The 57,671-nt window shown below is 39.9% G+C and carries 43 protein-coding genes, 1 tRNA gene and 1 pseudogene (1 of these 45 running past the window's edge); 20 read left to right on the top strand and 25 right to left on the bottom strand.

The genetic code is table 11. The annotated features are described in order from the left end of the window. Positions 1-3,524, bottom strand: a pseudogene (locus G3O08_RS13045) (hypothetical protein); the annotation flags it as partial. A gap of 632 nt (positions 3,525-4,156) precedes the next feature. Between G3O08_RS13045 and guaA the strand changes: the two are divergent. Genes guaA through hemF form a run of 3 tightly spaced genes read left to right on the top strand, consistent with a single transcriptional unit; the run spans position 4,157 to position 8,433 of the window. Continuing rightward, a complete protein-coding gene (gene guaA, locus G3O08_RS13050) occupies positions 4,157-5,689 on the top strand; it encodes a glutamine-hydrolyzing GMP synthase (RefSeq protein WP_163285876.1) in 1,533 nt (510 codons plus the stop codon). After that, entirely contained in the window at positions 5,680-7,503 is a 1,824-nt protein-coding gene (locus G3O08_RS13055) for a LysM peptidoglycan-binding domain-containing protein (protein WP_163285827.1), read from the top strand. The genes guaA and G3O08_RS13055 overlap by 10 nt, the downstream gene beginning before the upstream one ends. A 30-nt stretch (positions 7,504-7,533) precedes the next feature. Next, positions 7,534-8,433 (top strand): oxygen-dependent coproporphyrinogen oxidase, encoded by a 900-nt coding sequence (gene hemF / locus G3O08_RS13060; RefSeq protein ID WP_163285828.1) that lies wholly within the window; start codon positions 7,534-7,536, stop codon positions 8,431-8,433. Here the strand turns inward: hemF and G3O08_RS13065 are convergent, their stop codons facing one another. Continuing rightward, positions 8,434-9,945 (bottom strand): sialidase family protein, encoded by a 1,512-nt coding sequence (locus tag G3O08_RS13065; RefSeq protein WP_163285829.1) that lies wholly within the window; start codon positions 9,943-9,945, stop codon positions 8,434-8,436. It lies immediately after the preceding gene. A 282-nt stretch (positions 9,946-10,227) separates the two neighbouring features. Between G3O08_RS13065 and G3O08_RS13070 the strand changes: the two genes are divergently transcribed. Together G3O08_RS13070 and G3O08_RS13075 are read left to right on the top strand one after the other, a co-directional pair. Further along, entirely contained in the window at positions 10,228-12,171 is a 1,944-nt protein-coding gene (locus G3O08_RS13070; RefSeq protein WP_163285830.1) for a M1 family aminopeptidase, read from the top strand. A 143-nt stretch (positions 12,172-12,314) separates the two neighbouring features. After that, complete coding sequence (locus tag G3O08_RS13075) at positions 12,315-13,751, top strand: sodium:solute symporter family protein (protein ID WP_163285831.1); 1,437 nt, start codon at positions 12,315-12,317, stop codon at positions 13,749-13,751. 256 nt (positions 13,752-14,007) lie between these two features. On the opposite strand, the gene G3O08_RS13080 is transcribed toward G3O08_RS13075, so the two are convergent. Beyond that, positions 14,008-15,609 (bottom strand): AsmA family protein, encoded by a 1,602-nt coding sequence (locus tag G3O08_RS13080; RefSeq protein WP_163285832.1) that lies wholly within the window; start codon positions 15,607-15,609, stop codon positions 14,008-14,010. Positions 15,610-15,832: 223 nt separating this feature from the next. Here G3O08_RS13080 and G3O08_RS13085 point away from each other — a divergent pair, with 223 nt between their 5' ends. After that, positions 15,833-16,924, top strand: a complete 1,092-nt coding sequence (locus G3O08_RS13085; protein WP_163285833.1) for a fatty acid desaturase family protein — start codon at positions 15,833-15,835, stop codon at positions 16,922-16,924. A 113-nt stretch (positions 16,925-17,037) separates the two neighbouring features. Here the strand turns inward: G3O08_RS13085 and G3O08_RS13090 are convergent, their stop codons facing one another. The 6 genes from G3O08_RS13090 to G3O08_RS13115 all read right to left on the bottom strand — a co-directional run bounded on the left by G3O08_RS13090 (position 17,038) and on the right by G3O08_RS13115 (position 26,715). Further along, entirely contained in the window at positions 17,038-17,883 is an 846-nt protein-coding gene (locus G3O08_RS13090) for a T9SS type A sorting domain-containing protein (protein ID WP_163285834.1), read from the bottom strand. A gap of 1 nt (position 17,884) precedes the next feature. Continuing rightward, entirely contained in the window at positions 17,885-19,408 is a 1,524-nt protein-coding gene (locus tag G3O08_RS13095; RefSeq protein ID WP_163285835.1) for a T9SS type A sorting domain-containing protein, read from the bottom strand. Beyond that, the gene (locus G3O08_RS13100; RefSeq protein WP_163285836.1) at positions 19,408-22,953 is read right to left on the bottom strand and encodes a M43 family zinc metalloprotease; all 3,546 of its coding nucleotides are present in this window, start codon (positions 22,951-22,953) and stop codon (positions 19,408-19,410) included. Before G3O08_RS13100 ends, G3O08_RS13095 begins: the two co-directional genes overlap by 1 nt. Before the next feature lie 208 nt (positions 22,954-23,161). Continuing rightward, the gene (locus G3O08_RS13105; RefSeq protein ID WP_163285837.1) at positions 23,162-24,292 is read right to left on the bottom strand and encodes a bifunctional 2-methylcitrate synthase/citrate synthase; all 1,131 of its coding nucleotides are present in this window, start codon (positions 24,290-24,292) and stop codon (positions 23,162-23,164) included. An 18-nt stretch (positions 24,293-24,310) separates the two neighbouring features. Next, positions 24,311-25,204, bottom strand: coding sequence for a methylisocitrate lyase (gene prpB, locus G3O08_RS13110; protein WP_163285838.1), 894 nt, complete (start codon positions 25,202-25,204; stop codon positions 24,311-24,313). Beyond that, positions 25,204-26,715, bottom strand: a complete 1,512-nt coding sequence (locus G3O08_RS13115) for an MmgE/PrpD family protein (RefSeq protein WP_163285839.1) — start codon at positions 26,713-26,715, stop codon at positions 25,204-25,206. Before G3O08_RS13115 ends, prpB begins: the two co-directional genes overlap by 1 nt. Before the next feature lie 205 nt (positions 26,716-26,920). Here G3O08_RS13115 and G3O08_RS13120 point away from each other — a divergent pair, with 205 nt between their 5' ends. Both G3O08_RS13120 and G3O08_RS13125 read left to right on the top strand, forming a co-directional pair. Next, positions 26,921-27,403, top strand: coding sequence for a hypothetical protein (locus tag G3O08_RS13120; protein ID WP_163285840.1), 483 nt, complete (start codon positions 26,921-26,923; stop codon positions 27,401-27,403). A gap of 199 nt (positions 27,404-27,602) precedes the next feature. Further along, positions 27,603-28,169, top strand: a complete 567-nt coding sequence (locus G3O08_RS13125) for a hypothetical protein (protein WP_163285841.1) — start codon at positions 27,603-27,605, stop codon at positions 28,167-28,169. A 251-nt stretch (positions 28,170-28,420) separates the two neighbouring features. On the opposite strand, the gene G3O08_RS13130 is transcribed toward G3O08_RS13125, so the two are convergent. Both G3O08_RS13130 and G3O08_RS13135 read right to left on the bottom strand, forming a co-directional pair. Further along, on the bottom strand, positions 28,421-29,602 hold the full coding sequence (locus G3O08_RS13130) for a thiolase family protein (protein ID WP_163285842.1): 1,182 nt from the start codon (positions 29,600-29,602) through the stop codon (positions 28,421-28,423). An 86-nt stretch (positions 29,603-29,688) separates the two neighbouring features. Further along, a complete protein-coding gene (locus tag G3O08_RS13135) occupies positions 29,689-30,171 on the bottom strand; it encodes a hypothetical protein (RefSeq protein ID WP_163285843.1) in 483 nt (160 codons plus the stop codon). Positions 30,172-30,236: 65 nt separating this feature from the next. On the opposite strand from G3O08_RS13135, the gene G3O08_RS13140 reads away from it, so the two are divergent. The 6 genes from G3O08_RS13140 (at position 30,237) to G3O08_RS13165 (ending at position 34,868) form a co-directional block, all read left to right on the top strand. After that, entirely contained in the window at positions 30,237-31,274 is a 1,038-nt protein-coding gene (locus tag G3O08_RS13140; RefSeq protein ID WP_163285844.1) for a DUF6340 family protein, read from the top strand. Between the two features lie 10 nt (positions 31,275-31,284). Continuing rightward, positions 31,285-31,464: a PLDc N-terminal domain-containing protein gene (locus tag G3O08_RS13145; RefSeq protein WP_163285845.1), complete on the top strand. Its 180-nt coding sequence runs from the start codon at positions 31,285-31,287 to the stop codon at positions 31,462-31,464. Between the two features lie 178 nt (positions 31,465-31,642). Then, positions 31,643-32,188, top strand: coding sequence for an RNA polymerase sigma factor (locus tag G3O08_RS13150; protein WP_163285846.1), 546 nt, complete (start codon positions 31,643-31,645; stop codon positions 32,186-32,188). Continuing rightward, entirely contained in the window at positions 32,181-32,714 is a 534-nt protein-coding gene (locus G3O08_RS13155) for a hypothetical protein (protein WP_163285847.1), read from the top strand. Before G3O08_RS13150 ends, G3O08_RS13155 begins: the two co-directional genes overlap by 8 nt. Next, complete coding sequence (locus tag G3O08_RS13160) at positions 32,711-33,643, top strand: DUF4097 family beta strand repeat-containing protein (protein ID WP_163285848.1); 933 nt, start codon at positions 32,711-32,713, stop codon at positions 33,641-33,643. Before G3O08_RS13155 ends, G3O08_RS13160 begins: the two co-directional genes overlap by 4 nt. A gap of 46 nt (positions 33,644-33,689) precedes the next feature. After that, positions 33,690-34,868, top strand: a complete 1,179-nt coding sequence (locus tag G3O08_RS13165; RefSeq protein WP_163285849.1) for a retropepsin-like aspartic protease — start codon at positions 33,690-33,692, stop codon at positions 34,866-34,868. Between the two features lie 136 nt (positions 34,869-35,004). On the opposite strand, the gene G3O08_RS13170 is transcribed toward G3O08_RS13165, so the two are convergent. From G3O08_RS13170 to G3O08_RS13205, 8 genes are all read right to left on the bottom strand, one after another. Beyond that, positions 35,005-35,742, bottom strand: coding sequence for a porin family protein (locus G3O08_RS13170; protein WP_163285850.1), 738 nt, complete (start codon positions 35,740-35,742; stop codon positions 35,005-35,007). Between the two features lie 124 nt (positions 35,743-35,866). Next, a complete protein-coding gene (locus tag G3O08_RS13175) occupies positions 35,867-39,121 on the bottom strand; it encodes a CHAT domain-containing protein (protein ID WP_163285851.1) in 3,255 nt (1,084 codons plus the stop codon). Then, positions 39,121-39,843, bottom strand: coding sequence for a tetratricopeptide repeat protein (locus G3O08_RS13180; protein WP_163285852.1), 723 nt, complete (start codon positions 39,841-39,843; stop codon positions 39,121-39,123). Before G3O08_RS13180 ends, G3O08_RS13175 begins: the two co-directional genes overlap by 1 nt. 10 nt (positions 39,844-39,853) lie before the next feature. After that, positions 39,854-40,429, bottom strand: a complete 576-nt coding sequence (locus G3O08_RS13185; protein WP_163285853.1) for an RNA polymerase sigma factor — start codon at positions 40,427-40,429, stop codon at positions 39,854-39,856. 208 nt (positions 40,430-40,637) lie between these two features. Next, entirely contained in the window at positions 40,638-41,345 is a 708-nt protein-coding gene (locus G3O08_RS13190) for a DUF3307 domain-containing protein (protein ID WP_163285854.1), read from the bottom strand. After that, positions 41,342-41,956, bottom strand: a complete 615-nt coding sequence (locus G3O08_RS13195) for a SatD family protein (RefSeq protein WP_163285855.1) — start codon at positions 41,954-41,956, stop codon at positions 41,342-41,344. The genes G3O08_RS13190 and G3O08_RS13195 overlap by 4 nt, the downstream gene beginning before the upstream one ends. A gap of 326 nt (positions 41,957-42,282) precedes the next feature. Next, a tRNA-Lys gene (locus G3O08_RS13200) sits at positions 42,283-42,355 on the bottom strand. Positions 42,356-42,432: 77 nt separating this feature from the next. Further along, the gene (locus G3O08_RS13205) at positions 42,433-43,596 is read right to left on the bottom strand and encodes a hypothetical protein (RefSeq protein ID WP_163285856.1); all 1,164 of its coding nucleotides are present in this window, start codon (positions 43,594-43,596) and stop codon (positions 42,433-42,435) included. A 44-nt stretch (positions 43,597-43,640) separates the two neighbouring features. Between G3O08_RS13205 and G3O08_RS13210 the strand changes: the two genes are divergently transcribed. Next, complete coding sequence (locus G3O08_RS13210; protein ID WP_163285857.1) at positions 43,641-44,156, top strand: shikimate kinase; 516 nt, start codon at positions 43,641-43,643, stop codon at positions 44,154-44,156. Here the strand turns inward: G3O08_RS13210 and G3O08_RS13215 are convergent. Beyond that, a complete protein-coding gene (locus G3O08_RS13215) occupies positions 44,144-44,644 on the bottom strand; it encodes a phosphoribosyltransferase family protein (RefSeq protein ID WP_163285858.1) in 501 nt (166 codons plus the stop codon). The two genes, G3O08_RS13210 and G3O08_RS13215, sit on opposite strands and share 13 nt — an antisense overlap. A gap of 58 nt (positions 44,645-44,702) precedes the next feature. Here G3O08_RS13215 and G3O08_RS13220 point away from each other — a divergent pair, with 58 nt between their 5' ends. After that, positions 44,703-45,146, top strand: coding sequence for a hypothetical protein (locus tag G3O08_RS13220; RefSeq protein WP_163285859.1), 444 nt, complete (start codon positions 44,703-44,705; stop codon positions 45,144-45,146). On the opposite strand, the gene G3O08_RS13225 is transcribed toward G3O08_RS13220, so the two are convergent. Together G3O08_RS13225 and rlmD are read right to left on the bottom strand one after the other, a co-directional pair. After that, entirely contained in the window at positions 45,143-45,730 is a 588-nt protein-coding gene (locus G3O08_RS13225) for a methyltransferase domain-containing protein (protein ID WP_163285860.1), read from the bottom strand. The two genes, G3O08_RS13220 and G3O08_RS13225, sit on opposite strands and share 4 nt — an antisense overlap. After that, positions 45,727-47,181, bottom strand: coding sequence for a 23S rRNA (uracil(1939)-C(5))-methyltransferase RlmD (gene rlmD, locus G3O08_RS13230; protein WP_163285861.1), 1,455 nt, complete (start codon positions 47,179-47,181; stop codon positions 45,727-45,729). Before rlmD ends, G3O08_RS13225 begins: the two co-directional genes overlap by 4 nt. Positions 47,182-47,279: 98 nt before the next feature. On the opposite strand from rlmD, the gene rocD reads away from it, so the two are divergent. Continuing rightward, positions 47,280-48,563, top strand: coding sequence for an ornithine--oxo-acid transaminase (gene rocD / locus G3O08_RS13235; RefSeq protein ID WP_163285862.1), 1,284 nt, complete (start codon positions 47,280-47,282; stop codon positions 48,561-48,563). Positions 48,564-48,568: 5 nt separating this feature from the next. Here the strand turns inward: rocD and G3O08_RS13240 are convergent, their stop codons facing one another. Then, on the bottom strand, positions 48,569-51,097 hold the full coding sequence (locus G3O08_RS13240) for a TonB-dependent receptor (RefSeq protein ID WP_163285863.1): 2,529 nt from the start codon (positions 51,095-51,097) through the stop codon (positions 48,569-48,571). Between the two features lie 42 nt (positions 51,098-51,139). After that, positions 51,140-51,793 (bottom strand): carboxypeptidase-like regulatory domain-containing protein, encoded by a 654-nt coding sequence (locus tag G3O08_RS13245; RefSeq protein WP_163285864.1) that lies wholly within the window; start codon positions 51,791-51,793, stop codon positions 51,140-51,142. 97 nt (positions 51,794-51,890) lie between these two features. Here G3O08_RS13245 and G3O08_RS13250 point away from each other — a divergent pair, with 97 nt between their 5' ends. Next, positions 51,891-52,961, top strand: a complete 1,071-nt coding sequence (locus tag G3O08_RS13250) for a T9SS type A sorting domain-containing protein (RefSeq protein WP_163285865.1) — start codon at positions 51,891-51,893, stop codon at positions 52,959-52,961. Here the strand turns inward: G3O08_RS13250 and G3O08_RS13255 are convergent. Further along, the gene (locus tag G3O08_RS13255) at positions 52,951-55,602 is read right to left on the bottom strand and encodes a S8 family serine peptidase (protein WP_163285866.1); all 2,652 of its coding nucleotides are present in this window, start codon (positions 55,600-55,602) and stop codon (positions 52,951-52,953) included. The two genes, G3O08_RS13250 and G3O08_RS13255, sit on opposite strands and share 11 nt — an antisense overlap. A gap of 154 nt (positions 55,603-55,756) precedes the next feature. On the opposite strand from G3O08_RS13255, the gene G3O08_RS13260 reads away from it, so the two are divergent. Next, positions 55,757-57,106, top strand: a complete 1,350-nt coding sequence (locus G3O08_RS13260) for an NAD(P)/FAD-dependent oxidoreductase (RefSeq protein WP_163285867.1) — start codon at positions 55,757-55,759, stop codon at positions 57,104-57,106. Continuing rightward, on the top strand, positions 57,103-57,671 hold the start of the coding sequence (locus G3O08_RS13265) for a 4Fe-4S binding protein (protein WP_163285868.1). Its footprint extends 1,195 nt past the window's final position; the window shows 569 of its 1,764 coding nt (coding positions 1-569); the start codon lies at positions 57,103-57,105; its stop codon lies off the right edge, out of view. Before G3O08_RS13260 ends, G3O08_RS13265 begins: the two co-directional genes overlap by 4 nt.

Genomic DNA, 57,671 nt, shown 5'->3' on the forward strand with positions numbered 1-57,671 from the left:
GAAGCAGATTCACCGCACAGTCCGTCTTGACCAGTGCATTCAGCAGTCAGTTGAGGCTCGTTTTCAATCGATACACTACAAGAATCAGAACAACCGGTTAGATTATCAGTAACAACCACAGAGTAAGGTCCATCTACAAGACCAGAGATCGAAGCCGTTGTTGAGTCGTTACTCCATGCGTAAGTATAAGAACCATCGCCGCTCAATACAGCAACTGAGGCAGAACCAAGTTCGCCACATTGTCCATTTTCAGAAGCACAAGCTATTTCAGGTAGTGGGTTAATGACAAAACTAACTGTGTTTGATTCTCCTGTATAGAAATTATCACAACCGGCTCTTCTAGCACATCGGATAAAATATGTATTTTCTGTGATAGGTCCGGGAATGGTAAGCGTCAATCCTGTTTCACCGGGCACCAGAGACCAATATGGATTTCCAACCACATTGATAACCAGCGTATCGCTCACCATCCAAACAATTTCCAAGTCGCCAATTCCACCAGACGGATCTTCGGCACTTCCGATTACAATCGGCCCTTCAATAGGTCCGCAAGAAACGAGGCCACCACCAATTTCACCTGGATCGGTAACGTTGCAGCATGGAGTTACAGTTATTGTTGAACTGCAAGTCTCTGAACATCCATTTGCATCCGTAACGGTAACAGAATACGTTCCAGCACTCAAGCCTGAAACGGTTTGAGTAGTTGGTCCATGATCCCATGCATAAGTATATCCAGGTGTTCCACCAGAAGGATTAGCGGTAATAGAACCCAAGTTGTCGTTGGTGCAGTTACCATTGGTTGCGTCGCATAATACAGTAGGCGAAGGGTTAATTACAAAACTAACTGTGTTTGATTCTCCTGTATAGAAATTATCACAACCGGCTCTTCTAGCACATCGGATAAAATATACGTTTTCAGTAATGGGACCAGCAACAGTAAGTGTGAGTCCGGTTGAGTCTGTAACAAGAGTCCAGTAAGGATTGCCTACGATATTTGGAACTAGCGTATCGCTGGTCATCCAAACGATTTCAAGATCGCCGAGACCACCAGATGGGTCAGCAACACTTCCGATAACGATAGGGCCATCAAATTGGCCACAAGCGATTGAATCAAGACCGATTATACCCGGATAGGTAATGTTGCAGCAAGGCTCAACAGTGATCGTAGAAGAGCAAGTAGCTGTACATCCATTTTCATTAGTAACAGTAAGTGTATATGAACCAGCATCTAAATTAGAAATTGTTGCCCCGCCAGGGATGACAACATCAGGCAAAGAATCATTTACCCATTCGTACTGATAATCTTCGTTAAACGTAGTAGATATAGAACCTTTGTTCTCATTAGAGCAGTCACCATTAGTTGGAGTGCAGGTAATAGAAAGGATACAACAATCCAGATAATCACCACTAACATTTCCATCAACATAGTTTTCATTTACAGCTGTTACAGCTTCATTCAATTCACTGAATGAATAACTAGAAGCACAGCCACCTAATTTTAAGTTTGCTTCTGTAAGAAGTTCTTCGACTGTCCATCCGGCAAAAGTTCCATTTAGAATAACTAATTCCCGCAAGGGAACTACTCCTGAGGAGAATGTAGGAATATTGTCATCAAATCCGATACTTATTGTTGCAGCGAGCACTTGGCTGATAAAAACATTTCCAGGACAATCGGGGTCAATATCGCTGCCGCTAGGAAGACCCGCTGCTGAGCCACCGCATGGCAGAAATTGCGTAATTGATTGAGCAGATGTAAAACTGAAAGTATTGTCACAACCTATTTCAATCCCGCTAGGAAAACCAGTGCCGAAATTTGCATGAAGGTAAGCCCCAGGATTTCCTCCATTTGGAGAGGATCCCCAACCGCCTTGAGTCTGAGTTCTGAACCCTTCGCACATTAGAGGCATTGGCGGTTGATTCACAATGCATTCCTTCCAAACTTGGCAACCATTTAAATCAGTTACCATAACTGAATACACACCAGCAGAAACATTTTGAATAGAAGGGGTTATTGCACCTGTATTCCACAAATAAGTATAAGGTTCTACCCCGTTGCTTGCAATAATCCCTACTGAGCCATCTGCTGCTTGCCATTGTGATGCATCTGTGGAATTACAGGCTAGTTCAATTTGTGGAAGAACGCTTACAACAATCGAAGCTGTTGTAACTCCTCCATTATCTGTGTCGGTTACTGTAACGGTATATGTAGTAGTTGTTATTGGGCTTACAGTTATTGAAGCGTCTGTTTCTCCAGTTCCCCATAGATAAGTGTAATTTCCGCTGCCTACAATGCCTGATGCAAAAAGTGTAAGAGATTCTCCAGCACAAATTTCAGTACACGAAGGGATATCTAAAAGGCCGGGGCCCTGTGGTAATTCAAAATTAAAATCTCCATGGGCATTAACAGTTTCCAGAGTTGGACCATTACTTGGTTGAGAAAGAATATGAAAGTTTAACCATCCACTAGCACCATAAACCCCTGGGTCATTGAGATGAGCACCTGTTCCAACCTGAAAGGATTCACCCATGCGAGACAGCTCCACAACTGCTCCGCTTAGTGCACCGTTTCCGGTTAATACTCCTTGTGTGGTCGGGTAATAGTACCACGATACGTTACTCACGTCGGATACGCAATTGCCGGCTTTTGGAGATAAGTAAGGGGGAGTAAAGGTTTTACCGGAAAACAAAACATTCAGGTCAAAACTCCAGTTTGGGTTTATTATATTGGTAACTGTTCCGGTAAATGAGGCTGTACCATTCGCGTACTCATTAAACATACCATTGCTAATGGTCCAGAATTTATTGTTACCCGGAAGTAAATTGCCTGACCAAAACGCATAATTTGGATGACTTCCACAACTTGGATTGCTGTTGAGAACTCCAGATTCAGTTGAACTCTGCGTAATATCTGCACAATCTATAATTGCTAAAGGCTGCGGCAAAATGTTGATGGCAACCACATTTGATTCACCAGTAAAGAAGTTTGTGCAACCTGCTCTACGGGCACATCTAATGTAATATGTATCTTGGGTGATAGGCCCAGGTATGGTCAATGTGAGACCAAATTCTCCTGGAACTTGAGACCAATATGGACTGTTCTCATAATTTGGGACATTAACATGACTCATCATCCATACTATCTCCAAAGCTCCACTACCTCCTACGGGAGATGCAGTATTGGTAATGGTCGTTGGGCCATTTAGAGGTCCTGAGCTACTAATGCTTCCTCCAATAGTTCCTCCGTTATCTACATTGTCGCAAACAGGAGCCACTAAGATGGAAGGATTAGCCGCGAATACACGCTCTGACCATAAATCGAGATTGAAGCCAAAATTAATGACGTCATTCTTCTTTATTCCATCTTTAAAAACCAGATTATCCGGTATATCTGACTTGACGTCAGGGCTTTCCGTTTTATTCTTTAGATGATCATAAATTGGTGAATTACTGTGAGCCAGAGAAGCGGCACATAAGAAAAATACTGAAAGGCAAAATGCCCGGCAGAGGGTGGAGAGAGATTTCATAATGTGAGTTTTAGGTTGTTGCTCTATTTGAATAGGTTATTTATAAGGTTATAGTTATGCGAATAATATTGTATGGCGCAGATTACCACAAGTAAAATGCGTATTAATTAGATTTAAGTTGAAATGTGAAATTAGAAATGCTGAAGCGCAGTCTTCCGAATAGAGAAACGAGGGATACGCATCCACTGATGGTGGATTTATCGCGAAAATAGAGCGATCAATAACTCTGTATCTAGATGATTGGTTCATTGGTTAGTTGAATCCTCGAAAACAGATATTTTCAAATGAATTCAAGGCCAAATATAAGTATTAGTTTTGGATTTTCGAGCGACGAATGATAAATAACACCCGACAACTGTAAATAAAGTATAGATGTAAACCCGTCAAACACTTATTATTCAAGGGTTCTTGAAGATTTTTAAATCAGAAGAATTGTTAATAACTTTTTTTGGGTTTTTACTATTCCAAGAGGCTGGAAAGGAGCTATCTTCTCAGAATTTGGAACACGAAGCCTGTCGTTTTAGCAAATAATATCTTTTTTAAATCAAGCTTTCTAAATTTGTTAATAACCCCTTGGAATCTCGCCTTAGAGAAAAGGTGATTATTTGGCTACCGATACTATCTTTGCGTCCATGCAAGAAACTGTTTTAATCCTTGATTTCGGGTCTCAATATACCCAGTTGATAGCCCGTAGAGTGCGCGAACTAAATGTTTATTGTGAAATCCATCCGTACAATAAAATTCCCAAATTGGGTGACCATATTAAAGGAGTAGTGCTTTCGGGAAGTCCTTTTTCTGTTCACGACGAAAATGCTCCACAAATCGACTTGACCCTGTTTCGTACTAAAATGCCCGTTCTAGCTGTATGCTATGGTGCTCAATATATGGCTCATACAAGTGAAAATGGAGATGTGCGAAAAAGTGATAAGCGCGAATATGGTCGTGCCAACTTGCGCTCTGTAGACAGTGCTTGCTCGTTATTCAAAAATATTGGGGTAGGCTCTCAAGTGTGGATGTCGCACGGCGATACTATATTTCACTTGCCTAAGAATGCAAAAGTTGTGGCAAGCACATCAGATGTTGATGTAGCAGCCTACTCTTTCGATGATGAAAAAACTTATGGAATTCAATTTCATCCAGAGGTTTATCACAGCACCGATGGAAAGCAGCTTCTGCAAAATTTCATAGTAGATATATGTGGCTATAGCCAAAACTGGACTCCCCATAACTTTGTTGAAATGGCAGTTAGCGAGCTGATTGAAAAACTAAAAGACGACAAGGTTCTTTTGGGTTTGAGCGGAGGAGTAGATTCTTCTGTTGCAGCCATGCTACTGCATAAGGCTATTGGCGAAAACCTCTACTGCATCTTTGTTGATAATGGTTTATTGAGAAAGAATGAATATGAAGAGGTGTTGCACAGTTACAAAGATATGGGTCTCAATGTGCGTGGAGTTGATGCGAAAGAGAAGTTTTATGATGCCCTTGCCGGGATAAGCGATCCCGAAGAAAAACGCAAGGCTATCGGCAGAATATTCATTGATGTATTCGATGAGGCAGCTCACCAAGTTAAAGACGTGAAATGGCTCGCTCAAGGCACTATTTACCCTGATGTTATTGAATCTATTTCTGTAAATGGACCGAGTGCTACTATTAAAAGTCACCACAATGTGGGTGGCCTTCCAGATTTTATGAAACTAAAAGTGGTAGAGCCGCTCAGGGCACTTTTTAAAGATGAAGTAAGGCTGGTGGGAAAAGATATGGATGTGCCACAAGAGATATTGGGCAGACATCCATTTCCAGGCCCCGGACTAGCAATTCGTATATTGGGCGATATTACATCAGAAAAGGTACGAATCTTGCAAGAAGTCGATCATATTTTTATCAGTAATTTGAAATCATCGGGCGAATACGACAATGTATGGCAAGCGGGAGCAATTTTACTTCCTGTGCAAAGTGTGGGTGTAATGGGTGATGAGCGCACATACGAAAATGCGGTAGCCTTAAGAGCTGTAACCTCCACTGATGGAATGACCGCAGATTGGTGCCATTTGCCCTATACATTGTTGGGTAAAATTTCTAATGAGATAATAAATCGGGTAAAAGGCATAAATCGTGTTGTTTACGATATTAGCTCAAAACCACCGGCTACAATAGAATGGGAATAAAAAAACAATTTGTATTAATATTTGGTATAGTTGCCCTTTTAAGCTCGGCTTGTGCCACAGCACAAAACTATCCTGAACGCACCCGAGACGGTGAAGATTTTTTCGTTTATACCGTAGAACCGGGAAATACGCTTTTCGCAATTTCAAGGCTCTTTTCTGTTAAGACTGAAGATTTGCTAAAGGCTAATCCCGATGCAAAATCTGGATTGTCAATTGGTCAGGAAATTTTTATTCCAAAGGATAAAATAGATAAAAAATCTGCTCGAAAAACAGAGGTCAATATTAGCGGTGAGTACATTCTTCATACCGTTCAAAGAAAAGAAACCCTATTTTCGATTTCCGGTAAATATGGTGCAGATGTAAATGAAGTGATGGAACTAAATCCCGATGCAGCATTAAGCCTCGGAGTGGGAGATGTGATTAGAATTCCGGCAGTGACCAGCACCAAGACAAAAGAGATTTTTCTGGAACCCGCCAGAAACGATACTTTTATGGTACATCAGGTTCTTAAAGGCGAAACAGCTTATAGCCTTGCCAAAGAATTTGAAATATCCGTGGACTCGCTTAGCAAAGCCAACAATAATTTTGAGTCGGGAATGAATGTGGGGCAATGGATTGTGATTCCAAAGTTTAAGGCGAGTTATCTGGCTGAAATTGAAGAAGAATCACCCGTTGATTCAGTCAGTATAGCGTATCCTTCCGGATTTAAAAAGAAGTATAAAATCGGTTTGATGCTACCTTTCGAATTGGCGCACAACGACTCGCTTGATAGAGCTTTGATGGATGGAAAAGATCTCTATATCCTTACCGAAATTTCACTCGATTATTACCGCGGAGCCAAAATAGCACTGGATTCACTTAAAAGAATGGGACTGAACGCTGACGTGTATATATATGATGCCGGAGAAGATTTGGTGCAGCTAAAGGATGTATTGCGTAAACCGGAAATCAATGATCTGGATATAATCTTTGGGCCCATGCACAAAACGAGTATTGCTCTGGTGTCTGATGCCTCAAAAAAGAATGAAACGTATCTCGTATCTCCAAATTCTTTTTCAAACGAGGTTTTTGAAGACAATCCGTTTCTGGTGCGTGCTATGGCTTCACGCGAAACAATGATGCGGTATCTTGCAAATTATGTTGCCATTCAACATCAGGATGATAATGTGATAATGATTAATAGCGAAAGTGCAAACGACTGGCCTTTTAGAAAAATATTTAAAGAGAATTACAACAAGGCTATCGGTAGTTTTTCGAATGTTTTTAGCGATTCTCTTAGATCAGTTGGCATCTCTCTTACAAAACCAGAAAATGTGGATAAATGGCTTCGGAAAGATCAAAAGAATATTTTGGTTGTGCCGAGTAATGAACTTGCTTTTGTAAGCGACTTTATGACCAGATTGTCGCGGATTGATCCCTCATACGAAATTCAAATATATGGTTTGGACAACTGGATGAGATATGATAATATTGATGCAGAGTACAAAAATCGTTTTAGATTAAGATTGGTGGTGCCCAATTTTGTAGATTATCAAAAAGAAGTAACAAAGCACTTTTTGAGAAAATACCGCGAAGAATTCAATATGGAGCCAACCCAATATGGCTATGGATATATGGGTTATGATTTAACGCTCTTTTTTGGCGAAAGCCTTATTAAATATGGTCTTTCAATTCCAGAAGCTTTTAAGCAAATGGAAATGAAGGGTGTAAACTCTGATTATCGCTTTGGCAGATCAACAACGGGAATGGAGTTTGAGAATAAATCTGTTTATATTATTGAATACAACGACTATCAAATTAAACAGGTAAACTAGTGACTCTCTATTAAAAGCTTAACTTATATTATGCCAGATAAAGAGACAATTGAAACCGAGTACAGAAGAATCCAATTACTTATTTGCGATGCCATAGAAAAGGCTGACGGTAAAGGTAAGTTTGAGCCTGATAGCTGGGATCGCCCTGAAGGTGGCGGAGGATTGACCAGAGTTTTGTCAAACGGTAATGTTCTTGAAAAGGCGGGTGTAAACTTTTCTGCAGTTTATGGCGATATGAACGAAGCCATGCAGAAAAACCTGAAAGTATCAGATGCCAATACCTTCTTTGCCACTGGAGTGAGTATTGTTATGCATCCCAAAAATCCGCACGTTCCCATTATTCACATGAACATCCGTTATTTTGAAATGGATAATGGTGCTTACTGGTTTGGTGGTGGTATAGATCTTACTCCGCATTATGTGGTGCCTGCTGATGCCGAATTTTTTCACGATCAGCTTAAGCAGGTTTGCGATAAATACGATCGCACTTATTATGCACGATTTAAAAAATGGGCTGATGATTATTTTTATATTCCTCACCGTGAAGAAACCAGGGGAGTAGGGGGCATTTTTTACGACCACCTCATAGCCGATGAAAACCACAGCAAGCAGTCTCTTTTTGACTTCTCAATTGCTCTTGGTGAGCTTTTTTCAAAAATTTACTCGCATTTTTTAAAAGAAAATGGCGATAAACCATTTACCGCCGCAGAAAAAGAATGGCAATTCATACGCCGAGGGCGATACGTGGAATTTAATTTGGTATATGACCGTGGCACCCGATTTGGCTTACTTAGCAATGGCCGTACAGAGTCTATTTTGATGAGCCTTCCGCAAGAAGCTAAATGGTTCTACAATCACCAACCCGAGAAAGGATCGCGTGAAGCAGAAACGCTTAACTTATTGAAAAAAGGGATAGACTGGGTTAAGTAACTATTCCTTTACCACAAAATTTCTTTTGTAAATTTCCTTCTCACATCTCACCGTAACGGAATAAATCCCGGGCTTAAGAACATTCAGTGTCTTGAATAGTTTTCCATTTGAGGTCAATTTTACATTCTGCCATTGCTTATTCCATAACCCATCTATTGATTCAATGGTAACAGACCCTTGTATTTTCTTGGCCGTGGTGAGATTAATTCCGGATTTATCATAAAACACGGTTAAGTTTATATTCTCTGGATTGTCTAATAAATCTGAATCCACAATCGCTGTCCAAACGCTCAATTTGGTTCCATCAAGCCTGGTCCATGTCGGTCTGATTAATCCGTTATGCGCAGCAACATTGTTATAATCGCCGAAGAAAACAGAACTGTCTGGAAGAAAAGCTGATTCACTTAATTCAACATCTTTAAAGCTTTCACCGCCATCGTTTGAGTATGACATGTAAACATCAGTGCTATCGCTGTCGTAGTTTCGGCGGTCGTGGTATACAACGTAAAGTTTTCCGTTGGTCTGGTCAATATCCATCCAGGTAAAGAATTGCTGTCTCGCCGTTTTATCCTGGTTTACTCTTGTAGGGTCACTCCACGTTTTGCCTTCGTCTTTACTTTTAGTAAGCCAAATATCAGTATCATTCTCACCGTTTCGCTGATCTGACCAGTTGATATAAATCGTTCCATTATTCTTACCTCCTGAATTATCTATTTTCATTATCGGAAAACCGTTGGCACGATAAATGCCCGAAATTCCATATGACCAACCGCCGGGGATGTCAAAAATTTTCTGTTCTCTATCGAACCAGGTGTTTCCTCCATCTTTCGATTGATTAAAAACGAGGCCATTTGGTCCCATCCAGCACACGAATAAGTCGCCATTTGGAGCAACCGCAGGTGCGGCGCCCTCTACCGTGTTGTCATCATCCAGACAATCTCCGTCTACAGAGTTAATCTGCACAGCTTCACTCCACGAATCGCCGTAGTCAGCAGATTTTGAAAATAGAATGTTAGACCGATCTTCCAGATCTTCAGAGTCGTATTTGTCAAATTGAGTCCAGCTTAAGTAGATATTCTGTCGAATAGTATCAAATGCAAACCAGGGCTTATCCTGTGCCTTGGTTCCATTTAAACCGGCATAACTACCGTTGTTAAATGTTAATCCTTTATCAATAGATTTTTGACATACAATACGATCTATATAGCTGCCATTTTCGGGTTTTGAAAGATGGAAATGGAAATAGTTTCCTTTTGAATCAATGGCCACTACAGGGTCTCCCCATGCGCCATAACTGGATTTTTGCACTATCCGACTCCAGCTTACTCCACCGTTTACGGAAGTGTAAATACTCGCAATATTTGCCCCGGCAATCATCTCTGACGGATTGTTTTCGTTTAGCGCAATTGAAATTTCATTGGGGTTATCAAGCGTAGAAATCTGAATATTTGTGTGCTGTGCATGGATTAATCCTGAAAGGAGAAGGGCAGCAGAAAGAGTAAAAAGCTTCATAGTGGGCGATTGTGATTGATGCCCAAAGATAAACACAAAAAAAGAGCCGACCTTGTAGACGGCTCCCTCCTTTTCTATTTTAATGTTTTGGAGCTTTTATTTAGCGATCATTATTTTGTCTATCACCGTTTCGTTGTTTGTTACCATTTTAGCAATGTAAATTCCATTTGGCAAAAATTTAATTGTTCGTTAATATATCTTCAATTTAGCATTTATAGTGAGCCCATCTATATTAAGCATAGAATTGAATCTTTCGATTAACTTTGAATCATAAAATAGCAAATGCATAAAATCGGTTCTTATATTATAGTTCTCTTATCTCTTTCATCAGCTATGCTCTATGGTCAGGAAGATAGCTGGTCAGCTGAAAGAATAGCTGAAATGGAAGGAGCGCGATTTAAATCTGATAAATTTTCATCTCCCAAATCTTCAAACGGAGCGAACTACGATTGGAAGTATGCCGAATGCTTTTGGCAAATAGATCCTGCCGTTAAATACATTTCCGGAAAGGTGAATCATACGGTTGAAATACTGAATGAAACTGATACCGTTTTCTTTGATTTGAGTGATGCCCTTACGGTGAATTCCGTTTTGGTAGAAGGCCAAAACGTCGATTTTCTATTTAAAGATCCGCTTACCCTCGCTATTGTTTTCGCGGAAACGCGCACTTCGGGAGAAGTTATTATTGAAATAAACTACGAAGGAATACCTCAAGCCAACAGTTTTTTATCCTTTACCCAAAGCTTTCATGGCATGGCACCGGAAATATACACTCTATCTGAACCATATGGAGCGCGAGACTGGTGGCCCTGCAAACAAACGCTTACGGATAAACTGGACAGTGTTTTTATAGAAATCACTGTACCTGAAGGACAAAAGGCAGGAAGCAATGGCAAGCTTTTGTATGAAAATGTTAATTCGAATGGTCGTGTTTCGTTTGGATGGAAACATAGATATCCTATACCAGCCTATCTCGTTTCACTTGCGGTAACTAATTATGCCGAGTTTTCTCAAACCATTGTTTTTGAAGATGTGGAGATCAATGTGCTCAATTATGTCTATCCGGAAAGACTTGAAAATGAGCAGGAGCGGAGTGAAGCACTGCCTGGTTTGATGATTTTATTTTCTGATCTGTTTGGAATCTATCCGTATGCTGATGAAAAGTATGGCAATTGCCAGGCGTCTATTCCAGGCGGAATGGAACACACCACGATGAGCACAATGACAAACCTCAATTTTTCACTTTCGGCGCACGAGTTGGCTCATCAGTGGTTTGGCGATAAAATAACCTGCGGAAGCTGGGAGGATATTTGGCTCAATGAATCATTTGCAACTTATCTTACCGGGCTTTCTTATGAGCACTTAACTACACCAGATGATTGGCAAAGCTGGAAGAGTGGTACCCAAGGCAGCGTAAAATCGCAACCCGGAGGCTCTGTATTTGTAAATGATACAACAAGCCGTGATCGTATTTTTAACGGAAGGCTTTCGTATAATAAAGGTGCTTACGTTTTGCATATGCTGCGTTGGATTATGGGCGATGCCGATTTCTTTCTTGCCTGCCGTAATTATTTGAACGATCCCAATTTGGCATTTGGGTTTGCATATACTCCAGATTTGATCGCGCATTTTGAAGCAGTCTATGGAAGCGATTTGTCTGAATATTTCAATAATTGGTTCTATGGCGAAGGTTTTCCTACTTATTCGCTTCGCTGGTCTCCGGCTCAGGCGGGAATCGCTTTTAGTCTGGAACAGACCACTTCGCACCCTTCGGTTGATTTTTATCAAATGCCTCTACCCATTCAGTTTATTGGAGATGAGAGAGATACGATTATAACTTTTAATCACCAATTTTCGGGCGAACAGTTTTATGTACAGCCCGGTTTTGATGTGAAGCAAATTCAAATAGATCCCGATCTCTGGATTATCGCCGATAAGCAGGTAATATATGAACCTGATTCTGATATTGATATAAATGCGATTTCTTTTCAGCCCAACCCCGTTTCATCGCGCTTATGGGTAGCAGTGCGCAATCCTTCATTTGTCGCTGAAACGTATTCAATTATAAATAGCGAGGGCAAGATTATTCGTACGATTTCGCCTTCCGGCGGAATTAGAACTAGCTTTGAGCTAGACGTTTCTGATCTTGCCGCCGGTTTTTATATTTTGAGATTAACAAATGGGAACTCTTCAAAAACGGGATCTTTTTTAGTTGCAAAGCCATAATTTATTTCAAGATTTTATTAGTCACTTAGAGATTTGTACTTTCGTGGAATGTTCTGTTTTCAAGTATTTCCCCCTGGTCAATTCGTTCAACCCCCTTCACTTAGTTATAGCTTTTTAAAACAATTTAAAACAGGGGAGGGAATATGCACTGGATAGATATAGCCATTTTTGTAGTTTACATGATAGTAATGCTAGGCATTGGGTTTTTCTTTTTAAAATCTAATTCGAGCAAGGAAGATTATTATCTGGCCGGAAGAAATATGGGTCCCTGGCATATTGGTTTTTCTGTAGTTGCTACAGATGTTGGTGGTGGTTTCTCAATCGGCCTCGGCGGTTTGGGATTTACAATGGGGCTCAGCGGCTCGTGGATGCTTTTTACCGGCCTTGTAGGCGCTTGGCTTGCAGCGGTATTCTTAATTCCCAGGGTTTTTGAGCTCGGCAAGAAAGTTGATCTTTTTACTTTTCCGCAAATTTTCGGTCAGATTTTTAACGGGAAGGTGGCATTGATTGCCGCTGCCATTTCTGCTATCGGCTATTTGGGATTTACTGCTTCCCAAATGCTCGCGGGTGCTAAGCTTGCTCACGCTACTTTCCCAGTTGTATCCCTTAATTATGCGCTCGTTATCATGGGCGTTGTAGCTGTTATTTACACCGTTATGGGCGGTTTGAAGGCGGTAATATACACCGATACTGTGCAGTGGATTATTCTGCTTTCCGGTCTTATATTTATTGGCTTGCCAATGGGATATTTTGCTGTTGGAGGATGGGAAGGAATTTCTGCATCAGTACCGCCCGAAATGTTGACACTCAATAATCTCACCTGGCAGAATATGGTAAACTGGTGCGTTACGATTATTCCCATCTGGTTTATCGGGATGACGCTATACCAGCGTATTTATGCGTCCCGTAATGAAAAGCAGGCGCGCAAAGCCTGGTATATAGCGGGAGTTTTTGAATGGCCAATAATGGCTTTTATGGGCGTCGTGCTCGGTTTGTTTGCGCGCGTGGCAGCCGATCAGGGAATGTTTGCAGAAGTTGGATACGCTTCGGCCATGGGAATGGATCCAGAAATAGGATTACCACTGCTCTTGCGCACTATTCTCCCGGTAGGGCTAATGGGGCTTATGATGTCTGCCTATTTTAGTGCTATTCTCTCTACGGCAGATAGTTGCCTAATGGCTTGCTCTGGAAATGTGGTAACCGATCTGCTTTACACGTCAAAGTATTTCAGAAAGAAAAATGAGATGAGACTCAGCCAACTGGCCACCCTTGCCATTGGTGGGGCAGCCATTCTAATTGCCTTATTTATGGAAAATGTGCTCGAACTCATGTTGCATTCTTATGCCTTTATGGTTTCGGGATTATTCCTACCGGTATTGTATGGGCTCTATTCAAAACGCCCTTCTGCCACGGCGGCTATGGCATCGATGTTTGCAGGTGGAGGTGTTACTTTAACCCTTACAATTTTATCAGTGAAATTGCCCTTTGGTCTCGATCCAATTATTTTCGGGCTCGCAGCAGCATTGATCGTTTTAATTGTTGTAGCAAAATCGAAAGATGTAATTGCCAGTATAAACTAATATTTTAATTGAAGTTAACCATGATAATACTGATCAAACCAGTTGAAAATTATATTGAAATAGGTTATATTTAATGCATATTTTTAAAGGTACTCATCCGTTCATAAACTACGAATGTGTCATAGCGTTATACTAGCGGTATCATAGCGGTGTGGTAGCGATCTGCTTGCGGTCTTACTCCGTATCAACTCTACTGCAATCAGTTATTAACTGCACTTTTACAAAGAGCCAACGAGTGATTAAGAAAAGGGTTTTCCTATTTCTTCTTTTTTAATTTCACCTTTGAAGGATCAACTTTAGAAACAGAATTTAAAATCCCATCAAACAATCCTTCTATCCACTGCGCGGCAAAACCTTTGTAGAGCGTACGTTCTTTGGAAATATCTCCTCGCCTGAATTTATTGCTATTGGGATTCTCTTTCCAGAATAGTACCCCACTTGCAATGTCTGCAAGAACATTCATAAGCCATTTCTTTTCGCCCGTTTGTTTATCTACGGCAGTTATATTTAAATTTGTGTAGTAAAAATCAACATAACCACGCTCGGCGTACTTATTCCCGGTCATGTGCAAGTCGAGTTTGGTTACCCTACCTTCGTCAATACGAATACCCGCCACACTTTGTAGAAAGTCGCTCATAAAACTAAGGTTCGTTTCACCCACTTCAGCATTTAATTCAAAAGGATCGTTTTCACCATATTTATATGTAAGTTGCATACCTAGTCTTGTCTCACCCATAAAAAGCGAAGTAGCCTCAAACTTAAAAAGATCGGCTTCAACAGTATCAATATTTTGTAACCCGGCGAGTGAGCCATTAATCTCGATAATGTCAATGACGGAAGGTATATCGCTATCAAAAATCCCGATAAACTTAAACGCACTGTTTGTGAAATTAATAGAGTCTACTCGAATGGGCATTTTAATTGCAGCTATAGCGCCTTGCGGAAGTTTCGTAACTCTGTCGGGCCAAGGATAGCGGTTATCTTTATGAATTTCTAAATAAAGACTATCGAGATTTACATTAGAAATTACCAGCAAGCTATCATTAAAATTCTTTGGTCGGCTTACAGTTACGATAGGCGCGTGGGCTGCAAATCTCGACTTTCGCCAGCCAAACTTTTTCGGAAAGGCAGATTTCGATAGATTAGATTCTAAAGTGAAATTCGTAATGGAAATATCACTATCCGATTCGGTTAAATCGATGCTCTCTACCGTCATTGTATAAACAGAATCAGAAAATTGGTACTTCGCATCTGTAAGCAGAACCCCGGAATCGTCCCAAAGTTTTTCAATATTTTTTAGCTTTCCTTCAAACTCAATTTCTTTAATTATAAAGTCAAAATCACAAGAGAATTGCTCCGGTCCCTCGGGATCGTAGTTTAAAGAACCTCTGCGACAATTAATTCCACCAATAGAAACTTTCAGGCTGTCGGTCTTTTGTTTTTTCTTTTTGGGTTCTCCGGTAGCTGTTGTATCTGCCTTAAAATCAGAGAATGCAAATCGCTTGATGTCAATATTCGGTTCTAGCAATACAATAGAATCAACACCAAATCCCTTTCCCAAAAGGAAGGAAAAGCCCCGAAAGCCTTCAAATTCTACTTTGCCGGCGGTAAAAATCCAATCTTGTTCGCTTCCACGGCTTTTGGAAAAACTTAATTGATTAATGCTGAGTTCATTTTGAATGAGGCTTACTGAAAGCTCATCAAAATCAATATCATATTCATAACCCAGTTGAAGCTCAATTTGATTTTTTAGTACGTTGGTAAGCTTATTGTTTAAATAAGTCTCGAGACCGATAAGGCCCGCTATGAGCAGTACAACGGCAATTAATATACCAAGGAGAATTTTACTTTTAGTCATCGTGGAAAAATATTCAAAAACTTTAATCCTATTACAGCACTATGAAAATAAATTTTTGAATAACCCACTGTGGACTAAATATGATACCTTAACAGCATACTTTCATCAAATGGGTTATCTTTGTCAAAAATTACTTTCTCTTTGTTTATTGGTTCGCAAATTAATTAGTATAGGCCAATCTAAACAAGAGTCGTCTCTGGATGTTCTACTTAAAAGACATTAAATGAAAATAACCCAAAAACGATATAAGTTTGCCAACCAGCTCAACGCCGACTTCTTTAATACCTTACGTCAGCGAGTTAACGATCATTTCACTGATAATAATATCCCCAAGCATGGTGATCATAAAATCGTAATTAAAACGATTGTTATGTTCCTGCTTTATTTCGTACCCTACATTGCTATTGTTGCGGGATGGGTTACAAATCCATTTTTATTTGTAGGTCTATGGCTTATAATGGGTCTTGGCGGAGCAGGAATTGGTGTAAACGTAATGCACGATGCCAATCACGGCGCCTGGTCTAAAAGCAAATGGTGGAATAACGTAATGGGCAAAAGTGTTAATTTGATCGGTGGAAACGCCCGCACCTGGCAGTTGCAGCACAATGTGCTTCACCATGCCTACACAAATGTAGAAGGAATGGATCACGATTTAGACGGGCCTGTTTTCCTTCGTTTTTCACCCACGCAAGAAAAAAAAGGTTATCACCGCTTTCAGCATATTTATGCTTGGTTTTTCTACGGTCTTCAAACCTTTGCACGAACACTCGCAACAGATTTTACCAACGCTAAACTATTCAGAGACCGTGGTCTTATCAGAAAGCCAAAAGAATACCGCGACATTTTATTGAATATCGCTTATGGGAAGATTTTTTACTTTATTTATATTCTTGCTGTCCCGCTAATCTTTTCTCCTGCCCCCTGGTGGTTGATAATAGTAGGGTTCGCTACAATGCATTATGTTCTTGGCCTTATGCTGGCACTTATTTTCCAAAGTGCACACGTTATGCCCGAATGTCAATTTCCTGTGGCTAACACTGAAGGAACAATTGAAAATAACTGGGCAGTACACCAAATGCAAACTACAACGAATTTCTCTCCAAACAGCCGTGTTTTCTCCTGGTTTGTAGGTGGATTGAATTTCCAGATAGAACATCACTTATTTTCAAATATTTGCCATACACACTACCGCGAGCTTTCAAAAATTGTTTCTGAAACTGCGCAAGAGTTTGGTATTAAATACAATCAGCAAAAAAGCTTTGCACGAGCAATATGGGAGCATGGCAAAATGCTTAAATCGCTTGGCCGAGCCTAGGCGATTAAGTTTATAAAAATATAAAAGCCGCTGTATCAGCGGCTTTTTTATGCTTTTTATTTTTAGAATACAGTTAACAATACGCCTGTAGTTAAATTCATAAAGGTTCTGTATTACTCTTTCACTACCTTTTTAGTATAAACTCCTTCAGGTGTGGTTATGCGGAGAAAGTATAGCCCCGAAAGCATTTTGCTCATATCAATAGTTCGCTCTACCGGGTTGAGTTTTTTCACCAATTTTCCATTGATGTCTGTAAGGTTTAATTCATTGATTATTGCATCTGTTGTTATGGTGAGCTGACTTGAAACCGGGTTGGGTTGTAAAATGATCTCAAGCGCGGGATTTGAGATTGAGCTAGCCGAAACGTTTGTGGAAATTACTATATCATCAAAACGAATGATTGAGAGTCCATGCGTACCAAACATGTCATAAGCAGGATAGGCACGTATCTCTAGCCGAATTTTGTTAAATGGAATCTCAGACTCAAAATACATACTTCCCAAAGTGCATTCAGGATTCATTTCATCGTAAATGATTTCTTGCTGACCCGCTCCAATCCCGTCACCGGGAGTAATCTGCCAAGCCGTAAGTTTCACGCTTGCGAAAGCTCCTTCAGAAAGAGTATCTATAGCATAGTTATACTGAATATTTACAATAGAAACCATGTTATCAAACATGACAATCTGACCAATACCCCCCGACTGTGGGCCTTCTAAACCCGGTCCGGTGCTGCTTATTTTTGCCGAAAGGTCGCTGTTGCATGCCTCTGTTGATGGTGCAACTGTAATATATGCTACAAAAACATTTGTCGTACCCCAACCTACCGGATCCATCATGCCGTCATTTTCCTCCCAACTTTCAAAACCGTTGTTCACGAATTGCTGGCTGAAGGTTGCGAGCGAAGCCATACATACCATAATAGTCAAAACAATGCTGGCTAATCTATTTGGAGCTTTCATTTTAGTAGGTATGAATGATTAACTTCTTTCTACCACTTTGTTTATCTTCTGTCAAAATCTCAATAACGTACATGCCCGGCTTGAGGTGTTGGAAGGTAAGTGTTATTTCATTGCGACTTCCGGGCGGGAGCGGCTCTTGAACTAACTTTCTGCCGCTCACATCATACACATTTAGCTGTGCCGGTACAAAGCCCGGTTTTGCAGCATAAAAAACATTTACCACACCTGATGAAGGATTTGGGAAAACCGTGAATTTTTCAAATGGATCTTTCTTTGTCTTTGCTGACAAAGCAGAGGGATTGAATTGCATAATGTTGTGGCAGGTATGATTACCGACGTCATTAAAAGCACCAATAACCAATAAATTGCCCTCATCTGAAACGTCCATATGCCTAATAGTAGGAGTGTAAAAAGAGGTATCAGTGTCTCCGCCGAATACGTAGGCATAACCTCTCATAAAATCAATATCCGCAAAGTCGGGTAAGAGTTCTCCACTTTCTGATAGCTTTGCAATACATATGCGATCTTCGCCATTCACACTTCCAAAGCTTCCGCCAATAACATAACCGGAACCGTCGTCAACAACTGAAGCAACAGAATTGATGGAATTAAACCATTCTGTGCTATAAATTCCAATTGTCGGCATATTGAAAGTAGAGTCGATTGATCCGTCTGTATTAAGTCTAAGTAAGGGGATATCTTCATCTTGATAGTCTTCGCTATATACATTTGCTGCACTAAACCATGCCCTGCCCAAACTATCTGCAGAGACAATACTAATTGAAGCTGAGACGAAAGGACTCTTAAAAGTCGTATCAATTTCAAACTGCTCGGTTAGCCTGATTATATCGGGACTCTCATAGCCGTTTACGCTCGTCCACTTTCCTACCAGATAATAGCCGCCTCCGGGAATCGCTTCTATTTCTCTGGCTAGAGAGGATGGCATAGGCTCCGCTTCAAAATGAGGAAAGTACGGATCGACAATTCCATTTTCTTTCAAACCGATTAAAAGCTGAAAGATTCCTGGATTTTCCATATCCAATCTATTTTTACCCGGGTAAACCAAGGTTGTATCAGCAAGTGAAAGGGGTCTTTTTCTCGTGGTACCACTTCCGGCATAAGGCGGGTAATAAAACTTATTGTACCAAAATGAAGTATCGCAGGGGTTACTACCGTCAAGCATTATGCAAGTATTAGCATAAAAATAATGATCATTGTGTTTTACTGTTTGAGCTCCTGAAGAAAAACCATTAATAGTAAAGGAGAACGAAGGGTCCGGAGTACCGGAATTGAAAAGACGCGTTACGCCTTTGGCATTATTCGGATATTCTTGAAAATCTCCTGTGACCACTATTTTCCCATCACCTTCTCTAAAAAAATATACTGCACTGCCTTTAAATAATTGATCGCCAATGTTTTCGTTAAATACTTCATCTAACGAATAAATACTTTGTGCATGACATTCCTGATAGAAGAGTGTTGGTAGAATTATTATTAGAACTAAATGACCAATTGAGCGCATCATCAATGGATTAAAATGATTTTATCAGTATCTAAAAGCTCGTCGCCTTGAGTCATTTTCACTAGATAAATTTCGGAAGGAAATTCTCGGCTGTCCCAAATAATTTGCCCTCGGTTTTGCCCACTGAGTATCCATGCTTTTATTTGATGACCCAGTTGGTCAGATATTATAATGTGCAGATTCTCTGTCGATTTCAGAATGTTGTATTCCAAAGTTACGTATTGATCAGCAGGATTTGGAAAGGAATGAATTGAATTAATTCTTTTGTCCCCCTCAACACGCTCTTTAGCATCAACAATTTTATTGCTTCTATTGCCTTTTGGAACCATCTTATAATCAAAGCAATTGCCATAGAAAAAGCACGAAATTTCGGCAGCTTTCAAACTTCCTACACCTGCATCTAGCAAAGCAATATTGTAGAGAGCATCTTTTTCAGTTTGATTCAGGCTCATTTCAGTTCTGCTACTGGCATATACATTATCTAAAATAGCATACAAGTCTTTTAAAGTATTTATTTCTTCAGTTTGCTCATAATTAAGTCTAAATATTAGCGGAATGCTATCTAAGATAGATATTGAGGTTGAATAATTTCTTTGGCTTGCCTTAACCGAAGCCTGATTCAATTTACCCTGATAGTTGTTATCTTGCTCGATCCAATAAACAGCAGAATCTTGCTTGAAGAATTCCATATTATTTAAATAGTGGTTGATCAACTTTTTATGAGGTTTCATCATAGTGCTATACTTTCTTCTAAGTTGAGCTTCCATTTCCGAACGTAAAGTTTGCTCATCTCTTGAAAGCCATAACAAATCAATCATATACTGCGGTAACGGATTTATAATATCATATTGTACGTGTTTTATCACAACACCACTCTGCAAGGCATCAGGATTGGATAGAAGCACTTCCAACAGCATACCCTGGGGCATTATGTTTCGAGTTCCAGCTTCCATTAATACGGTTTCACTATTGTAAGGGGATCGAGAAATTAATTCGTCTCTCAATTGCCAGGCGTCTTGTGGCCAACTTAAAGCAATTTGGTTAACCATACCCTGCGTATTGCCTTCATCAATTAAAGCAGAATATGTGTATAAAAGGTCATAGAATTCAGCTTTGCCACCATCAAATTCCTGAATAAATAAACTTGGATTACCATCAGGAATGAGCGGGCCGTAATTTGAGGTGCAAGTATTGTTATTAGATGTTGAAATTAAGTTAATATCACCCATCGCGTTACCAGTCATACCGACTTCCTGGGGTTTCAATGGAATTTGTAGGGGATCACTTTGTTTATATTTATAATAATAGTGAAAGTTACTTTCGTATGCCAAATGAACCAGATTATTTGGATCCGTATCAGGAGCTGAGAATGTGTTGCCGGTAGGATACTGACCTGTATTGCCATCATCCTGATTTCTAGCAATCCCTACTTGATTTATATCGATCTCACTTCCTTGTCGTATTTCAAAATCATTCTGGTTACCTACATTTGTATTGCACAAATATTTAAGTCCATACTGCAGAGATGTTTCAATATTTTGTCCAACAGCAATGTTAGCAGATGATAAATTAGCAAAATCATTCTTGTATATCTGATTGCTATTTCCGCCACTCTTTGCAATCACTATACCATTGGTAAAGTTAGCAGTAGAATTGTTGTTTTTAGAGATCGTATTTTCTTCAATAATAAATTGGTTGGTTAAACTGGAGTAAATTGCAGTATGATATGCTAAATCAACTTCAGTATTATTTGTCGTATAAGAATGACCTCCTACAATAAACTCATTCTGGATAATCACTGCATTATTGGCGTTAGCCAAATTTATACCAAGCAAATTATTTTGAAATATGGACTCCTTGATTTTAGATCCAGAAAGACCGTTGTTACCCAGATGTATGGCTTCATTAAAACCAATAAATTCATTTTCGACCACAGCGACCGAGCAAGGATTCAGTTGAGATGGACAAAATCCTTGTACAATAATAGTTGCGTCATGTCCTAAGATAGCTTGCGCCCGTTTTGCACCATTGATAACCGAACCATTACTCTCGAATGTACATCCTAAAAACCGTACGCCATCAACTTTCCATAAAGAGACTAAACTGTGTTGGGTATCGGTATCAAGATCTCCAAGGTATTCGTCATTCCACTCAAAATGGCACTTTTTAAAGAAGCTAACATTTGGTATTATGTTGGCTGAATTACCTTGCCAGTTTTCAAAATAGAGAAACTCAACAGCCCTTCTGCAATTAATAAAATTGCTTTCTTCTGCCTGAATGATTCCTCCCGCAGAAAAACCGCCGTCTGCTGCTCTTGTGGCTACACCTTCTCTTGCATTTTTAATGGTTGTGTTATTTAGTATGACTCTTCCTTGCTCATAAGCTCCTTGTCCATTAGGTTGCTGGTTACCATAAAAATTTCCCTCAACGACTATTCCGTGCCAAAAACTTCCGTTACATGCATCAGCACTGGTTAAAATACTTTCATTAGCGATTAGAGTTCCACCGGGTTCCACTATTATTTTTACACCATCTTTAAAGTAAACAGAAGTGTCATCGAATTCTAACGTGGCACCATTTCCTATCGTAACGTCATCTTTGAAGATAGTAATTTGATCAATTGTTGTAATGCCGCTTGTATAGTTTGCCATGGTTGGAGAATTTATAACGCAGTCCATAAGAAATGGTAAAACACTTATTGAAGAGCGTGCTCGCAGACCTTGACCATTAGAAAAATATTCCATGCATGAAACATTGGTGTAAGACATAATATTTTTCTCATCTGGATTTAATGGATCTAAGTTAGAATCGGTGCCATTAGTAACATTCCACTCACAGTCTAATATATCAACATTATAATTTAACCCTGGGTCAGCCGGAGTATCACAGACATAATCGCCGCAGATATCACAATTACTGCCATCAACTAATTCCTCACAAGCGCCGGGTATTGGACCGTGGGTATGCACGAGATTAAGTACATGTCCCATTTCGTGGGAGACAGCAGAAGATAAGGGTAATGAAACACTCGGTATTTCCCAAAAACTCCCGCTAACAAAAAATTCTGAACTAACACCTGTACCATTTGCTGCACCTCCAGCAGCTGGGCTGTTGGTTCCGGAAAGATAAATATCAATGCCATTTTGATGGTTGAAGTAACTGAAGATAGAATTATCAAAGTCGTTATAGAACTCATCAACATCAAGATTTTTTATTTTACAATCCCAATAAAATGATATTCCATGATCACTAAAATCACTGTTTAAATTGTTAAATACGTCATTTATTTCTGCATCCGTTAAACCACCAGTTCCATCATTTCTACGTACCCGGATGAAATAAATACGTAAGACATATTCATCATCCGGATCAGCCGTTTGAATAAGATTTTCCAATACAATATCACGAGGATTTGAAGTTGTTAAACAGAAATTTTGTCCAATCAGGTCATTACTGTAAAACGAAGTGATAATATACAAAGAAAAAAATAATGTAAGTCTCCTAAGCGATCTGAACGAACGAAAACCCAAAATGGTAAAGTGTTTCATGGTAAATTGTTTAAGGTTTAGCACAAAATACGACAAATTATACTAATAGCCAAATTTACCCTACAAGCCTATGAAAACGTCCGTTAAAATAAATATTCATTAATTGTTACTTTTCACGTATGCTAAATTCTCGAGCTGTTTTCAGAAAAACAGACATAAAAAAAGCCCCTAAAAGGAGGCTTTCTTCATATTATAATAAATTGTGTAATTATCTCTTCTCCATCGGAGTAACATCTCTTTCAGCACTTCCAATATATGCACTAAGCGGACGAATTATGCGGTTATCTGCACGCTGCTCCATAATGTGGGCACACCATCCCGTAATGCGGCTCATTACGAAAATAGGAGTGAACATATCAATTTCAAATCCCATCATATAATATGCAGGCCCTGCAGGGAAATCAAGATTTGGATAAATGCCTTTTTCAGAAACCATGGTCTCTTCCAAAATATTGGCGATTTCCATCCATTTCTCTTCGCCGGTAAACGATGCCATCTTCTCGGTATATTTCTTCATGGTCGGTACACGCGAGTCTCCACTGCGGTAAACACGGTGACCAAAGCCCATAACTTTTTTCTTGTTGGCAAGGGCATCGAGCATCCATTCTTTGGCATTAGCCGGCTCGGCAACTTCTTTTATCATGTGCATAACTTGCTCATTAGCACCACCGTGAAGTGGGCCTTTTAAAGCTCCAATTCCACCCGCCACTGCGCTGTACATATCGCTGGTGGTAGAGGTAATTACGCGGGTTGCGAAAGTAGATGCGTTAAAGCTATGCTCTGCGTAAAGGATTAGCGAAACATCAAATGCTTTAATAACTTCTTTGGCGGGTACTTTGCCAAAACACATATTAAAGAAGTTTTCGCTGATCGTCATATTCTTGTCAGGATCGATTAAATCCAATCCTTTTCCATGACGGTAGCTCGCAGCGATTATGGTCGGAATACGTGCCAAAAGGCCAATAAACTTATCCATATTCGTTGCGGGAGAATCGTCCCAAATACGCTTGTCTTCCATTCCCAAAAAGCTTACTCCGGTGCGAAGTGTATCCATTGGGTGCGCATCTTTCGGGAATTTGCCGATTACTGCTTTCAAATCGTCAGAAATACGACGGTAGTCGCGCTCCTTATCGGTAAATGCCTTTAGTTCAGTCCTATTCGGAAGTTCACCATTCACCATAAGGAAGGCTACTTCTTCAAAAGAACAGGTTTCGCAAAGATCTTGAACACGGTAACCTCGGTAAGTAAGCGAATTACTTTCGGGCATTACTTTAGAAATGGCTGTGTCGTCTGTTATTACGCCTGCCAATCCTTTGGGTGCTATTATTTTATCACTCATAGTTTTTAGATTAAAAGGTTATAAATTAAAGTTGTACAACGAAGAATCATAAGCATTATAATCTTCGTAGTGCAACACTTCGTATAGTCGTTTTCGGGTTTGCATATTGTCTAAAATCGATTCTTGCGTGCCCACTTTTTTGATGGTATTTAAGCCATCTTCAACTGCTTTCATTGCCAGTCGCTGTGTTGTAACCGGATATATTACCAAGTTATAGCCCAGATTTTCCAATTCAGATTTAGAAAGTAAACGCGACTTTCCAAATTCGGTCATATTAGCTAAAAGAGGAACATCAATTGCTTTTCGAAAAGCCTCAAAATCGCTTTCGTCTTTCATCGCCTCTGGAAATATCATATCAGCACCGGCATCTACATAAGCCTTGGCACGGTTTATTGCAGCATCAAGCCCTTCCGCTGCGCGTGCATCAGTGCGGGCTATTAGCAGAAAGTTTGGATCTGTCTTCGCATCGGCAGCAGCCTTAACTTTTTGAACCATAGCAGATATGCTTACCAATTCTTTATTGTCTAAATGGCCGCAACGTTTTGGATTTACCTGATCTTCTATATGGCAACCCGATAGACCTAGATAAGTGAGCTCCTTAACGGTACGCGCCACGCTCATGGTTTCGCCAAATCCGGTATCGATATCCATAATGGTAGGCAAATCGGTAACGCGTGCTATCCCAGAAGCGGTTTGGCTAACTTCAGTAAGGGTGGTCATCCCAATATCAGGCAAGCCAAGCGAATTGGCCATTACTGCGCCGGAAACATACACACCGTCAAAACCGGTTTGTTGAATAAGCATAGCCACCATGGGGTTGTAAGCACCTGGAAATTGGAGCAACTTGCCACTATTTAAAGCCTTTCTAAAATCGGCTCTTTTCTTTTCGGGTGATTTATCGCTTATGATCATTAAAATATTCCTTTGTGGTTCGGTTTGTTTTCTTTCACACTGTCAAAAGGCATTTCTACTGTAAGTCCCATCATCTCTGTAGCACTTAGCTGGGTTAGCCTTTCGGCGAAATCGATAAAGCGATTGCGCTCGTCTTTTGTGATTAGGTTTTCGGTAAGCATGTCAAATTTTCCAATGTAATTTGGGCGCTTAAACGGACGCGCTCCAGCAGGGTGGGCATTTGCTCTTTCAAGCTCATCTTCTATCTTATCTCCATTTTTCATAGTGATGATAATTTTGCCACCAAAAGCCTTTTTATCAGGATCTTCATCGTGGTAAAGCTTTGTCCAGCGGTCTTTCTCTACCGTAGAAATCTTTTTCCAAAGCTCTACAGTTTCAGGGCGCTGTGCGCGGCTGGGTGCATAAGATTTTTCGTGATGCCATGTACCGTCTTCAAGCGCTACAGCAAAAATGTACATAATGCTGTGGTCAAGCGTTTCGCGCGTAGCGTGCGGATCAAATTTTTGAGGATCGTTTGAGCCGGTTCCAATTACGTAATGCGTGTGGTGGGAGGTCTCGATAAGGATATTGTCGATATCAGAGAAATCTTTGATTTTCTTGCGCATTCGTGCTGCGAGATCTATCAATGCCTGCGATTGATATTCGGCGGAATGCTCTTTTGTATAAGTTTCCAAAATAGCACGTTTTTCTTCTCCGGGCTCTGGAAGTGGAATGGTGTATTCAGCATCTGGACCGTCAAGCACCCATGCTATTACACTGTCTTCACCTTCGTAAATTGGCGATGGGCTTTTCTCTCCGCGCATGGCTCTGTCAACCGCTTCAATTGCCAATTTTGCACCGTGACCAGGAACGTAAGCTTTCCAGCTTGAAATTTCTCCTTTGCGGCTTTGGCGTGTGCTGATAGATACGTGAAGCGCTTGCTGAATAGCCTGATAAGTGGTTTCTGTATCGAGGCCAAGCAATGCACAAACACCTGCGGCTTGTGCAGGGCAGAGGTGAGCTACGTGATCAATTTTATGCTTGTGCAGGCTTATGGCTTTTACAAGGTTTACGTGCACTTCGTACGCAGCTACGATTCCGCGAAGAACATCCTTACCGGACTTTCCCATCTGCTGTGCTACAGCGATTACCGCCGGAATACTGTCGCCTGGATGTGAGTAATCTGCAGCGAGAAATGTATCGTGATAATCCAGTTCGCGCACTGCTGTGCAGTTAGCCCAAGCCGCCCATTCAGCGTGCACTTTAAAGTCTTTAGGCATTCCAAAAACATTGGCTCCACGATCGTCGCGCTTGTGTGAAAGTGCCTGCGCACGTGCGTTAACCACTGGTGTTCTGTTTACCGAAGCAATGGCCACCGAAGCATTATCAATAATGCGGTTGATAACCATATCTTCTACTTCATCGCTAATGGCAACATTGTCGGTTACCATTTTAGCCAGTTTCCAGGCTAATTGTTCTTCTTTTGGAAGGTTAGCTTTTGAAGGATAAACTTTTACAATGTGATTTTTCATGGAATGCAAATTTGTATTTTAATTTTTTTCGTTTTCGAGGTGCAAAGGTAAGCAATCGCAGCAAGTTTTTAACAGACTCTATCTATATCTAAATAGGCGATTTTTTATATTTAGCCCTCTGTTAACAATGCGAATTCAGATAAACCGCCATATCTGTTGCTACAAATAAATCTTGTGCTTAGATTTGCGGTATAGATAAATGACTATGATTGAAATTAAAAAAGCTTTTCAGAAGCTAACTGAAGACGAATTAAATCAATTGCTCGATACACCCGTTTGGATGGCTCTTCTTGCTGCACACGTAGGCGATGGTAAAGTAAGTGAAGATGAAAGAGCAGAGGCTGTGAAGCTTGCGCACTTGCGTACGTTTACTTCTCAAAAGTCGCTTAGGGAGTTTTATGCTCTGGTTGACCAGCGTTTTGAAACACGTTTTGATTTATTGCTCAAGCGGGTTCCTAAAAAACACGAAGACAGCGTTGTATTCATTGAAGCGCAAGTAAAACGTGGTCATGCGTTACTCTTAAAAGTTGATCCAGATTTGGCCATTGATATGGAAGATAGTCTGGAGAGTTTTTACAAGCATGTTTTTAATGCTGATAAAAGCTTCTTCCAGTATTTTGCACTTCCTATTTTTTCGGCAAGATTGGATAAACATAGCAAATACGACTTTGACGAAGGTGGAGATTAATTTTTCTCTGCATAGTTTGCGCTCTTAATATTGGTTTAATACTGAATTTGATATTTGAATTTGGTATCTTCTTCCATATTTTGAAATTTGTTAATTGAAATGAAACTGATTATTGATCGGGTCTCGTTCTATTTATTTACCTAAATTAATTTACAGTTATATTAAAAAGATGAGAGCTTCCATTATCCTTCCAAAGATTTTGATTTTGCCACTTCTTTTATTTCTGTTCTCCAAAGCTTCGGTCGGGCAAGAATCAGAAAATTTTATAATCAAGCTAGATGGAGAAAGGATAGAGCTTTATAATCCAATAAAATTGAGCCAAACTCATGTTTACTTTGATAATTCTGATGGTAAAGATAAGTGGGTGAAGCAAAAACAGGTAGAAGTTATGCTGGTGAATAACAGATTATTTCTAAATCTTCCAGTTACCTCAGTAAGTGATCGTTTGCAAGAAATAATTGCATTCAACTCTGAATATATATTGACGGGTTTTTGGGACGATATTCTATTTGTATATATCTGGGATAAAAACTTTAACCCTCTGGAAAAGAAAATCACTTTTCCGTCTGGATTTAAAAAACACGTGAGGAAAAATCATGAGAGAATGACAGAATCGGTGATTCCATATTTTGGTAATTGCCCCGAGTTAATAGAGATTTTAAATAAAAATATCGACAATAGGGGAAAGATTAACGAGGGTGTTTCGTACTTCAATTGTGATGGTGTTTTAAATCCTTTGGAAATTTATTTAGAAATGAATAAATGATCTAGAATGGGATCTAAACTGCTTTAAAACGCAGCCTGGATCATTTGAAAACTTCTAAAAAATGGCGGAACGTATCGATCCGCCTTTTTTTGTGCAATATATTCCCAGGTGATTCCTTTTAAGATGATCTGAATATATTGAAATTGCAAAAAAAAACCACCGCGATCAATTCACGGTGGTCTATTATTTATCCGGTATAAAACATCCGGCTCAGTCTATAATTCCCCGAAAGGGAGAACCTAATCTATAGTTTATTTTAAATTTTCTATAACCATGGCAGAAGCTCCACCACCGCCATTGCAAATACCTGCGCAACCTTTTGAAGCATTGTTTTGCTTCAATACATTAATCAAGGTTACAATGATGCGGGCTCCACTGCATCCAAGTGGGTGACCAAGTGCTACGGCACCTCCATTTACATCTACTTTTGATGGATCAAGACCGAGTTCCCTAATATTGGCAAGTCCTACTACTGCAAATGCTTCGTTAAGCTCCCAAAAGTCGATATCGCTGTTTTGCAAATTGGCTTTTTTAAGTGCTTTTGGAATTGCTTTTGAAGGCGCAGTAGTAAACCATTCAGGTGCTTGTGCGGCATCTGCATAACTTATAATTTTAGCCAATGGTTTTAATCCCAATGAATCTGCTTTTTCTTTGCTCATAAGCACAAGTGCAGCAGCTCCATCGTTAAGCGTTGATGAATTGGCAGCAGTTACAGTTCCGTCTTTTGTAAACACCGGGCGTAAGCCTGGAATCTTTTCCATTTTTACGTTTCTGTATTCCTCATCTTCAGATACAACGATCGCATCGCCTCTTCTTTGTGGAACTTCTACGGGAACTACTTCATCGTTAAATCTACCTGCTTTCCATGCATCAGCAGCACGATTGTATGAGTTTATTGCAAATTCATCCTGCTCTTCGCGGCTAATTTTGTACTCAGTAGCGCAAAGATCAGCACAGGTGCCCATGTGTTCTTTTTTATAAGCATCGGTGAGTCCGTCGTGAACCATTCCATCAAGCATAGTAATATTTCCAAGCTTAGTGCCTGTACGCGATCCGGGAAGGTAGTGAGGTGTTAGACTCATGTTTTCCATTCCGCCTGCTATTACCACATCAGCATCGCCCATTGCGATAGCTTGAGCAGCCATAGAGATTGCTTTCATTCCCGAAGCACAAACTTTATTAACCGTTGTACAAGGTACGTTATCGCCAATACCTGCATAAATAGCAGCCTGACGAGCAGGTGCCTGGCCCAAACCGGCTTGTAGAACACAGCCCATTAGTACTTCATCAACTTCAGCAACATCGAGTTTTATTTTAGACAAAGCGCCTTTAATGGCAGTGGCTCCAAGTTGAGTTGCGGGAACGGTTGATAGACTGCCATTAAAACTACCTATCGGTGTTCTTACAGCAGATACAATATATACTTCTTTCATATTAGTTAGTGATTTTCTAGAGTTAAAAATTCGCGCAAAGATACTGATTCTCCGTATATTTTTCCGAAAGGCTGAATGTCAACGTATTATCGCGTAAGCGGAACAAACACCTGCGATCCTGATACATCAATTGTATCGCCATTTACGGTGTATCGCTTCCTGGTATTGATATATCCGCAATCGCCGTCATATTCGCCACCGAGCTCGATATTTTCAATATTGGCCACATAGCCGGTTGTTGGCTCTACTACCATGTATCCATAAACGGTATAATAAGGCGATTGATCATTATTAAACGGATAGGAATCGTTTATTAAAAATCGACCTTCACCTTCGGGGTAAATTCCATTTGGATAAAGCGTATCTGCAATAAGCGGCTCGCTGAATGGAATAAAGCGCACAAAAAAGATTGCGTCTAATTCTTCGGCCGAAAATCCGTTATCTCCACCATTTTGCAACTCAAAGTATAAGGCATTGATGGCTTGAATATCAGGCTCTTCGCATTTTTCGGAACAAGCGCCAAAACTAAGAGCCGCAAGGACAAGCAATAATATTGATGTTTTTTTCATGAATCTGTGGCCAAAAATAGTGAAATGAATGTTTACACGAAGTCATTTCTTAAATTTGTCGCAATATGCGCATAAAACTATTTATTAACGTTGGTATTCTCGTTTTGGTGTTGGCGGGATGCAGCACCTCGTATTATTATTCTGAATTTATTCAGCCGTCAAAAGCCTACATTCCCACAAAGATATACGCCGTAGGTGTTTTGAATAGAGGAGCATCTGCTAAAATGGCATCTACAATTTATACAGATGGCGTTCCTTTTGAATATATTAAGGGCATTCCCAAAAAGGCTTCCGCCAAAACAATAGAAGCGCTTAAAAAAGAATTGGAAGATTTAGGCCGCTTTAAATTAATTGATATTCCCTGGGAGAGAGAATTGCGCGATCAGCGAAAGTTTGTGGAAGATCCATTAACTGAAGAAGAAATAGATAGTCTTTGCGAGAATTATAAAGTAGCAGGAATTATCGCGTTGGAAGGGGTAGAGCTAACTATTCGCACACAGGGTGAAGTTAATGTAGTATCTGTAAACGATGATTTGGGCAACCCGGTACGTGTGCCGGAATTTACAAACAGACAAGAAGCTTCATACACCGCTGCGTGGCGTTTCTACGATGGATATAGTCTGAAGGCTATTGACACCTATCAGCAAACTTATCAGCGCGATTTTAATCGGGTGGCATACTCGGCAGGTGACGCAGCACAGGTTGATGCACAAAACTTACAGCTGATGGACGTTGTAAAAGAAGCCGCCGAAGATTATTATAAACGGGTCTCACCACATTGGGTAGAAGGATTTAGAGTCTACTACCGAGGGGGCTCTGAAGAAATGTATGGTATTAGTTATGACCTGGAGTACAATAGAAACTGGGAGCAGGCTGCCGCTAAATGGGTAAAGCTAACCGAATCTAAGGATTTAAAAATCAAACAATTTTCTACTTTTAATATGGCAGTAGCCAGCGAAATGCTGGGAAGACCAAAAGTAGCGAAGGAATGGCTCCTAAAATCAATCGAAATTCAAAACACCAATAAAGCAGAAGATTATCTTGAAACGCTTAATCGTCAGATTGTTATTTACGAAGTGGTAGATAGGCAACTGGGATTATAAAAATAACAATATGGGAAGATTAGCCGCACTTATCGCCTTAATAGCCGCAGTATGGGTTATATATCATTTATGGACCAAGAACAATCGCCTCAGCGATACCGAAAAACTTATATGGACCGTATGCGCCATAGCGTTTAGCATTGTTACAGCCATTATTTATTACTTTACCCAGTACCGCAAGATACAATAGACGCTCAATATTATTCAAGCCTCTTGCTTATAGGCATTCGCCATAGGCTAATAAACAGTTGACTACCCTTCAAAAAATCCTTTTCTGGATTTACTTTCACTTATTTTCAAATTTTTTCATATCGCGTGTAGCACAATGATTACTTTTCTCGTCAAAGAATTAGAAAAGCAGTAATAGCGTGCACGAAAAACTGGATTATACTTTATTAAAAACCCGGCTTAAAACCGATGTAAAAGTTCAAACCGAGGTTTATAATGAATGCTATAAGAAAGTGTATTCATCTTGTTTGCGCATTTTGAATGATGTCCACTACGCTGAAGATTTTATGCACGAAGCTTTTATTCACGCCTTTAAATCTATTGATAGTTATAGGGGTGAGGCAAAGCTGAGTTCGTGGATTTGCAGAATTGCTATAAATAAATGCCTCGATCATTTAAAAAAAAGAAAAGTAAAAATCATTTTTTCTGATAATTGGGAAGCAGAAAATGGCCATGTTCATCTCTTTGAAAATTCGCACGAAAGTGCTGAAGCAGATAGAATAAAGTATGCACTCAATCAACTTCCCGAAGGGTGTAGGTTAATTTTTAACCTGCATGTTTTAGAAGAAATGGATCATGCAACGATTGCAAAAAGACTTGACATAAAAGAAGGCTCTTCGCGTGCTCAATACGCCAGGGCAAAGAACAAAATCAAGGAAATATTAAAAACAGAAAGACATGGATGAATTTGAAAAATACATGCGTGAGAATGAAGAGCTCTTTAATAACGACGAGCCTGCAGAAGGACACGAAGCCAGATTTTTGCACAAGCTAAAACAAGCCGACGAGAAAAAGGCAAAATCGGCTGTAGATTTCTGGCGTGTAGCCGCTGCAATTATTCTATTGCTGGTGCTTGCAGCCTCGGTGCTCATACCCAGGTTTAATAGTCCGCAAGATGTGCAGTATAGCTCAATGAGCTTAAGCGATGTGTCTGAAGATATGGCAAATGTGGAATTGTACTATAAATCTAAACTCGCAGCGGAATACGAGAAAATTGACGACTTATCTAAAACTGATCCTCTTGTAAAGGCATACCTAGATGAGATAGATACGCTAAATGAAGAATATCAAAATTTGGAAGCTACCCTTTACAAATCGGGAACGCACGATAAGGTAGTGCTCGCCATGATAGAGAACTTTAGGCTTAGACTTGCCCTAATGGAAAAACTTGAAGCAAAGAAATTAAACAAAACTAACATAGACTCATTATGAAGTATGCATTTCTGGCCGTGATAGGTTTGCTGTTTATACATACAGCAGCCCTTGCCCAAAACGAAAAAAGAGTTGAAAAAGAATACAGCTCAAGTGATTTTAACTCACTAAAAATCAATAATTCTTTTGGTGATATAGAAATTAGCCCTTACTCGGGTTCTAAAATAGATATCCTGATTGTAATTTCTGCCAATGGATCGAAGGGAAATGATGTCTCTGAACTTATAAATAGCGTCCATTTTGACTTTGTAGAGAATGGCAGAACACTGGAAATTACAACGCGAAGAGATGAGAAAAAACTGAAATGGAAAGGTGTGTATGAGTTTAGTATGAATTTTAAAATCAAGATGCCTGAAAATGTAAATATTGACATTGATAATTCTTTTGGTGATGTGCGCATTAATGGCACAACGGGCGTATTGAAACTCAAAGTTCAACATGGCGACTGCTTTGTAGCCTACGCGAATGGAAACGAAAATAAAATGGACATAAGCTTTGGAGATGTACGAATTGAATCAATGAGTAGGGCTAATTTAAAAATTCAGCACGGCGATTTGAGAATCGAAAAGATACACGACCTTTCGCTTGATATTCAGTTTGGAGATATAGATATCGATTTGATGAGCGGCACTAATACTTTGAACATTGCGCACGGCGATCTGAATATTGACGATGTTTCTTCGAAACTAAAATCGTTAACAATTGATGTACAGTTTGGTGATATAGAGATAGAAGGTCTCGCCAAAGAAGATTTTGAAATGATGCTCACAGGAACATTCTCTGATTTTTCATGGAGTTCTAGCTGGTTAGTAAAAGCTAAGACTATTGGTATGAACAATTCAAATTATACGGTACACACAACCGCGGATCCTATGAATCCAAAAAAACTTCAAATTACCGCTTCACATAGCGACGTGGATTTAGAATAAGCCATTTGTTTTCTTAAATTCATCGGCTTAATTGATCATGTAAAGAATGTCTTTTTATAAACCCTTGGGAGTCCTTTTGGCCGTTTCTTTATTACTCGGCTGCACTAATTTTAGAAAGCTTTATAAGGATGGAAGCGTTGGTTCAAATCAATTTTACGCTGAAGTAAGGTATGACAGTACACTCGATTTAATTTTTTTGCCGGTTGAAATACAAGGCGAAACGTATCGCTTCTTGTTTGACACTGGCGCGCCAAATGTGATTTCGAAAGAGTTGAGAGATAAATTGGCTATTAAAAGTAAAGGGAAGGGAAAAGTAGGTGACTCTCAAGGAAATAGCGATAAGCTGGGAGTAGTAAAATTAGATACGGTGAGCATAGGAGGGGTTTACTTTTACGATACCAGTGCTATTGTGGCCGATCTAAATCGTGCTGTCGAAATCCAATGTTTAAAAATAGATGGCATTATAGGAGCCAATCTTATGAAGTTCGCTTATTGGAAGATTGATTCAAAGAAAAGGGTTTTAACACTTTCGTCAAATTTAGACACACTAAAACAAAGTCTTGTGAATCCGCATATTCTTCAATTTAAGGCTAAGAAAACGTTTACGCCTGTGGTGAGTTTATGGCTCAATGATTCTCTGGTCGAAAATATTACATATGATACTGGAAGTGGGGGCTATATTTCGCTTGGTAAAAGCATAGAATTGAAAACAGAAGACTTTATTGCAGAATTTTCGGGATATGGCAGCACGGGGCTTTTTGGCAGCAAGCTTGACACCATTCGGTATGGTAGAATTAGTGTAGGCCTTGACAGCTTGAAACAAATCGGGATTGCAGAATATAGCCAAAGCAATTATAAAAAGCTTCTAGGGATGGAGTATTTGGAGCAGTTTGTTCAAATACTCGACTGGGACAAAAATCAAATTACGCTTTTCGAAGATGAGCTCGTATCCCAGAAATTTAATCAATATCCGGTTAGTCCACGCTGGGTTGATGGCAACTTAATTGTGGGTGGTTTAAATACAGATACGGCGTATCACCTTGTGAAACTTTCAATTGGCGACACGATTAAAATGCTTGGAAACCGGAATTTTGAAAATGTTGATGTATCGGCTTACTGCGATGTTCTGAATCTTCCTGATTCTATTAAGAGCGACACGCTGAAAATAGAGTTGATGGATGGAAACAGCTATCACATCCCCCGCGCTACCATCTATATAGAATAACCTTATAACTGGAAGAAGCAGCCCATTGCTGAGCTGCTCCCTTCCTACCTCAGTTGCTCTGGCAACCGAAATATATGTTTGTTTCAACACGTTATTATCGTTATCAATAGATGTTGAAATCGAGTAAGGCATCTACTTACAACCTCACTAGGTATCCAAGTCCAATTTGAAATCCACGATTTTTGATGCGTTCATCAAGGCTTTTTTGTTTGGTGGCATCAGAAATACCCAACTCAAATCGCAAGTCAAATATAATTGCTCCCGGCCCTGCGCCAAATTCCATTCCGGCACCTACCACACCACCTATATCAAAGCGATTATACTCCTTATCAAAGTTAATTTTAGTCGTTTTGGTTGAGATGGCTTCTTTATCTTGCGCATCTGTTTGATCTTGAGTAAACTGCTCTGTGCCATTTAGAGCAATCGAAAAAGCGGGGCCGAGAAAGCCATTAAATGCTACATTGTCTCCTCCTAGTCGAAAGCGAGCTAAAATGGGTACCTCCATATAGTTGGTCTTTACTTTCAATTCCTGCGAAAAGGATTTAAACTGAACGGCTTGTCCCTGATCATTATTTATAGCGCAGTTTTCGCAGCTATATAAAAGTTTTCCGCCTTTTTGAATAAATTGAGCTTCGGCCTGAATTCCGAACCAAGGCGCTAGTTCAAGTACGGTAACAAAACTAACATGAGCACCTATAACAGATTTCGAATCAATATCCTTATTGTTTCTTACTGTATTTCCCCAGCGATATGAGGCCACATTCATTCCGGCTCTTCCGCCTAGCATTACTTCAACTTGAGAGAAGGCTGTTGAAGCAATTGTCGATAAAATAAGAGTAATCCAGAGTACTTTAAGATAGGAAAGCGTTTTCATAATGTTTTCTTTTTTATGGTTTGATTGCCTTACTATCGAAACCGTATTAAAAAGTGAACATTATTTATAAATATCCATCTAATTAGATGTTGCTGTGTGTTGTAAGAGCCTTTAAATAAGTGATTTAAAGTTTATATTGTTTTACAACAAAGAGTGAAGTGATTAGAAGTACAGCGAGAATTACAAGTGCAAATAGCCACATTGGGTTGTTGCTCCCACTTGAGTTTGTAATAGGGCTTACATCGCCAAGCAGCACCATTCCCGACCAATAATAGGGGGCTGATAGTTCGCTGGAATTGCTTTTGATAAATGAAATTTTTGCCTGGCGAAGTGCTTGATTTTTGGGAACTCCGGATGCGAGTTTTTTATAAAATTCATGACTGATTGCCGCTGAAGTTTTTTCGTCTATTTGCCAGAGCGACATTACAATACTGGGGCAGCCGGCATAAGCAAAGCCGTGAGCCAAAGACAGCATACCTTCACTTGCGCTGGTTTTTCCTATTCCGGTTTCGCAAGCCGTAAGCACAGCAAGCTCTGCTCTAAGCGGGGTGTTGTAAATTTCATAAACGTGCAGATAGCCATCATCTTCTTCGCTATCAGTATCGCTAGCTTTTGACAGAACCAAACGGGAAAGTAAGGGAGAAATATTATTAATCTCGGTATGGGTACCGAAATGGATAATCTTATATTTTTCAGCTTGCGACTTAAAATTATGCTCAGTTGCCTGATTTGAAACAAACGACCTTCCGCTAAAAATTCCTGCTGCATCAGATGCTGCTTCTACAGCAAAAGGTTGCTGAATTCGCTTCATATAGTTGATATCAAAAAGACTCGAATCTTTGAGGTGATTTACATAATCTGATTTCAAATCGTCCGAAAACCCGGGAGCAAAGGCGAGTAAGCCATTTGATTGCGATCTTTTAAGATTTTTATATTGATAGGCTGTCGTGGAAGATATTAAGTAAGAAATCGTGTAATCATAAATCAGGTAGTGGGGTTCTTTTCTCTCTGATGGCTTTATTAATGCCTCAAAATTTATATTGAATAAATCTTGATCGGGAATAATAAAAAGCTCACTGCCATCCAAATATTTCTCAATCGGCTCAAAGATGGTAGTATATAAATAAGCAGATGATTTGTAAAAGTCATTTTGATTGAGCGAGGTAATTGCAGTATTCAAATTTTGGAGCTCTTTTCGTAAATCAGGAGCATCAAATTTTAAAAGCTGGGTGTTTTTTTCATTTAGCACTATTGCAAAAACACTTGTGTCTGTCATCATATACTGTATGATATTTTGACCAGGCTTTATGAGTTCGCGTTTTATATCGTCTGCATTTACAATAAATGTGCTAAATCTTAAATTGTAATAATCGGGATATTTCTTTTGAATTAAATCTATTATTTGATCATATTCTGCTTCTATGTTAATAATATCACGACTGTCGTCGTTGGGCTCTATCGCGCCTGACATTTCTCTTTGTAATATGCGTTCCCTCGTAATTATAGAATCTGGTACACTGGTTACCCTAAGCGAGGTGAATTTACCTAGTTGCCTTCTCAAAAGCAGCGATTTACTCTCTTCCTCAAAAGCTAGAAATTTATTTAGGTATATCTCATCGCCGGTTTGGTGATAGAGCGAATATGTTATTTCCTGTGTCTTTTCAAAAATCCTTTGATGCTCATTGTAAAATGTGAGCAAATCAGCTTCATCAGTATATAGGCCGCTCGTTTTTTGGAGGTAGATAATAGCCGTTTCCAGAAACTCCAGAGCCTCTTTCTCACTTTCAATATCTGAATTTTGGTTCAAAATGATTTTTGCCTTAGTCAAATAGGCTTCCGAGATAAAACTCGTGAATTGGCTAAGCCTGGTTTGGTAAAGTGATACCTGCTCGCTTTGCTTTTCCAGAAAAATTGCCAGCGCCATATCAACATAGTATTGAGCGCTATCAAGTTGATTTCGCTCACATTTTAGATTGGCTAACTGCGTAAAGAGTTTGCCAATTATAGGGCTATTGCCGGGGAGCGTATTCAAATATATCTTTCGTGCTTGTCTAATATCACTTTCGGCAGATTCGTAATCTTGCAGAGCCTCATAGGCTTGTGCACGCATCAAATAGCCTTTGGCAAGTTCCTGACCAGAAAATTCATCAGTAATTTTTTTGCCGATGTTTATGGATTGGGTATAATTTTTCACTGCTCCCAGATAGTCGCCTTGATTAAATAGCACTTTAGAAACGCGCTCATAACCTATGGCTGTATAATAGCTGTTCATTCCATAATCGGCAATATCGCCGGCAAGATATTTTTCAAAATTTGCAAGTGCCTGGTCGTATTCGCCCAGTGCAAATTGAATGCTGCCAAAAGCTTCTAAAGATTTTTTATGATCGGGATGATCAGCTACAAGATATTTCTGCCTGAGCTTTTGTACATATTTTGAAATCTGTTCAGATTTAGAAATATCACCAATAGAAAGATACAGCGCAGCCAGATTGTGATAATTAGAAATGAGCAGGCGTTCCTGTTGTGATTTTTGATATCCGGGTGGCTCTGTTTCCAAAAGTTGCTTTCTGATTTCAATAGCGTGATTTAAAAAGTCCTTGCTTTTTACAAGATTTCCTTCATCTTGAAATCCGAGCGATAAATTTCCATAAATATTGGCTTGATGCCTAAACCTGTCTACCGTGTCGGGCAAAAATTCGGAGAATGCCAATCCACGATATAAATAGGTCTGCGATTTCGCATACTCACCATTTCTGAAAAATACAGCACCAAGGGCATTTAGGCATTCCATCATTCGTTTGGTATAATTCAGACTGTCTTTTTCTACCGGATTCAAGGCCATTTCGAAGTGATAGATGGCTTTTTTAGCATTTCCATAAAGCATCTGATAGTCAAAGCCAAGGGAGTAGTGGGCCGTTGATTTTTCAAGAGCAGACGCATTCGGATATACCTCACAAACAGAAAGGTAGCGCTTGTCGTTTTCAAAACAAAGACTATCCTCACCAGCTTCGATATAAATCCACGACAAGTCACTTATTGCATCGAGTAAAACCGATTTATTCGCTACCTTTTCTTCAATAAAATCAACCAGAAGTTCGGTACGCCGCATTGCCTGGTTCACTTTTTTTACCGAAAGGTAAGCATGACCCAGATCATATGTATAAAGCTTTAGTGAGTCGTAACGGGCAGTATATTTCAGATAAATAATCTGAATTTCAATGGCCTTTATGGCTTCTGTATATTTTTCAGAGGCCAGTAAAGAATCAATTTTATCTTTTTGTGAAAAGAAGAGCGATTCATCAAATTCTTGTGCATTTGATGAAATCATCATTACGCTAAAAGTGAAGAGCAAAATCCGTTTCAGCGCAGTGATTTTCATTATTTCAATTTTTGCTGTATTGAATTGATTTTTTCTGCGAAAGGCGATTCAGATACAGGACTTACCTTTTTAATGGCCTCAGTATTTTCAGTTTTCAGCCAAGACAGTACGGCATACCACTGCGCTTTTGCTTGAAATTTTGATGAGTTTTCCAACATCACTTTCTCAAAGTAGGGAAGTGCTTCGATGTATTTTTCCTGATTAAAAAAAGAAGCGCCCAGATAATAGGTAATCGTTAAATTTTTGGGATTTTCAGCACTCAAAACTGTCCACTTCTCAATAGATTTATCATATTTTTCTGCCTTATAATCTACCATGGCGTCGTGAAAGCTGTAATCTGCAGATGCACTCATTGGTACAGGAAGACCGGGGTCTACAGTGCTATACTGAGCAAATAGTGCATCATTATTAGATTGAAAATTTAAAGCCCAAACACTTATTGCAATAAGTGCTGCGATTCCGGCAGCAATTGCAAACCAATTATTCTTAGACGATTTAGTTTCAAGAATCACAGTGTTGTGAATATCATTTAGGCTTTCTTTTAATCCACCGGCCTCAATGCTTAATTGAAGTTCTTTTTGAATGGCAACTTCTTCCTGAAGTTCTTGATTGTTTTTTAATTCGGCCTCAAACTCCTGTTTTTCAAGAACCATCATTTTGCCTTGCAGATAGTTCTCTATCCTGCCAAAATCTTCAGGCGATATATTGTGTATTGAATTCATGTTAAAGGGGTTAAGATAAATTATTAGTATGAAAACTTCTAAGCTTTTTCATACATCGGTACTTTAATGTTTTTACAGTTCCCGGGTCGTGATCCAGTTCAGAACCTATTTCTTCAAGGCTCATTTTCTGGTAGTAAAACCTGTTTAAAATGGCTTTGCATTTTTCGTCCAGATTTTTATACAATTCAGTGAGGTATTGCATTCTGCTATCCTCTTCCTCATTGTAATCATTATCGGCAGTTTCTTCTGGCTGATTTTCGTGAACCAGGCGCACAGTAGCTTTATGGGCTTTTGATTTAAGCTTATCGAGCCATTTAAACTTGGCGATTTGAAAAATATATCCACCAATGGTTTTACCGCCTTGTAGCTCAAATTTGCCTTCTTTTACATTTATCCAGGCGGCCACTATAGCTTCCTGATAAATGTCCTTGGCATCTGCTTCTTTACCACTATTTTGAAGAATGTACATTTCGACGCTTTTATAGTTTTGCGCATAGATTTGCTCCATGCACTTGCGGTCATTCTGAATAAATCCCTCGGTAAGCTCGTGATCTGGAACTTTAAAATTGACTTTTATTTGTTTCACAAATTAAATCTCAATGTAACATTATCCAATGTTAAAGATTTATTTTGATGGATGCAATAGTTTACCGGGTTTTCATTTCAAAATAACTTGTATTTGCCTTCTTATCGAGAGCCGTCTAGAAAGGTGAACACGATTTGTGGAAATCGGATGGAAATTTGGCATCCTTTTTTGGAAGGAGCTAATGGGCCGGCGATTTTTGATAGTGAAATTAGAATTGCGAAAAGTAATATGTGAAAATCATTCCGGCTAATATAGCTAGTCCAAAGCTCATCAGGGTGCCTATTAGAATGTATTCGGTTAGCTTTCGGTCTTTGGCGCGGGTGAGGTCACCAAATCTAAAGATAGATTTTGCAGCCATTAAAAAACCAATTGCCCCCCATTGGCCTATTAGAATGAATCCAAAAACTAAAGCGCGCTCAAGCATGCCGATGTACGAACCGGCTTTTGGTAGTGCTTTCTGGCTTTGTCCCTCTTCGGTCATCTCGTTGCCCCAGTGGCTTAATGCCTGATATATAAAGAATGAGGCAGGCCGGGTTAAGAAAATCAAAGCTGTGCCTCCAGCCAAAAGAGCAGCTGAAATTTCTATCTTAGGAACTTGTGTTATATATGCCCATACAGCCACCATAACTATGAGGTGGAGCAGTTGATCTAGAAAAAACCACGTCTGTTTATTCTTCTCATTTTGAAACTGCAACTTGCTGCCATCTATCAAAAAATGAAATACCGTAATGATAAGTGCAGCAACCCAATGGTTTAAACCGGCAATGAGAAGCAGCAGAGCAAAATGAACGACTGTATGTATATATAATTGTGGTGATCGCCATTTTAGATTGTTCTTTTGTCCGATTGACTTGGCGGTTTGCAGAAAGAAGTCACCGATTAAGTGCGCCAGAATAAATTTTATTAATAGACTCATTCGGTAAAGAGTTTGATGCGGTAAGTATAATAATCTATCAGAGAAAAAATCTCATCGGCGTGTGCAACGCGTAGGCGGGCACTTACCGATGGCTGTGTAATACCAAGCTTTTTAGACAATTCTATTTGCGAAATCCCGGGGTTGGTAAATGCAAAGTAAAGCGCTTTTGCCGACGACTGTGTCCAATCTGTTGTTAACCCTTCAGCAAGCTGTAGCATAATGTTTAGCTCTTTGGTGAGCTGTTTATCGTCGCAGCTAAGTATCAGGTTTTGCTTTTTGGATTGAATGAGGTCAAAGGCTTCGCCGCTGTGTATAAATGCCGGGCCATTGCTTAGCGTTACCGCATTTGCTCTAAATTCTACGTTTCCCAATCCTATGGAAATGCGCACGTCAAGCTGTTCAATAGTTTTTATCCCTGCTTTTAACTGAAATACCGCTTTAAAGGCGTCTTCTGCATCTAATTCCAGTTGAAAACTATCACCGCGATAAATTTCCCAATCTTTTGGTGTTTTGCCAAATGTGTTGAGCACTTCTTTTAAAAGATTAATCCACTCTTGTGGGCTTTCCACATTTCTCGAATCAATGATGTCACCGGTAAGCACTGCTCTCATTCCTTGAGGACGTATAAAATAAAGGTTTGAAAATATCAAATATAGATTAAATACGCTATAGTCACCAGATATAGACTCAATTATCTATAAACACCAAATATAGATGAATGAATCTATAAATCGAAAATATAGAGTAAACACTCTATAACCTGCTAATATAGACTAAAAGCTCTATAATTGTAAAATATAGAGTTAAAGCTCTATAATTTTCCAGTATAGAGGGAAAGCTCTATATTCCTTCATAAAAAAGATATAGGCTCTTTAAAAAAGGCTAAATCGAAAAAAATTGGTCATAAAAAAAGACCGTCTAAAGACGGCCTTTTTAGTGATCCCGCTGGGGTTCGAACCCAGGACCCCAACATTAAAAGTGTTGTGCTCTACCAGCTGAGCTACGGAATCTTTTCGCTAATGCGGGTGCAAATATACGGGCTTACTTTAATCTGGCAAGAAGTTTTTTCAAAAAATGTTTTTGATAACTATTCTACTACCGGACATCGTTCAAAAGGTATAGTTCTATCAAATAAAAAACGATAGGTTTTCATCTCTCTATATCGCGCAGCACCAAGGTTTTCGCATACTTTTATCATCTTCGGATTGAAGTCGCCAACCCAGGTCATAACGATTTCATCGTATTGCTTAATTTTTTTTAAATAATCTCCGGCCCAATGAATCATTGCACCTTCTACACCCATGCCGTGCCATTTCTTTGACACGCCAAAAACGATTCCCACCATCGTGCGAGGTGTACCTTTCCACTTGTGATACAAGAACTTGAGTTTTCCAATCCAGTTCAAATTTCCGTCTACATATTTAAAAATCTCGTTTAACTCGGGGATATTTATAAAAAACGCAATAGGCTCATCATTTTGATAGGCGAAGAAGACAATTCGTTTATCGATAACCGGTTTTAAAGATTTCATGATCTTTTGAGCTCCCTCCATCTTCATGGGCTTAAAATTGTCGTGCCCACCCCAAGAAGCATTATAAACCGTTCTAAAATCTTCAGCAACCTCGGTAAGCGATTTGCCAACCACATTGCATACGCGAATATTTGATACATCTTTTAAACGCTCAATTTTACGTATAAAGACTTCTTGAACCGGCATATACACGGGACGCTTGTATAGGTACTGATTAAAATATGTTTCAAAACCATAGTTTTCAAGCAAGGTGGGGTAGTGCGGTGGGTTGTAATTCATGGCATAGCTGTTGGGGTCGGTAAAATTGCTGGTAAGGCAGCCCCAAAATTGGTTCCGCTCTCCCAGATTTACCGGACCATCCATAGCCTCCATACCTTCTGATGTAAGCCAGTTTTTTGCAGTATCGAGTATAAAATTGGCTATTTCCTGATCGTTGACCGATTCAAAAAAGCCCATTCCCCCTGTGGGCTGATTTTCAGTATAAGCCGTTTTGGGATTTACAAAAGCAGCTACACGACCTATTAATTCATCTTTAGCATTATAAAAAACCCAGCGTTCGGCTTTTCCATCTTTTAAAAGCTTATTCTTATCAGGATTAAAAACTTTCTCAATATCCTGAATAATATGCGGAATGTAGTTTGGATCATTGGCATAAATAATTTTTGCCATATCGTGAAAGGCTTTTATTGAAAGATTATCGTCAACGGGAATAGCACGCATAATGTGTAATTTTATGCGAAAATAGTCTTATCATCGCATTTAGCATGAATGTTTATTTAATTGGATACATGGGTGTTGGTAAAACAACCATCGGCAAACGACTTTCGCGAAGGCTTGAATATGCTTATTGCGATTTGGATGCCCAAATTGAACTTGAGACAAAATCTTCAATATCAGCTCTTTTTGCAGAAAAGGGTGAAGCTGCGTTTAGAAAAATTGAAAGTGAAGTTTTATCGAATATTCCTAATAATGGTACTGTGATTTCTACAGGGGGAGGAGCGCCCTGCCACAACGACAATCTAGACTTTATGCTCAAAGCAGGGATCGTCGTATGGCTTAAAATGAGTCCCGAAATGATTGTGAGCCGATTATTGCCCGGAAAGGCGAAGCGCCCATTGATAGCAAAGCTTAAAGACGATGAGCTGCTCGATTTTGTGAAAGCTCATTTGCGGAAACGCGAACCAACCTATAGCAGAGCAGATATAAGCTTAGACGTGAACAATATGGACAGCAAAAAAATGGATGATCTGGCTCATATCGTCAGCATTTATTCTAAATAGACCGCATCATTACCCTCGTTAAAAATTACCGAAATATGATCTTGAATGGTCGTGCTAAGGGTGAGCCCCACAAAATCGGCCTTTATTGGAAATTTTCTGTGCAACCGATCAACCAGCACAACGGTGGTTAAGTTTTTTACAGAATACTCCAGAATATGTCTTGCGCCGTAAATTAAAGTACGCCCCGAGTTTAAAACATCATCAATTAATATAACCGATTTTCCATTTAAAATCTCTCCAGAACCATTTAATTTTGGAATGTCTAATGGCGATTTTTTATTGATTTTCAGACTTATAAGGGTTACTTTTAGTCCCGAAATATCTTCCAGAATGGGCTTAATTCTCTCAGCCAAAATTACGCCTTGCTTCTCAATTGCCACAAAGATTATTTCCTTTTCGGAATAGTTAAACTCATAGATTTGATAAGCAATGCGCCGTATTTTTTGCATAATACTTACATGATCCAATACAAGGGTTCTGTTAGACATATTTCTCAAACTTTGGGTCAAAAATAGTAAATCGCGGTATTCAGACTATATTTGATTTATGAAAAGGACTGTGATTCTTGTTTTAATTGGGTTTTTAGTTTGGGCTTGCGCCAATACCGACGCTGCCAATACTACCGAAAATAAAAAGACCGAACTAAAAATGGCCGAGTGGAGCGAGCTGGCTTTGTTGATGCGCGACATTCACAAAGATGCTAAATCATGGCGAAAAGCGATTGATAACGGCACATTTGAGCAAGATTCAATTGCTATTTACAAGCTGTTGGTAGAAAGCAAACCAACTGATGAAGATGTGGAAGGGCCTGTTTTTGAGGGATTTGCTCAAAACTATCAAATGGCGCTCGATAGTTTGATGCTTTCTAAAAACATTGATCTCGCCAAAGCGAAATATAACAACCTGGTAACAGCCTGCATTACTTGCCACCAAACTTACTGCCCCGGCCCGGTAAAGACCATTAGGAAGCTCTATTTCCCTGAAGGTTAAGCTTTCTTTTTTAGCTCAATAAACAACTCTGTACCGGTGCGTGGCTTAATAGAATTATGCGCCGTTTCGAAATGAAGGATGTCGAAAAGCTCTTCAAAATAAGGTAGGTATTCTGCTTTGTTGCCGCCAAATGGCGGATGATCTTCGAAGAGAGGAGTGTTGAATAAGACACCAACCAACTTACCTTGATCTTTTAGCAAATCGTGCATTTTCTCTACATAAGCTCCCCGCAGTTCTGGCGAAAGTGCACAGAAAAATGTTTGTTCAAAAATGAGGTCATAGTTTTTAGTATGCTCAAAAAAATCACCCAAAATCATATTTTCTTCCGGAAAAGTGGGGAATCGCTTCTTTAGATTTTCGAATGCTCCGGGAGCGATATCAATTAAATAGGTGTTCTTAAATCCTTTTTTAATCAAGTATTCTCCTTCGTATGCGTTTCCACACCCGGGAATAAGAATCTTTATGTTGGTATCGGTAAGCTGGTCAATGTATTCGGTAAGTGGGGTAGAGGCATAGCCAATGTCCCAGCCGGTTTCTGCACTTTCCCAGCGCTCTTGCCAATAGTTTTTATCGAAGCTCGTCATGATTTTTTCTGAAATAAGGCAACGGCTTCCACGTGCGACGTATGCGGAAATTGATCGACCAAAGAGTACTTCACAAGTTCAAAGCCTTCCTGGTTTAGCGTATTCGTGTCGCGGGCAAGGGTAGCGGGATTGCAAGAGATATAAACAATAATCGGAGCGTGTAATTCTATGGTTCGTTTTAATGCTTTTGGAGCAATACCGGCTCTGGGTGGATCTAAAATTACAGCATCTATTTTTCCGCCATATTGAGGGTGTTCCTGTAGAAATTTGTTCACATCGGCTGCGTAAAAAGTCGTGTTGGTCACCCCATTTGCAGCAGCTGCCTTGCGCGCATCTTCTACCGCACTTTGTTCAATTTCAACACCTATAACTTTAGCATGTGGCATTTCTCGCGATACCAACTGTGAAATTGTACCTGTTCCACAAAAGAGATCCAAAATAGTTCCCTCTGTATTCACTTTTTCTTTTAGATAAGAAATGGCCTTATTATAAAGCACTTCAGCACTTTTGGGATTGGTTTGGAAAAAGCTTTCCATGCGAATATCGAAGTCGATTCCGCTCAAATTTTCAGTTATAAAATCTTTACCTACTATTGTGCGCGATGCCCCTTCAAGTGGCTGTACTCTATCGCCTTTATCGTCATTAATTGTATGCAGAATACCGGCAAGCCTTTCGGCGAATAGTTTTTGCAAAAGCTGCACAAAACCATCCATATCAAATTTGGCCAGGTTGTCGCTCGTGGTTACCAGATTAAATAAAACCTGATCGTTGGCATAACTTTTACGAACGGTTAAGAATCTAAAAAAGCCTTCACGCCTGGGAGCATGCCATGGCGGAAGACCTGAATCTTCACAAAACTTGCGGATAATGTGCAGGTTATTTTCCACTTGCTCGTCAAATAATCCGCTATCTGCATCCAGATTTTCTACCATCCACCAGGTACCGCGATGTTTAAAGCCAAGTGCAAACTCATCTAGCTCTTCGTGCGTGTGGAGGTCGTACCGAATGGCTGCAAAAGAATATTCCATCTTATTGCGGTAGTGCCAGTTATCTGGCGAAGAAAGCAGTGTATCAAAAAGGATATCAGCATTTTGCACTCCGCCTATTCTTCTAAAAAGATCTATACAGGTTTCTTGCTTATACTTCTGCTGAAGTTGTACGGGAAGTGTAGCATATGGAGCACCGGCTATGGGCTGATAGGGAATAGAAACTTCGTCTGGTGACTTTTCCACGATTTCCAGAAGCTTTGTTTCCACATGGTTTTTTCGCGATTTCACAACCCGGCATTTTACGACCTGTCCGGGAATTGTATTGGGTACAAATACCACAAGTTCACCCTTTTCTGTTGGCATTTTGGCAATGCCGCGACCACCAAAAGCCATTTTCGAAATGGTAACTTCTATCTCTTCTCCGCGCTTCAACGCGTTATTATTGTTTCTTTTTGCGCTCATAATATAATATGCCGCAAAGGAAATGAAATTTGGCGGATAATAAGATTTGACTGACCTTTGCAGCACGATAAAAAATTAGAATATAATATACTTTCCATATGGAGACCAAAGAGAAAATATCACGAACAGCTGCTTCAATAGCTTTAGAAAATAAATACAGCGCGCATAATTACCATCCGCTACCGGTAGTGCTAAAGCGCGGCGAAGGCGTTTATCTTTGGGATGTGGAAGGCAAAAAGTATTACGACTTCCTTTCGGCATATTCGGCGGTAAATCAAGGGCACTGCCACCCGAAAATTATTGGGGCACTTACCAATCAGGCGCAGCAGCTCACACTTACATCACGCGCATTTCACAGTGCAGTATTTGCAGATTATGCGGCTTTTGTAACCAAGTATTTCCAGTTTGACAAGGTTCTCCCGATGAATTCAGGAGCCGAGGCTGTAGAAACTGCTATGAAGGTGTGCCGAAAATGGGCTTACGAGAAAAAAGGGGTAAAAGAATCTTCGGCAAAGATTATTGTTTGCGAAAACAACTTTCATGGACGTACTACTACTATTGTTTCTTTTAGTAGCGACCCCGTTGCAAGAACAAATTTTGGCCCTTTCGTTGACGATGGATTTATAAGAATACCATACAACGACATTGACGCCTTGCGCGAAGCATTGAAAGATAATGACGTAGCAGGATTTTTGGTGGAGCCCATTCAAGGCGAGGCCGGTGTTTTTACACCAGATGAAAATTATTTGATGGAAGCTGCAAATCTTTGTAGAGAAAAAAATGTGCTTTTTATTGCCGATGAAGTTCAAACTGGAATTGGCCGAACCGGAAGCCTATTGGCAGTATGCGGAAACTGTACGTGTAAAGGCCACTGCGAACGTCAGGAAACATTTGTCAGACCTGATATCCTTATTCTTGGTAAAGCGCTTTCTGGAGGAGTTTACCCAGTTTCGGCTATTCTTGCCAATCATGAGATAATGGATGTGATCACTCCAGGTACCCATGGTTCTACATTTGGTGGAAACCCGCTGGCATGTGCTGTAGCAATTGCTGCTCTTGAAGTAATAGAAGACGAGAAGCTTACTCAAAATGCACGCGAGCTTGGTAAACTATTCAGAAAAGAAATGTCCGAATTGGCAGATAAATCTGATTTGGTTTTAAAAGTACGCGGAAAGGGCTTGCTGAATGCAATTTTGATAAACGATACCGAAGAGAGTGATACCGCCTGGAGAATTTGTTTGACACTGCGCGACAATGGTTTATTAGCTAAGCCAACTCACGGAAATATTATTCGCTTTGCTCCTCCATTGGTTATGACCAAAGAGGAATTGATGGACTGTGTTTCGATTATTAAAAAGACGATCCTGAACTTTAAGAAGTAACCGATTTAGAAAGTTACTGCAAGCTTCACATTTATCAATCTGGATGTAAGGAAATTGGGAACTCCATACTGGCGGCCACCACTTTCTTTTATCCAGGTGTAGCTTATTGTATTGTTGATATCCAGCAAGTTAAACACTTCCAGACTAATAAGAGCTGAATTAAATTTAGCAAAGAGACCTGTGTCTGGAACTTTTGGCATTAGATCGTAAGAAAATCCAATATCTACTCTGCGGTACGCTCGGTATCGCTCTATATCCTTGTAGCGCTCAAAATCGGGAGGGCCAAATGGAAGTCCGGTTCCGAAAAGTACACTTAGCTGCACTTTAAAACGAGGGAAATTTGGCATCTCATCCTGAAAGAACATGCTGAAGTAAACGAGTTGATCGGTAGGCCGTGGAATATAACCAGGATATACGATTGAAGAATCGGCAATTGTTGTGTTTTGAGTAAATCCAGATTCAATTAGCTCGCCATCGGTATTGTAATAATCGTAGTAAAAATCGTCCAGTATATCTTCTTTTGTCTGTAGGAAGCTCAAATTAGCCCACGACTCAATACCGGGAATAAACTCACCGTGTATTTTCATATCAAGCCCTGTGGCATACCCTTTTGAGTTGTTGTCACCATAATATCGTAGCCTTACATTATCTATTTCGTATGGTACCAAATCAGAAAGCGCTTTATAATAAGCTTCTGTTATAAATTTGAAAGAACGCTCCCACATTCTGAAATTAATATCGGCACCAAGTACAAAGTGTATGGCTCGCTGCGCGCGAATTTCAGGGTTTAGCGTGCCGTCCAGTCCGCGCATTTCGCGATAAAAAGGAGCTTGGTAGTAATATCCGGAACTAAAGCGGAAAACCACATCGCGTGTTAGGGTGGTTGAGTCATTGAGCTGTTTTGTCCACTTTGGCTTATAAGCTATCGTACCGCGAGGACTTATTATTGTTTCGTCGTTATAATCCCAGTATTGAGCTCGAACTCCAAGCGTAGTAGAGATTTGTGCCTCATTATTGAGCAGCCAGTTCCATCGGTTCTGCACATAACCCATTAACCTGTTTGATGAAACCGTATTTCTACCCTTAATTACATCCTGAAGGTGAATTTCATTGAGCGGATTTATTGGTACAGAATATCCGGCAGAATCAACGTAGTTCCATTCACTTAGTTGATCATTAATTTCTTCCGTGCGCCAGGTAGCTCCCCATTGCAGATATTTATTGTCAATAGATTTATAGCCCCGATGCTGAAAGCTAAATACTTTTGCGTCAAGCCGGTTACGCGCATGGTCCAAGAATGATCCTATTCCTCTGTTTCGCACCACCTCACCAAATTCGTCTTTGCCCAAATCACGCTCCAACTCGTCGAGAAAGTATTGGCCTAATACATCAAAGGTTTCGTACTCAAAAGTGCGAAACGCGGAGGCAGTAAACTTTAATCGTGTATCTGAATTGGGCTTGTATTCGGTAGATAAGGCTCCAAAAAACGTTTCGAAAGATGTTACTTCCTGACCCTCAAAGAATACAGTAAAGCGCAATGCTTCATTTATACTCCCAAATTGTGTTTGGCGCGTTCCGGGTATAAATTTGTAATTATTGCTTGAGTAATTCCCTAAAAATTCCACCTGCCATTTCTTGGTAAACTTATATATCCAATACGATTGAATATCCGTAAAATTTGGCTGATAATCGCCTTGCGTATCGAGGCTTCCCAATACATATTGGTTTGATTTGTAGCGAATACCGCTTATTTGCGAGAGTTTTTCATTTTTTGAGGCAGATTCTATTGCAAGCGATCCACCAAGTAAGCTTGCATTGAAGCTTCCGCCAAATGATTGCGGTTTCTTGTATTGAATGTCGAGTACCGAGCTCATTTTGTCGCCATAGCGGGCATCAAATCCTCCTGCGCTAAACTCAATGCTTCCCACCATATCTGGATTTGGAAAACTCAATCCTTCCTGCTCACCGGTGCGCGCTAAAAAAGGTCGGTAAACTTCAATATCGTTTACATACACCAAATTTTCGGCATAACTTCCACCGCGCACACTGTAGCTTGAGCTCAATTCGTTGTTGGTACTTACTCCCAGCTGCGAGGTCAATACGCCCTCTATTCCTTGCTGAATGGTGGGCATTTTACGGATATCCTTAATGGGAACCGGCTCCATGGTTGTATTTCTATCGCGCTTTGCTTCAATTTCTACCCCTTTCAGCTCTAATGCAGCAAGCACAAAATTTACCGATTTTATTTTACCGGCTTCGATAGTAATTGTTTTAGATTCTTTTTTATGAGCAGTGTGGCTAACTTCGAGTAAAACATTTTCCCCGGGATTTAAATCAAGTGAATAATTGCCCTGTGCGTCGGTGACTGTCAGCTTATTTTGACTAACTACGTATACATTGGCAAATTCAATGGGGCTTCCATTATCACTTTTTACCTTACCCATAACAATAGACGATACCTGAGCTTGAACCCAAAAGGGCAGTAAGAGGGTAATCAGTAAAGAAGAAATGCGGAGGTTTAAGCCGTTAACCATAAAATTGATTCAATCCGCGAATTTAACTGAATTCTAGAATTTTTATTGCCCTTTTCCACGTTCGCGATCCGATTTGAAATCGCCACGTTTCCATGCCTGGATAAACTCGCCCCATGCCACAGGATTGAAAATGTTCATCGGGGGAGCCTGTCCGGCGTAATAAATTTGCTGCTGGTATTCCTGCATTGAGTATTTAAACGTTTCGCCACCACTTGGCATTGCGGCATCCATACGGGCAATCATATCTGCCTGATAAAGATTTTTTTGAGCGCGATCGTAATCTGTTTCGGGAATTTCCATTGCCAAAAAGGCTTCTTTAAACTGTTCGCGTGTCGGCCACGGATATACTATAGTTTCCTGAAGTTGCACTGTATCTGAATTCATTATTTGAATCAGCGAATACTTATTTTGGGTCAAAGAATCTGGAATTATAAAACGATTTCTCTTAAAGCCTACTGCCGAAAAGAGAATAGAATCGCCCTTTTGAGCTACAAAAGAAAAATAGCCGTAATAATCTGTCATCGTTCCCCGACCTGTTTGCTCAATGAGCACATTTGTAAATGGAACCGGGTTTAAACTGTCGCCGGTTATTACAACACCCGAAAACTGAATGAGGTCGTCGTCACCTGGTTGAGCATAGGATGTAGAGAGACTTATAAAAATAAAAAACGTCGAGAGGAGTAAGAGTTGCTTCATATGTAAGGTAAACTTTCAAAAGTAAGCGTTTTTAATGGTAAAAAGTTGATATGGCATTGATAAAATAGTTAATTTTCGGCAAATCAATTCATTCGGAATGAAAATTATTTTTACAACCTCCTTATTTATCGGGTTTTTGGGTACAATTTACGCACAGTTAATTATTGATGGCTCAAATTTTACACAGGCCGGTACTGTTTTAAATTATGAAACGGCGAGCCCGGCTTGGACTGCAAACCAAAACTTGATAGCTACAAGCGGCGGCGCTGCTTTATGGAATGCCGAAGATTGGGTCTCTATTACCGAGAATACCGAAACTTATATTCCGATTTCAGGTTTATCATCCATTATCCAGATTTTTTTCAATAATAACTTCTTGTATCCGGCTACTTTTTCAACCCATGCCATTGCGGTAGGTGCAGAAATCGTTGATTTGCCTTTGCCCGTTGAGATTTCTGATGGATATGCATATTTTAGAAATGATGAAACGGGCTATTACAATACGGGTTCTAGCTTTGCCGTGCAGGGTTTTCCGCTGGTAACGCAGAATGAGCTTGTGGAACGCATTTTCAAATTCCCAATGCAATTTGGTGATACAGATACCAGTGCGCTCGCTTTTCTTACTTCGATACCTACATTGGGTGCTTTTGGGCAGAATGCAACACGATTTAGTGAAGTTGATGGCGAAGGCGTTTTAACTACACCTTATGGCTCTTACGATGTATTGCGCGTTCGCGCAGAGCGCTATATCACCGATACCGTATTTATTGAACAGTTGGGGGGTGGACAATCAGTTAATAGACCACTCCAAATTGATTATGCCTGGATTTCGCCCGAAATGCAAGCGCCAATTCTGGAAATGTCTGTTGTTGAGAATTTGGTAATATCTGCCCGAATGCTCAAAGAAGACGGTACAGTAGGGATTAAAGAATATAAGAATTCAGGTTTTGCGATTTATCCCAATCCGGTAAAAGATTATATTCATGTAGAAACGCCATTTCCCGAAAGGGCACAAATAACACTATACGATATGCAGGGACGCATGGTCTTAGAAACCAAACTACAATCGGAAACAATTAGCCTCAAAAAAATGAATCCCGGAATCTATCTTGTAAAGATTTCCGGGATTCATGAAACGTTTGTTGAAAAGCTAATAATTACCGAATAGCCAGCTTTTTAACTGATTTAGAGCCATCGTTCCAATCTATTGTTACAAGATATACTCCTGTTACGAGAGTGGACAAATCAAAATTATTCTGAGATCCGGGTATTGCTTCCTGATAAACTTTGCGACCGTAAATGTCATAAACAGTGAGGTTTTCGGCTTTGTTAAAATCTTCAGTCTCTACTGTGAATATACCTTTGGTAGGATTTGGGAAAATTGTAAACTCAATACTCTTTTCTCGTTTTGAGAGTCCGGTATCGTTACCCATTTCTACGTTTATATTGTCTATCAAAAGATGATTTCCATGTCGGTTAATACCTTCAAAGACGATGTAAAACTCCGGACTAAATAGCGCTTCGATCAAATCAAATTCCAACTCAATATTCTGCCACTCTTCTCCGCTCTGCGGAAGCAACGCAAAAGCACCTTCGTTAACGGTATAAATATCATTGCCTCCACGTCGAAAAATTTCAGAATTATAGTCTGGGTCTTCGCTACATTGCTGACGTACATAGATGGCGAGCGTATCTTTTGTAAAATTATTGCTACTCCCTTTTCTATAAAATAGATCGAAACTCAAAACCGCCGGCCCCACAACGTTAAAGTCGGTTGGTAGCGTAATAAGCGGAGTAATAAGCTGATCTCTTTGACTGGCAATGGGATAGTATTCTCTAAAATCCATCCATGCCGCAGTTCCCGGCTCGCCATTGCTTTGAATAATATTAGAAAGGGTGTCCCAGGTAGTTTTACTATCAGGGTTTATTATCGTCCAACGGTCGGCAGAGATTCCGTTTTCAAAATCTTCAGAAAAAGAATCAATGCCTTCGACGGGTAAAATTCTCCACCTTACAATATTGTGGTTGTTAAAAGAGTTAAACTCATTTTCCAATTCTTCTATCCATATATGTAGCTCATTATCAGAAGCGGTGGTGTATAAAACCTCAGGTAGAGTGATCTGCATTTCACTACCGGCTAGAAGTATGATTTCATCGTCGGTATATGTGGCTATAGATCCATCATTAAGCTGCGAATAAACAGTTATCCCCATTAAATCATCAGTCCCTTTATTGCTTACGGTGATGATTGGTGAAAAGTCATTGGAGGTATAGCCGCATTGCAAATCTTCAGTTGGATAATCTATAGACACCAAATCCAAATCAACTTCGGAAGAAGACGGCAATACGGGTACATTTGATTCTGATAAATAATCAAAAGCATCCTTAACATTTATCATTCCCATGCCATATGTATTGTCTTCTCCGGCCGGGCCGAGGTCTGTTGCAGAATAGTATAGAGCCAGCATCAAATCTTCGCCAGAGAGATACGGGAAAGCCTCTTTCAGCAATAAAATAGCTCCGCTTACGTGAGGAGATGCCATAGAGGTACCGCTATATAAAGCGTAGCCCCCATTTTCTACGCTAGAGCGCACGTTTACACCCGGTGCCGAAACTTCTGGTTTAATCAGCAAGCTGCCCTCACCGCCGCAAAGGCTGGGTCCGCGGCTTGAAAATTCTGCAATGGGCCAAATACTGGACAAATTACCATTAACAGCGCCAGTGGTAAAAGAATTTACAAGGCCGGTATTGATATTATGCGGTACGCTAATTGTCATCGGATCAGGCCCTTCGTTTCCTGCGCTAAATACATTGGCTATACCGGCAGCTTGAACTGCAGTCAATACCGCAGAAACCAATTCAGGACAGGTTGTCCAGTCCTGATCTACTACTGAATTGTTACGTCCCCACGAATTGTTTATTACATCTGGTATATCGTTGCTTGTATCTACATCGCCATCGGGATTCATTGCCCATTCATATCCGAGCATAAGTTCTGAAAGTGGTTTCACAAGCGCCAAGTCAGATACAATTGGGTCGGTAGCAATAAGATAGGCTCCAAAGGCTACTCCAATCGTATCGGCTGTAGCAGTATCGAGTCCCAAAATTGTTCCACTTACATGGGTTCCATGGCTGCTTGATTTATCGGTAGGTACAGGGCTGTCATATCCGAACCAGGTAGAAGTGTAAGGCATTCGATTTACGAGATATCGGTTTTCAAACGCTGGATGGTTGGGCCATGCTCCTGTGTCAAATGTCAAAGCCATGCGACCATTTCCGGTATAGCCCAAGGCCCACATTTCAGGAGCGCCAATGGCAGCCAGGCCGGGCTCAATGCCTCCTACGCTTTTTGATTCTGATTTATCTCCTTTTTCGGGCTCAATCAGTCCATATTCAGCCACATTAAGTTCTATACGCTCGATAGATTCTAAGTCAGCAAGTTCATTTATTAAGGCAGCACTTGCATTTAGTGCAATAGCATTGGCAATCCAGAAACGCTGTAACTGCGTATATTGCAGAAAACTGTTTTCAATAAAGCTCGTAACTGCAGGCTGAGTATGGTTGGCTTTTGCTTTAAGCGCTTGCATAACCAATTTTGCCCGTTCTGAAACTGGAATTTTATTGGTTTTCATTTCTAATTCCAGTTGATTAATGTCTATCGCATCGGCGAGAACAAGAAATACCGGAATCAATTCATTTTCATCGGCAGAAGCTAATTTTTCAATAACTCCTTGCTCTAAAAAGGCATGTTGAGCAAAAGTAGTTGAAAATAAGGCGAGTAAGGTGATTGAGAGTAGAGCTTTTTTCATGAATTGTATATTTAGAGATGGGAAATGTACAAAACTCACAGATTAAATTCAGTTGTATTTAATTGGAAAATAGAAATGCTTCGTTTTAAACTTATTGAGAATAGAAAACATTTTAAATAAAATCGCTTACTTTCGATGCGAACATGATGAACATATGGCACACGGAACAGTAATTATTGGCAATGGAATAGCCGGAATTACAGCGGCACGAGAGATGCGGAAAATTTCTGATGAGCGCATACAGGTTATTTCAATTGAAACTCCTTATTTTTTTTCGCGAACAGCCCTTATGTACGTGTATATGGGGCATATGAAGTTTGAACATACAAAGCCCTATGAAAACTGGTTTTGGGAAAAGAACAGAATTGAGCTTGTACAAGCCCTGGTTGAAAAAGTAAATCCTGAAAAGAATGAATTGCTATTATCTACAGGCGAGCAGATTAAATATGATAAATTACTGATTGCAACCGGTTCTAAAACTCAATATTTCGACTGGAAAGGTCTGGATTACAAAGGTGTGCAAGGATTGTATAGTTTTCAGGATCTTGAGAAGCTTGAAGCAAATACGCCAAAGCCATTTCAGAAAGACCATCCAACTAAGAAGGCAATTATTGTCGGAGCCGGACTCATAGGTGTTGAGCTCGCTGAAATGCTGAACACCAGAGATATAGAAGTAACGATGCTGGTGCGCGAAGGAGCTTTTTGGAATGGAGTATTAACCCCTTCAGAGGCAGCCGAAATAGGCCACCATATTGAGAGTCACGGTATAAAATTGATGTTTGAAAGTGAACTTGACGAAGTGCTGGCAGATGATTCCGGAAAAGTGCGCGCTGTTCGCACTAAAAAGAACGAAGAGTTGGAATGCCAGCTTGTGGGAATTACTACAGGGGTTAAACCAAATATAGATTTTTTAAAGAATACTGGAATAGAATCAGATAAGGGAATCCTGGTAGATGAATATCTCGAAACAAATATTCCGAACATCTACGCAGCTGGTGATTGTGCGCAAATGCGTGAGGCAAGCTCGGGAAGAAAACCGGTAGAAGCTGTATGGTATGTGGGAAGAATGATGGGAGAGGTAGCGGGAGCGAATTTAGCCGGAAAGAAAACGGCTTATAAGCCTGGACCTTGGTTTAATTCCGCCAAGTTTTTTGATATTGAATATCAAACCTATGGGAATGTTATGGCAAAACCTGAAGATAAGCAAGAGCAGTATTTTTGGAAAGTGAAAGACAAAAATAAATTTATGACCATTGCCTGGCAAAAAGAGACGAATGTCTTTCTAGGAATAAACACTTTTGGAATCAGGCTGAGGCACGAGTATTTCAACAACGTATTAAAAAAGAAAATGACCGTGGGCGAAGTAATAGGAGGAATGCGCATTGCCAATTTTGATACAGAGTTTTATTCAAAATGGGATAAGGCCTTAAAAAATGATTTTACAAGCGAAACGGGTATCGAAATACGCGAACCAAACATGCTTCAAAAACTTCTTCAGAGATGAAAAACGATACACTAAAAAAATTAGGGTTGACCCTTTTTGTGATTGCGGTAACAGTCTTCTTCTCACTCTCGTTTATTGTGGATATATCATTCAAAGACAAGGATGTATCTAGTTTACTTGAAGAAAAAAATAAAGGCTTGGCTAATATTGTTAGCACCATAGATCCTGCGCCGGCTTACCAGATGCCAGGCGCTTTGCGTAACGCTTTCAATCAATATAATGAAGTGATTGTAAATGAGTATGGTATAAAGGATGATGAGCTGAAAAATTTTATTGAAAAATTAGATTCTGACGCCTCTAAATTCGATACTTCAGCAGTTCAAAGCTTTTTTGGAAAAGATGATTTTCTAACCACTAAATTTCTGGAAAATACCAGCTGGATGATTGGTAGAGATTGGCAAAATTTCGATCAGTTTAAAAACAGCATCAATGACAAACTTCAGAATGTAAATAAGGCAGTAGTTTCGGAATATGGATTGGGCGCGGAGAAGCAAGATGCAATGGTTTTAATACTTATGACGGTTGGGGCTCCAGATTTTTTGAAAACCGGCTTGTGGGCTTTCCT

This window comes from Cryomorpha ignava (assembly GCF_010686655.1).
Taxonomy (GTDB): Bacteria; Bacteroidota; Bacteroidia; order Flavobacteriales_D; family Cryomorphaceae; genus Cryomorpha; species Cryomorpha ignava.

Coding starts and splice junctions, on each gene's coding strand:
- guaA (WP_163285876.1), top strand. CDS start 4,157: ATGCAAGAAACTGTTTTAATCCTTGATTTCGGGTCTCAATATACCCAG.
- G3O08_RS13055 (WP_163285827.1), top strand. CDS start 5,680: ATGGGAATAAAAAAACAATTTGTATTAATATTTGGTATAGTTGCCCTT.
- hemF (WP_163285828.1), top strand. CDS start 7,534: ATGCCAGATAAAGAGACAATTGAAACCGAGTACAGAAGAATCCAATTA.
- G3O08_RS13065 (WP_163285829.1), bottom strand. CDS start 9,945: ATGAAGCTTTTTACTCTTTCTGCTGCCCTTCTCCTTTCAGGATTAATC.
- G3O08_RS13070 (WP_163285830.1), top strand. CDS start 10,228: ATGCATAAAATCGGTTCTTATATTATAGTTCTCTTATCTCTTTCATCA.
- G3O08_RS13075 (WP_163285831.1), top strand. CDS start 12,315: ATGCACTGGATAGATATAGCCATTTTTGTAGTTTACATGATAGTAATG.
- G3O08_RS13080 (WP_163285832.1), bottom strand. CDS start 15,609: ATGACTAAAAGTAAAATTCTCCTTGGTATATTAATTGCCGTTGTACTG.
- G3O08_RS13085 (WP_163285833.1), top strand. CDS start 15,833: ATGAAAATAACCCAAAAACGATATAAGTTTGCCAACCAGCTCAACGCC.
- G3O08_RS13090 (WP_163285834.1), bottom strand. CDS start 17,883: ATGAAAGCTCCAAATAGATTAGCCAGCATTGTTTTGACTATTATGGTA.
- G3O08_RS13095 (WP_163285835.1), bottom strand. CDS start 19,408: ATGATGCGCTCAATTGGTCATTTAGTTCTAATAATAATTCTACCAACA.
- G3O08_RS13100 (WP_163285836.1), bottom strand. CDS start 22,953: ATGAAACACTTTACCATTTTGGGTTTTCGTTCGTTCAGATCGCTTAGG.
- G3O08_RS13105 (WP_163285837.1), bottom strand. CDS start 24,292: ATGAGTGATAAAATAATAGCACCCAAAGGATTGGCAGGCGTAATAACA.
- prpB (WP_163285838.1), bottom strand. CDS start 25,204: ATGATCATAAGCGATAAATCACCCGAAAAGAAAAGAGCCGATTTTAGA.
- G3O08_RS13115 (WP_163285839.1), bottom strand. CDS start 26,715: ATGAAAAATCACATTGTAAAAGTTTATCCTTCAAAAGCTAACCTTCCA.
- G3O08_RS13120 (WP_163285840.1), top strand. CDS start 26,921: ATGATTGAAATTAAAAAAGCTTTTCAGAAGCTAACTGAAGACGAATTA.
- G3O08_RS13130 (WP_163285842.1), bottom strand. CDS start 29,602: ATGAAAGAAGTATATATTGTATCTGCTGTAAGAACACCGATAGGTAGT.
- G3O08_RS13135 (WP_163285843.1), bottom strand. CDS start 30,171: ATGAAAAAAACATCAATATTATTGCTTGTCCTTGCGGCTCTTAGTTTT.
- G3O08_RS13140 (WP_163285844.1), top strand. CDS start 30,237: ATGCGCATAAAACTATTTATTAACGTTGGTATTCTCGTTTTGGTGTTG.
- G3O08_RS13145 (WP_163285845.1), top strand. CDS start 31,285: ATGGGAAGATTAGCCGCACTTATCGCCTTAATAGCCGCAGTATGGGTT.
- G3O08_RS13155 (WP_163285847.1), top strand. CDS start 32,181: ATGGATGAATTTGAAAAATACATGCGTGAGAATGAAGAGCTCTTTAAT.
- G3O08_RS13160 (WP_163285848.1), top strand. CDS start 32,711: ATGAAGTATGCATTTCTGGCCGTGATAGGTTTGCTGTTTATACATACA.
- G3O08_RS13165 (WP_163285849.1), top strand. CDS start 33,690: ATGTCTTTTTATAAACCCTTGGGAGTCCTTTTGGCCGTTTCTTTATTA.
- G3O08_RS13170 (WP_163285850.1), bottom strand. CDS start 35,742: ATGAAAACGCTTTCCTATCTTAAAGTACTCTGGATTACTCTTATTTTA.
- G3O08_RS13175 (WP_163285851.1), bottom strand. CDS start 39,121: ATGAAAATCACTGCGCTGAAACGGATTTTGCTCTTCACTTTTAGCGTA.
- G3O08_RS13180 (WP_163285852.1), bottom strand. CDS start 39,843: ATGAATTCAATACACAATATATCGCCTGAAGATTTTGGCAGGATAGAG.
- G3O08_RS13190 (WP_163285854.1), bottom strand. CDS start 41,345: ATGAGTCTATTAATAAAATTTATTCTGGCGCACTTAATCGGTGACTTC.
- G3O08_RS13195 (WP_163285855.1), bottom strand. CDS start 41,956: ATGAGAGCAGTGCTTACCGGTGACATCATTGATTCGAGAAATGTGGAA.
- G3O08_RS13205 (WP_163285856.1), bottom strand. CDS start 43,596: ATGCGTGCTATTCCCGTTGACGATAATCTTTCAATAAAAGCCTTTCAC.
- G3O08_RS13210 (WP_163285857.1), top strand. CDS start 43,641: ATGAATGTTTATTTAATTGGATACATGGGTGTTGGTAAAACAACCATC.
- G3O08_RS13215 (WP_163285858.1), bottom strand. CDS start 44,644: ATGTCTAACAGAACCCTTGTATTGGATCATGTAAGTATTATGCAAAAA.
- G3O08_RS13220 (WP_163285859.1), top strand. CDS start 44,703: ATGAAAAGGACTGTGATTCTTGTTTTAATTGGGTTTTTAGTTTGGGCT.
- G3O08_RS13225 (WP_163285860.1), bottom strand. CDS start 45,730: ATGACGAGCTTCGATAAAAACTATTGGCAAGAGCGCTGGGAAAGTGCA.
- rlmD (WP_163285861.1), bottom strand. CDS start 47,181: ATGAGCGCAAAAAGAAACAATAATAACGCGTTGAAGCGCGGAGAAGAG.
- rocD (WP_163285862.1), top strand. CDS start 47,280: ATGGAGACCAAAGAGAAAATATCACGAACAGCTGCTTCAATAGCTTTA.
- G3O08_RS13240 (WP_163285863.1), bottom strand. CDS start 51,097: ATGGTTAACGGCTTAAACCTCCGCATTTCTTCTTTACTGATTACCCTC.
- G3O08_RS13245 (WP_163285864.1), bottom strand. CDS start 51,793: ATGAAGCAACTCTTACTCCTCTCGACGTTTTTTATTTTTATAAGTCTC.
- G3O08_RS13250 (WP_163285865.1), top strand. CDS start 51,891: ATGAAAATTATTTTTACAACCTCCTTATTTATCGGGTTTTTGGGTACA.
- G3O08_RS13255 (WP_163285866.1), bottom strand. CDS start 55,602: ATGAAAAAAGCTCTACTCTCAATCACCTTACTCGCCTTATTTTCAACT.
- G3O08_RS13260 (WP_163285867.1), top strand. CDS start 55,757: ATGGCACACGGAACAGTAATTATTGGCAATGGAATAGCCGGAATTACA.